The sequence below is a fragment of the Streptomyces sp. NPDC060028 genome, from assembly GCF_042736725.1.
GTDB lineage: Bacteria > Actinomycetota > Actinomycetes > Streptomycetales > Streptomycetaceae > Streptomyces.
The window spans coordinates 1-53,945 of record NZ_JBHWVJ010000027.1 but is presented as its reverse complement, the minus strand read 5'-3'; the positions used below and the strand labels follow the sequence as shown (position 1 = coordinate 53,945).

The 53,945-nt window shown below is 71.3% G+C and carries 56 protein-coding genes; 32 read left to right on the top strand and 24 right to left on the bottom strand.

Features of this window, described 5'->3' with window-relative positions:
* Positions 1-70: 70 nt before the first annotated feature.
* Positions 71-547, top strand: coding sequence for a macro domain-containing protein (locus ACFWBF_RS15935; RefSeq protein WP_385601220.1), 477 nt, complete (start codon positions 71-73; stop codon positions 545-547).
* A 25-nt stretch (positions 548-572) separates the two neighbouring features.
* Complete coding sequence (locus ACFWBF_RS15930) at positions 573-1,121, top strand: GNAT family N-acetyltransferase (protein WP_385601217.1); 549 nt, start codon at positions 573-575, stop codon at positions 1,119-1,121.
* Here the strand turns inward: ACFWBF_RS15930 and ACFWBF_RS15925 are convergent.
* Together ACFWBF_RS15925 and ACFWBF_RS15920 are read right to left on the bottom strand one after the other, a co-directional pair.
* Entirely contained in the window at positions 1,094-1,351 is a 258-nt protein-coding gene (locus ACFWBF_RS15925; RefSeq protein WP_385601215.1) for a DUF397 domain-containing protein, read from the bottom strand. The genes ACFWBF_RS15930 and ACFWBF_RS15925 overlap by 28 nt on opposite strands.
* Positions 1,348-2,142 carry a Scr1 family TA system antitoxin-like transcriptional regulator gene (locus ACFWBF_RS15920; RefSeq protein WP_385601212.1) on the bottom strand — a complete coding sequence of 265 codons (795 nt, stop codon included), beginning with the start codon at positions 2,140-2,142 and terminating at the stop codon, positions 1,348-1,350. Before ACFWBF_RS15920 ends, ACFWBF_RS15925 begins: the two co-directional genes overlap by 4 nt.
* Before the next feature lie 102 nt (positions 2,143-2,244).
* Between ACFWBF_RS15920 and ACFWBF_RS15915 the strand changes: the two genes are divergently transcribed.
* Positions 2,245-2,652: an ATP-binding protein gene (locus ACFWBF_RS15915; protein ID WP_385601209.1), complete on the top strand. Its 408-nt coding sequence runs from the start codon at positions 2,245-2,247 to the stop codon at positions 2,650-2,652.
* Here the strand turns inward: ACFWBF_RS15915 and ACFWBF_RS15910 are convergent.
* The 5 genes from ACFWBF_RS15910 to ACFWBF_RS15890 all read right to left on the bottom strand — a co-directional run bounded on the left by ACFWBF_RS15910 (position 2,639) and on the right by ACFWBF_RS15890 (position 7,397).
* On the bottom strand, positions 2,639-3,097 hold the full coding sequence (locus tag ACFWBF_RS15910; protein WP_385601206.1) for a nitroreductase/quinone reductase family protein: 459 nt from the start codon (positions 3,095-3,097) through the stop codon (positions 2,639-2,641). The two genes, ACFWBF_RS15915 and ACFWBF_RS15910, sit on opposite strands and share 14 nt — an antisense overlap.
* Positions 3,098-3,227: 130 nt before the next feature.
* Positions 3,228-3,413: a hypothetical protein gene (locus ACFWBF_RS15905; RefSeq protein WP_385225206.1), complete on the bottom strand. Its 186-nt coding sequence runs from the start codon at positions 3,411-3,413 to the stop codon at positions 3,228-3,230.
* Between the two features lie 82 nt (positions 3,414-3,495).
* Entirely contained in the window at positions 3,496-4,506 is a 1,011-nt protein-coding gene (locus ACFWBF_RS15900; protein WP_385601203.1) for a YdcF family protein, read from the bottom strand.
* Positions 4,507-4,523: 17 nt separating this feature from the next.
* Positions 4,524-6,101, bottom strand: a complete 1,578-nt coding sequence (locus ACFWBF_RS15895; protein ID WP_385601200.1) for an amidohydrolase family protein — start codon at positions 6,099-6,101, stop codon at positions 4,524-4,526.
* A gap of 12 nt (positions 6,102-6,113) precedes the next feature.
* The gene (locus ACFWBF_RS15890) at positions 6,114-7,397 is read right to left on the bottom strand and encodes an alanine racemase (RefSeq protein WP_385601197.1); all 1,284 of its coding nucleotides are present in this window, start codon (positions 7,395-7,397) and stop codon (positions 6,114-6,116) included.
* 238 nt (positions 7,398-7,635) lie between these two features.
* Here ACFWBF_RS15890 and ACFWBF_RS15885 point away from each other — a divergent pair, with 238 nt between their 5' ends.
* Positions 7,636-8,394, top strand: coding sequence for an IclR family transcriptional regulator (locus tag ACFWBF_RS15885; RefSeq protein ID WP_385601194.1), 759 nt, complete (start codon positions 7,636-7,638; stop codon positions 8,392-8,394).
* A complete protein-coding gene (locus tag ACFWBF_RS15880; RefSeq protein ID WP_385601191.1) occupies positions 8,391-8,801 on the top strand; it encodes a RidA family protein in 411 nt (136 codons plus the stop codon). Before ACFWBF_RS15885 ends, ACFWBF_RS15880 begins: the two co-directional genes overlap by 4 nt.
* A gap of 52 nt (positions 8,802-8,853) precedes the next feature.
* Here the strand turns inward: ACFWBF_RS15880 and ACFWBF_RS15875 are convergent, their stop codons facing one another.
* Both ACFWBF_RS15875 and ACFWBF_RS15870 read right to left on the bottom strand, forming a co-directional pair.
* Positions 8,854-10,185: a M14 family metallopeptidase gene (locus ACFWBF_RS15875; protein ID WP_385601187.1), complete on the bottom strand. Its 1,332-nt coding sequence runs from the start codon at positions 10,183-10,185 to the stop codon at positions 8,854-8,856.
* 109 nt (positions 10,186-10,294) lie between these two features.
* Positions 10,295-11,986: a chitinase gene (locus ACFWBF_RS15870; protein ID WP_385601184.1), complete on the bottom strand. Its 1,692-nt coding sequence runs from the start codon at positions 11,984-11,986 to the stop codon at positions 10,295-10,297.
* Between the two features lie 396 nt (positions 11,987-12,382).
* Here ACFWBF_RS15870 and ACFWBF_RS15865 point away from each other — a divergent pair, with 396 nt between their 5' ends.
* The 14 genes from ACFWBF_RS15865 (at position 12,383) to ACFWBF_RS15800 (ending at position 23,691) form a co-directional block, all read left to right on the top strand.
* The gene (locus ACFWBF_RS15865) at positions 12,383-13,303 is read left to right on the top strand and encodes a hypothetical protein (protein WP_385601181.1); all 921 of its coding nucleotides are present in this window, start codon (positions 12,383-12,385) and stop codon (positions 13,301-13,303) included.
* 40 nt (positions 13,304-13,343) lie between these two features.
* Positions 13,344-14,042, top strand: a complete 699-nt coding sequence (gene cpaB / locus ACFWBF_RS15860) for a Flp pilus assembly protein CpaB (protein WP_385601177.1) — start codon at positions 13,344-13,346, stop codon at positions 14,040-14,042.
* Between the two features lie 7 nt (positions 14,043-14,049).
* Positions 14,050-15,399, top strand: coding sequence for a CpaE family protein (locus tag ACFWBF_RS15855; protein ID WP_385601174.1), 1,350 nt, complete (start codon positions 14,050-14,052; stop codon positions 15,397-15,399).
* Between the two features lie 3 nt (positions 15,400-15,402).
* Entirely contained in the window at positions 15,403-15,771 is a 369-nt protein-coding gene (locus tag ACFWBF_RS15850; protein ID WP_385601172.1) for a TadE/TadG family type IV pilus assembly protein, read from the top strand.
* A complete protein-coding gene (locus tag ACFWBF_RS15845; protein WP_385601169.1) occupies positions 15,768-16,154 on the top strand; it encodes a TadE/TadG family type IV pilus assembly protein in 387 nt (128 codons plus the stop codon). The genes ACFWBF_RS15850 and ACFWBF_RS15845 overlap by 4 nt, the downstream gene beginning before the upstream one ends.
* Before the next feature lie 2 nt (positions 16,155-16,156).
* A complete protein-coding gene (locus ACFWBF_RS15840) occupies positions 16,157-17,557 on the top strand; it encodes a CpaF family protein (protein WP_385601162.1) in 1,401 nt (466 codons plus the stop codon).
* A complete protein-coding gene (locus tag ACFWBF_RS15835; protein WP_385601159.1) occupies positions 17,554-18,492 on the top strand; it encodes a type II secretion system F family protein in 939 nt (312 codons plus the stop codon). Before ACFWBF_RS15840 ends, ACFWBF_RS15835 begins: the two co-directional genes overlap by 4 nt.
* 18 nt (positions 18,493-18,510) lie before the next feature.
* Complete coding sequence (locus tag ACFWBF_RS15830; RefSeq protein ID WP_385601331.1) at positions 18,511-19,401, top strand: DUF5936 domain-containing protein; 891 nt, start codon at positions 18,511-18,513, stop codon at positions 19,399-19,401.
* Positions 19,402-19,404: 3 nt separating this feature from the next.
* A complete protein-coding gene (locus ACFWBF_RS15825; RefSeq protein ID WP_385601156.1) occupies positions 19,405-20,688 on the top strand; it encodes a sensor histidine kinase in 1,284 nt (427 codons plus the stop codon).
* On the top strand, positions 20,685-21,371 hold the full coding sequence (locus ACFWBF_RS15820; protein ID WP_385601153.1) for a response regulator: 687 nt from the start codon (positions 20,685-20,687) through the stop codon (positions 21,369-21,371). Before ACFWBF_RS15825 ends, ACFWBF_RS15820 begins: the two co-directional genes overlap by 4 nt.
* 110 nt (positions 21,372-21,481) lie before the next feature.
* On the top strand, positions 21,482-21,727 hold the full coding sequence (locus ACFWBF_RS15815; RefSeq protein ID WP_385601150.1) for a hypothetical protein: 246 nt from the start codon (positions 21,482-21,484) through the stop codon (positions 21,725-21,727).
* A complete protein-coding gene (locus ACFWBF_RS15810; protein WP_385601147.1) occupies positions 21,727-22,362 on the top strand; it encodes a pilus assembly protein TadG-related protein in 636 nt (211 codons plus the stop codon). The genes ACFWBF_RS15815 and ACFWBF_RS15810 overlap by 1 nt, the downstream gene beginning before the upstream one ends.
* Positions 22,363-22,505: 143 nt before the next feature.
* Positions 22,506-23,042, top strand: a complete 537-nt coding sequence (locus ACFWBF_RS15805; RefSeq protein ID WP_385601144.1) for a hypothetical protein — start codon at positions 22,506-22,508, stop codon at positions 23,040-23,042.
* Positions 23,043-23,046: 4 nt separating this feature from the next.
* Positions 23,047-23,691, top strand: coding sequence for an OmpA family protein (locus tag ACFWBF_RS15800; protein WP_385601142.1), 645 nt, complete (start codon positions 23,047-23,049; stop codon positions 23,689-23,691).
* Positions 23,692-23,695: 4 nt separating this feature from the next.
* On the opposite strand, the gene ACFWBF_RS15795 is transcribed toward ACFWBF_RS15800, so the two are convergent.
* Positions 23,696-24,238 carry a TetR/AcrR family transcriptional regulator gene (locus ACFWBF_RS15795; RefSeq protein ID WP_385601139.1) on the bottom strand — a complete coding sequence of 181 codons (543 nt, stop codon included), beginning with the start codon at positions 24,236-24,238 and terminating at the stop codon, positions 23,696-23,698.
* A 96-nt stretch (positions 24,239-24,334) separates the two neighbouring features.
* Between ACFWBF_RS15795 and ACFWBF_RS15790 the strand changes: the two genes are divergently transcribed.
* On the top strand, positions 24,335-24,757 hold the full coding sequence (locus tag ACFWBF_RS15790; RefSeq protein ID WP_385601136.1) for a nuclear transport factor 2 family protein: 423 nt from the start codon (positions 24,335-24,337) through the stop codon (positions 24,755-24,757).
* 89 nt (positions 24,758-24,846) lie between these two features.
* Here ACFWBF_RS15790 and ACFWBF_RS15785 read toward each other — a convergent pair whose 3' ends face one another.
* Positions 24,847-25,425, bottom strand: a complete 579-nt coding sequence (locus tag ACFWBF_RS15785; RefSeq protein ID WP_385601133.1) for a TetR/AcrR family transcriptional regulator — start codon at positions 25,423-25,425, stop codon at positions 24,847-24,849.
* A gap of 135 nt (positions 25,426-25,560) precedes the next feature.
* On the opposite strand from ACFWBF_RS15785, the gene ACFWBF_RS15780 reads away from it, so the two are divergent.
* The 3 genes from ACFWBF_RS15780 (at position 25,561) to ACFWBF_RS15770 (ending at position 28,677) form a co-directional block, all read left to right on the top strand.
* Entirely contained in the window at positions 25,561-27,135 is a 1,575-nt protein-coding gene (locus tag ACFWBF_RS15780; protein WP_385601327.1) for an MDR family MFS transporter, read from the top strand.
* Positions 27,136-27,415: 280 nt separating this feature from the next.
* Positions 27,416-28,246 carry a polysaccharide deacetylase family protein gene (locus tag ACFWBF_RS15775; protein WP_385601130.1) on the top strand — a complete coding sequence of 277 codons (831 nt, stop codon included), beginning with the start codon at positions 27,416-27,418 and terminating at the stop codon, positions 28,244-28,246.
* Between the two features lie 107 nt (positions 28,247-28,353).
* Positions 28,354-28,677 (top strand): nuclear transport factor 2 family protein, encoded by a 324-nt coding sequence (locus ACFWBF_RS15770; protein ID WP_385601127.1) that lies wholly within the window; start codon positions 28,354-28,356, stop codon positions 28,675-28,677.
* Between the two features lie 37 nt (positions 28,678-28,714).
* Here ACFWBF_RS15770 and ACFWBF_RS15765 read toward each other — a convergent pair whose 3' ends face one another.
* Entirely contained in the window at positions 28,715-29,860 is a 1,146-nt protein-coding gene (locus ACFWBF_RS15765) for a serine hydrolase domain-containing protein (protein ID WP_385601124.1), read from the bottom strand.
* Between the two features lie 155 nt (positions 29,861-30,015).
* Between ACFWBF_RS15765 and ACFWBF_RS15760 the strand changes: the two genes are divergently transcribed.
* Positions 30,016-30,645 carry a hypothetical protein gene (locus ACFWBF_RS15760; RefSeq protein ID WP_385601121.1) on the top strand — a complete coding sequence of 210 codons (630 nt, stop codon included), beginning with the start codon at positions 30,016-30,018 and terminating at the stop codon, positions 30,643-30,645.
* 190 nt (positions 30,646-30,835) lie between these two features.
* On the opposite strand, the gene ACFWBF_RS15755 is transcribed toward ACFWBF_RS15760, so the two are convergent.
* The 4 genes from ACFWBF_RS15755 to mgrA form a co-directional block, all read right to left on the bottom strand.
* Entirely contained in the window at positions 30,836-32,122 is a 1,287-nt protein-coding gene (locus ACFWBF_RS15755) for an extracellular solute-binding protein (protein WP_385601117.1), read from the bottom strand.
* 300 nt (positions 32,123-32,422) lie between these two features.
* Positions 32,423-33,040 carry an SMI1/KNR4 family protein gene (locus ACFWBF_RS15750; RefSeq protein ID WP_385601114.1) on the bottom strand — a complete coding sequence of 206 codons (618 nt, stop codon included), beginning with the start codon at positions 33,038-33,040 and terminating at the stop codon, positions 32,423-32,425.
* A gap of 60 nt (positions 33,041-33,100) precedes the next feature.
* A complete protein-coding gene (locus ACFWBF_RS15745; protein WP_385601111.1) occupies positions 33,101-33,466 on the bottom strand; it encodes a DUF192 domain-containing protein in 366 nt (121 codons plus the stop codon).
* 467 nt (positions 33,467-33,933) lie between these two features.
* Positions 33,934-34,971 carry an L-glyceraldehyde 3-phosphate reductase gene (gene mgrA, locus ACFWBF_RS15740; RefSeq protein ID WP_385601108.1) on the bottom strand — a complete coding sequence of 346 codons (1,038 nt, stop codon included), beginning with the start codon at positions 34,969-34,971 and terminating at the stop codon, positions 33,934-33,936.
* A 129-nt stretch (positions 34,972-35,100) separates the two neighbouring features.
* Between mgrA and ACFWBF_RS15735 the strand changes: the two genes are divergently transcribed.
* The 5 genes from ACFWBF_RS15735 to ACFWBF_RS15715 all read left to right on the top strand — a co-directional run bounded on the left by ACFWBF_RS15735 (position 35,101) and on the right by ACFWBF_RS15715 (position 40,812).
* Positions 35,101-35,862 (top strand): isoprenyl transferase, encoded by a 762-nt coding sequence (locus tag ACFWBF_RS15735; protein ID WP_385601106.1) that lies wholly within the window; start codon positions 35,101-35,103, stop codon positions 35,860-35,862.
* 346 nt (positions 35,863-36,208) lie between these two features.
* Entirely contained in the window at positions 36,209-37,525 is a 1,317-nt protein-coding gene (locus tag ACFWBF_RS15730; protein ID WP_385601103.1) for a PhoH family protein, read from the top strand.
* A 383-nt stretch (positions 37,526-37,908) separates the two neighbouring features.
* Entirely contained in the window at positions 37,909-38,625 is a 717-nt protein-coding gene (locus ACFWBF_RS15725) for a transglycosylase SLT domain-containing protein (protein ID WP_385601324.1), read from the top strand.
* 113 nt (positions 38,626-38,738) lie between these two features.
* Positions 38,739-40,112: an AI-2E family transporter gene (locus tag ACFWBF_RS15720; protein ID WP_385601100.1), complete on the top strand. Its 1,374-nt coding sequence runs from the start codon at positions 38,739-38,741 to the stop codon at positions 40,110-40,112.
* On the top strand, positions 40,096-40,812 hold the full coding sequence (locus ACFWBF_RS15715) for a hypothetical protein (RefSeq protein WP_385601097.1): 717 nt from the start codon (positions 40,096-40,098) through the stop codon (positions 40,810-40,812). The genes ACFWBF_RS15720 and ACFWBF_RS15715 overlap by 17 nt, the downstream gene beginning before the upstream one ends.
* Positions 40,813-40,869: 57 nt before the next feature.
* On the opposite strand, the gene ACFWBF_RS15710 is transcribed toward ACFWBF_RS15715, so the two are convergent.
* Together ACFWBF_RS15710 and ACFWBF_RS15705 are read right to left on the bottom strand one after the other, a co-directional pair.
* Positions 40,870-41,409, bottom strand: a complete 540-nt coding sequence (locus ACFWBF_RS15710) for an alkyl hydroperoxide reductase (RefSeq protein ID WP_385225131.1) — start codon at positions 41,407-41,409, stop codon at positions 40,870-40,872.
* 4 nt (positions 41,410-41,413) lie between these two features.
* Positions 41,414-41,968, bottom strand: coding sequence for a peroxiredoxin (locus tag ACFWBF_RS15705; protein WP_385601095.1), 555 nt, complete (start codon positions 41,966-41,968; stop codon positions 41,414-41,416).
* 134 nt (positions 41,969-42,102) lie between these two features.
* Between ACFWBF_RS15705 and ACFWBF_RS15700 the strand changes: the two genes are divergently transcribed.
* Positions 42,103-43,050, top strand: a complete 948-nt coding sequence (locus ACFWBF_RS15700) for a hydrogen peroxide-inducible genes activator (protein WP_385601093.1) — start codon at positions 42,103-42,105, stop codon at positions 43,048-43,050.
* Between the two features lie 48 nt (positions 43,051-43,098).
* Here the strand turns inward: ACFWBF_RS15700 and ACFWBF_RS15695 are convergent, their stop codons facing one another.
* Genes ACFWBF_RS15695 through ACFWBF_RS15685 form a run of 3 tightly spaced genes read right to left on the bottom strand, consistent with a single transcriptional unit; the run spans position 43,099 to position 46,669 of the window.
* The gene (locus ACFWBF_RS15695) at positions 43,099-45,462 is read right to left on the bottom strand and encodes an ABC transporter permease (RefSeq protein ID WP_385601090.1); all 2,364 of its coding nucleotides are present in this window, start codon (positions 45,460-45,462) and stop codon (positions 43,099-43,101) included.
* Positions 45,453-46,148: an ABC transporter ATP-binding protein gene (locus ACFWBF_RS15690; protein ID WP_385601088.1), complete on the bottom strand. Its 696-nt coding sequence runs from the start codon at positions 46,146-46,148 to the stop codon at positions 45,453-45,455. The genes ACFWBF_RS15695 and ACFWBF_RS15690 overlap by 10 nt, the downstream gene beginning before the upstream one ends.
* Positions 46,145-46,669, bottom strand: coding sequence for a PadR family transcriptional regulator (locus tag ACFWBF_RS15685; protein ID WP_385601086.1), 525 nt, complete (start codon positions 46,667-46,669; stop codon positions 46,145-46,147). The genes ACFWBF_RS15690 and ACFWBF_RS15685 overlap by 4 nt, the downstream gene beginning before the upstream one ends.
* 153 nt (positions 46,670-46,822) lie before the next feature.
* Between ACFWBF_RS15685 and ACFWBF_RS15680 the strand changes: the two genes are divergently transcribed.
* Positions 46,823-48,316, top strand: a complete 1,494-nt coding sequence (locus ACFWBF_RS15680; RefSeq protein WP_385601083.1) for a DUF2079 domain-containing protein — start codon at positions 46,823-46,825, stop codon at positions 48,314-48,316.
* 5 nt (positions 48,317-48,321) lie between these two features.
* Here the strand turns inward: ACFWBF_RS15680 and ACFWBF_RS15675 are convergent, their stop codons facing one another.
* A complete protein-coding gene (locus ACFWBF_RS15675) occupies positions 48,322-48,570 on the bottom strand; it encodes a hypothetical protein (protein WP_385225115.1) in 249 nt (82 codons plus the stop codon).
* Entirely contained in the window at positions 48,567-49,508 is a 942-nt protein-coding gene (locus tag ACFWBF_RS15670) for an SPFH domain-containing protein (protein ID WP_385601080.1), read from the bottom strand. The genes ACFWBF_RS15675 and ACFWBF_RS15670 overlap by 4 nt, the downstream gene beginning before the upstream one ends.
* Before the next feature lie 233 nt (positions 49,509-49,741).
* On the opposite strand from ACFWBF_RS15670, the gene ACFWBF_RS15665 reads away from it, so the two are divergent.
* On the top strand, positions 49,742-52,000 hold the full coding sequence (locus ACFWBF_RS15665) for a transglycosylase domain-containing protein (RefSeq protein ID WP_385601077.1): 2,259 nt from the start codon (positions 49,742-49,744) through the stop codon (positions 51,998-52,000).
* Positions 52,001-52,090: 90 nt separating this feature from the next.
* Here ACFWBF_RS15665 and ACFWBF_RS15660 read toward each other — a convergent pair.
* The coding region (locus ACFWBF_RS15660; RefSeq protein WP_385601073.1) for a SpoIIE family protein phosphatase at positions 52,091-53,945 on the bottom strand (1,855 nt) is incomplete at its 5' end.

The following is a 53,945-nucleotide window of genomic DNA, read 5'->3' as shown; positions in this document are numbered from 1 at the left end:
TGACCCGCGCCGTCAGTGGCCCGCTCTACGGTGTGGGGAGTGCCGTACGTCAGGGGGAAGGGTGAGGCACATGACACCGCTGAAGGTCATCGCGGGGGACGCGACCAGCCCGCAGGCCAAGGGGCCCAAGGTCATCGCGCACGTCTGCAACGACATCGGGGGCTGGGGGAAGGGCTTCGTGCTCGCGCTCTCCAAGCGCTGGCCCGAGCCGGAGGCCGAGTTCCGCGCCTGGCACCGGCGCCGGAGCGCGAACGACTTCGGGCTGGGCGCCGTGCAGCTGGTGCGGGTCCGGCCCGACACCTGGGTGGCCAACATGGTCGGGCAGCGGGGCATTCGCACCGGCAGCGGCGGCCCGCCGATCCGGTACGAGGCGGTCGAGCGCTGCCTCGGGCTGCTCGCCGGGCACGCGATCGAGCTCGGGGCCTCCGTACACATGCCCCGCATAGGCTGCGGACTCGCCGGCGGCAAGTGGTCGCGCATCGAACCGCTGATCACCGACGCGCTGTGCGCCCGCGACGTGTCGGTGACGGTCTACGACCACGCCTGAGGCCGCGCATGGCAGCATCGGCCCCATGGAGTACCGGTACGCAACCGAGGCCGACGCGCCCGCCATGGCCGCCCTCTTCGCCGCCAACCACCACGACGCGCTGAGCGCGCGGCAGCGGGCCGCCCAGGGCTTCGTGCAGGGCGCGTTCGACGAGGCCGCGCTGACCCGCATGGCCGGGGCCGGGGAACTGCTGGTCGCGGACGACGGAGGCCGGGTCGCCGGCCTGCTCGGCCTGTCGGCCGCCCAGGACCTGTCCGCCCCACCGCCACCGGTCCTGGGCCTGCTCGGTGCCCAGGACACGCTGCGGTGGCAGGGCCGCGCGCTGAGCGAGACCCGCTGGCTGCTCTACGGCCCGGTGGTGGTCGACGCCGCCTACCGCGGCCACGGCGTGGCCCGGGGCCTGTTCACCATGGCCGTCGCGGAGGCGGCCGGCCGCGCGGACGCGGTGGTCGCGTTCATCGAGGCCGGGAACCTCCCGTCCTGGCGCGTGCACGTGGACGGCTTCGGCATGACCCCACTGGGCGAGTACGCGGCCGCGGGCCGCACCTACAGCGCGGTGGCGGCTGCCGTCTGACCGTCGAGGAACACCGCCCAGGCCGTGGCCGCCACGGCGAACCGCGGGCTCGCCTCGCCGAGCTTGGAGTCCCGGACGTGCACGGTGTGGGGGCAGGCCGCTACTTCGACGCAGGCGCTGCCTTGGTCGTCGCTGTACGTCGACTTGCGCCAGTCCAGGGCGACTTCGATGCAGTTGGCGCCCTCATCGTCGCTGTAACTGGACTTGAACCACGTGAGACCGCTGCTCATAGCTCCTCCGCGAGCTTTTTGATGAACTCCGCCGACTCTGCCGCGCTGAGGGCGTTCATCCGGATCATGCCATGCGTCTGCGTGAGCGCACTGACCTTGTCGCGGTGGGAGTACATCGCCGTGGTCTTCTGGCCGTCGGCCCACGCCCACAGTTGGTGTTCGGGCGTCTCCATGAGGACGAGGGGGCCGCGCAGGGCCGCTCCACAGACCCTCCCGGAGGGCAGGATCTGGATGAAGACATTGCGCAGATCGCTCAGCTTCAGGAGCAGGTGCAGTTGTCGGCGCATGACCTCCTTGCCGCCGACCCCCGTGCGCAGGGCTGCCTCGCCGATGATGAAGCCATACACGGTCTTGATCCGGCGGCCCATCTTCTCCTGGCGTTCGAGTCGACCGCGGACGCGTTCCTCGATGGTCTCGGGGTCCAATGGGGGAGATCCGTCGCCCATCAGCGCCCGCATGTACTCCTCGGTCTGGAGCAACCCAGGGATCAGCAACGGCTCGTAGTTGTTGAAGGCGACGCACTCCGCCTCCGCCGCCATGAACTCCTCGGACCGTTTCGGAAACGGCTCCGGCTTCATGTACTCCGAGACCGCCGCCAGCTTGCCGCCCGCGCCGAACATCGAGTCCGCGACCTGGAGGAGCCGCAACGTGGGCCGGCGGCGGCCCAGTTCCATCGACTTCACCGTCTCCGCGTCGTAATTGGCCTCCGCGCCCAGTTCCTCGCGGGTCTTGCCGGCCTCCGTGCGCCACAGCTTGACCTGGTTGCCGCCGTACCGCCACGCCTCGGTCATCGGTCCGTCCTCCCCTCGCACCGGTACCGCGCGTGTACAACCGGCCCCGGTCTACGCACGGTTACTCGCCCGGGCCATACCCCCGGCGCCACTGTATGGACCATGGATCACCCCATCGAGTGGCGCTACCCCCGTGCGCCCCGCAGCGTCCCCCACGCCCGCGCCCGGCTCGCCGCCCAGGCCCGGGAGTGGAAGCTGCCCGACGACACGACCGACACGGCCGTGCTCCTGCTCAGCGAGCTGATGGCCAACGCCTGCCGGCACGCCCGGGTGCCCGCCGGGCGGGAGGTGTGGGTGCGGTGCCTGCTGAGCGGGGAGCGGCTGCGGGTCGAGGTGCTCGATGCCGGGCGCGAGCTGCCCGTACCCCGCGAGGCGCGGCCGCTGGACGAGTCCGGCCGGGGGCTCGCGATCGTGGCGGCGCTGGCCGGGGCCTGGGGCGCGTACCCGAGGGAGTGCGGGATCGGCAAAGCCGTCTGGTTCGAGCTCGGCTTCGAGTTCAGCGCTCGATGATCACCAGCGGGATCTCGCGGGGCGCGGCCGCCGCCTGGTAGTCGTCGTACGCGGGCCAGAGCGCGGTCATCGCCGCCCAGTACGTCTCGCGCTCCTCGGGGGTCGCCGTCCGGGCGCGGGCCTGGGCGGTGAGCGCGCCGACCTGGAGGCGGACCTCGGGGTGGCTGCACAGGTTCCGGTACCAGCCGGGGTGGTGGGCCGCGCCGTCGGCGGCGGCGAGGACGATGTGGCGGTCCTCGTCGCTGGTGTAGATCAGCGGGGTGCGCACCGTACGGCCCGCGACGCGGTCGAAGGTGGTGAGCAGCAGGGTCGGGACCCCGTGCCACAGGTGGCCGTCGGCGCCTGCGGTGGCGACGTACGCGCGCACGTGGTCGAGGCGGCTGCCGGGCGGCGGGTCGGCCGGGTGGTCCCAGTCGACGGCGGCGGGGGTGGTGGCGGTCTGCATCCTGCTGTCCTCCGGATCGGGCCCCCGCGCGGCTAACGAGCGTCCACCGATTCTGGATGCGGTCGGCCGGTCCCGCACGGCAGGCGCGCGGGGGAGCCCCCGGGGCCGGGCGCCGGGGGCGGGTCCGCGGCTACGGGAGGTAGCGCTCGATGACCTGCGGACCTTCCTTCTCGATCAGCTTGCGTGCCTTCTCGACCCGCTCCGGAGTCGGGTCGTGTCCGGTCGCCATCACCAGGTCTTCGGGGTCGTACGGTCGGTCCCCGCCCGTGTGGAGCCGGTCCGACCGCGTGGGCTGCTGGTCCGATTCACTGTCCATCGGGTACCTCCTCCTGTGTTCCCTGGCCCCATGGTCCGGCCCAGCTTCCATGAACGCACCTCGGGACCCGGGGACCCGGGGATCAGAGGGTGCCCGCCGTGGCCAGCGTGCCGAGGGCGACCAGTGCGGCGCAGATGCCCAGGTTCACGGCCCTGTGCTCCCAGAACACGGCGACGAACTCGCGGATCGTGGCGCTCGGCCAGTAGTACCGGGCGGTGGGCGAGCCCAGTACCTGCCCGTTGACCCGGGCCTTGCGGGCCATCATCGCCGCCCGGAAGGCGTGGAAGTCGTTGGTGACGACCACGCACCGGTAGTGCGGGTCGTGCGCCGTCATGAGTTCGCGGCTGAACCGCATGTTCTCCTCGGTCGTGGTGGACCGGTCCTCCAGCACGACGTGCTCCTGCGGCACACCCTGCTCGATCAGCCAGTCCGCCATGGCGCGGGCCTCGGGGACCTTCTCGTCGGAGCCCTTGCCGCCCGAGACGAGCAGCACCGGCGGCCGGCCGCCCCGGGCCAGCTGGGCCTCGTAGATCTGCTGGCCCTTGCGCAGGCGGGAGGCCAGCAGCGGCGGCACGCGGTCGCCGCCGATCAGGCCCGCGCCCAGCATGACCACGTGGTCGACGTCGCCGCGCACCCTGATCCGCCCGTACAGGAAGGCGTACCCGAGGAAGCAGAGGAAGGTGAAGGAGACGTACACGACGACCAGGGTCAGCGTCGCGACCATGCCGTGGAGGATCCGGGAGCCCTGCATGCCGACGCCGACCAGCAGCGCGATCATCGCGAAGATGCCCAGCCCCGCCAGGAGCGACAGCAGGTTGGCCGGGCTGCGGCCCTCCCGGCGGACCATGGTCACGCCGTTGCCGATCAGGAAGGCGCCGAGCGCGAGGGTGCCGAGGGCCGGGACGGCGAAGACGAGCATCAGGACGGCCACGGACGCCCACCGCGGCAGTACGGACACCTGGAGGAGCAGCGCGAACGACAGGGTGATGAAGGTCAGGCCGAGCAGCACCGCGTTGCGGAAACGGCGGCGGTCTTTGCGGACGCTGAGGCAGAAGAGCAGGAAAAGCAGGGCGGCTAGGGCGAAGGCGACCATGCGGTTCATCGTAAGTGTTACGGATGGGCGGGTCTGCGGCGTACGGAGCGCCCCGCGAGGACGTCCGTCCGGCGGCCGTCCCGCATCACGAAGCGCCCGTCGATCAGCACGTACGGGATCCCGGTGGGCAGCGCGCGCGGCCGCTCGTACGTGGACCCGGCCGCCACCGTGTCCGGGTCGAAGAGCACCAGGTCGGCGCGGTACCCCTCGCGCACGAGCCCCCGGTCGGGCAGCCGCAGGCGCGCGGCCGGGCGGCCGGCCAGGTGCGCCACGCACTCCTCCAGGGTGAGCACGCCCAGCTCGCGGACGTAGTGGCCGAGGTAGTGCGGGAAGGTGCCGTACGCCCTAGGGTGCGGCTTCGCGCCCTGCAGGATGCCGTCCGAGCCGCCCGTGTGCACGGGATGGCGCATGATCGCCCGGACGTTCTCCTCGTCCCCGACGTGTTGGAGGATGCCGGTCCGCAGCCGGTCCTCCAGCAGGAGCCGCCGGGCGGCCTCCCAGCCGGTCAGGCGCGTGCCGACGTACGGGGAGAGCGCCGGGTCGCCGACGCCCGCGATCTCGATCGTGGACCAGTCGACGGGGACGCCGTGGCAGCCATCGGAGCCCTCCACCTCCAGTTCGCAGCGGATCCGCTCGGCCTCGGCGTCGTCGCGCAGCCGGGCCAGGACCGCCTCCGGGCCGCCTTCGCCCGCACGGCTCGGGAGAAGGGCGGCGAGGGTGGTGCAGCCGGGGGTGTACGGGTAGCTGTCGAGGGTGATGTCGCAGCCGTCGGCCAGCGCCGCGTCGAGCAGGGCCAGCAGCTCGGGGGCCCGGCCGGCGTTCTCGCCGAAGTTCATGGTGGCGTGCGCGAGGTGCAGCGCGCAGCCGGCCTCGCGGGTCAGCTCGACCATCTCGGCGTAGGCGGCGAGCGCTCCGCGGCCGTACGAGCGGTGGTGCGGGCAGTAGTAGCCGCCGTACCGGGCCACGACCCGGCACAGCTCGGTCAGCTCGGCGCCGGACGCGTACATGCCGGGGGTGTAGGTGAGCCCGGAGGACATGCCGACGGCGCCCTCGGCGAGGCCGTCGGCGACGAGCGTACGCATCCGGTCCAGCTCGGCGGGGGTGGCCGGGCGGTCGTCCCAGCCGAGGGCGTACGCGCGGACCGTGCCCTGGGGGACGAGGTAGGCGGCGTTGACGGCGATGCCCCGGCCGCCGTGGGCGGTGTCCAGGGCGTCGAGGTAGCCGGCGACGGTGCGCCAGCGGAAGTCGACGTCGTCGCCGGGGCCGTTCCAGCCGGCGATGGCGGCCCGCACCTCGCCGAGGGTGCGGTCGTCGACGGGGGCGTAGGAGATGCCGTCCTGGCCGAGGACCTCCAGGGTCACGCCCTGGGCGGCCTTGGCGCCGTGGTCCGGGTCGCGGAGCAGGGCGAGGTCGCTGTGGGCGTGCATGTCGACGAAGCCCGGGGCGAGGACGAGCCCGTGCGCGTCGAGGCTGCGCCCGCCCCGGGGGACCCGGCCGATCGCGGCGATCCGGCCCTCGTGGACGGCGACGTCGGCGGTGTACGAGGGCCCGCCCGTGCCGTCGACGACGCGGGCCCCGCGGATGACCAGGTCCATCGGGGTGCGGGCCTAGAAGAAGGTGCGGACGTAGTCGGTGACGGTGCCGTCGGCCTCCACGACCGGGATCAGCGGCCACTTCTCGAAGATCGTGCAGGGGTGGGACATGCCGAGGGCGACCCAGTCGCCGACGTTCACGTCCTCGGCCGAGTCGGTCTCCAGCCAGGCGTGTTGGTCGGACAGCTTGGTGACGCGGATGCCGGTGGCGGGGCGCTCGGCGCCGGTGAGGGCGTCGCGCACCAGCTCGGCCTCCGGCAGGCCGAGGTCGTAGGCGATGTCGCGCTTGCCGGCGTTGACGAAGGCCTGGGTGGGGGAGGGGCGCGAGACGACCTGGGTCCAGAGGCGGAAGGCCGGGCGCAGGCCGCCCTCCTCGGGGACGCGGTTGAAGGGGGTCAGGCGGGTGTACCAGCCGTGGTCGTGCGAGACGTACGCGCCGGAGCGCAGCAGGCGAAGGGTGGGCCGGGACAGCTCCGGGAGTTCGCCGAAGACGTCGGCGACGGCGTCGAACCAGGCCGAGCCGCCGGCGCTGACGACGATCTCCTCCAGGGCGGGGGAGAAACGGCCCGCCTTGTCGAACTCGACCACCAGGCCGGTCATGCGGCGCAGGTACGCGTGGACGTTGTCCGGGTCGGCGCCGGGCACCTCTGCCTCGTAGCCGGCGATGCCGACGAGGCGCAGGGTGGCGGCGGCCCGGGCGACCGCGTCGGCCACGGCGCGGCAGTCGTCGTCGCTGCGGGCCCCCGTGCGGGCGCCCTCGCCCGCGCCGAGCTCGACGACGACGTCCACGCGGACGCCGAGGCCCTCCAGGGCGCGGTCCATGAGCTGTACGCCGCGTACGGAGTCGACGTAGCAGACGAAGCGGAAGTCGGGGTCGGCGGTGAGCTCGGCCGCGACCCAGCGCAGGGCGGCGGGGTCGACGAGCTCGTTGGCGAGGAAGATCCGCTGGATGCCGAACGCGCGGTAGACGCGGGCCTGGTGGGGGACGGCGGCGGTGATGCCCCAAGCGCCGTGGTCGAGTTGGCGGCGGAAGAGCTGCGGAGCCATGCAGGTCTTGCCGTGCGGGGCGAAGGCGAGGCCGTGGCGGGTGGCGTACTCGCCGAGGGCGGCGAGGTTGTGTTCGAGCGCGGGGGCGTCGAGGGTCAGGACGGGGGTGGTGAACCCGCCGGTGTAGAGGTCCCGCCGCTCGGCGGCGAGGCGGCCGACGGTGAGGCCGGCGGTCTGTGCGTCCGGGGGCAGGCCCTTGAACCGGTGGTCCACCGGTTCGTCGGCGAGTGCCTTGACGGGGTCGCTGGCCATGCGGGTGCCTCCCGGGGTGTGCGGTTGCGCTGTCCGCAACGGTCGTTGCGTATGCCGCTGCATGCTGTCTAACATCCCGGGTGACGGCCGGTCAACGCCGGTGGTGCGGGCGCGGCCCCGCTGCCGGGGCTCCGCCCCGGACCCCGCGCCTCAAACGCCGGCGGGGCTGGATTTGGCTGATCCCGCCTGCCCGGCGCGGGGGTCCGGGGCGCAGCCCCAGCAGAGGAGAGGACACGCCGTGAGCCAGTCGGTGGAGCGGGCGCTGCGGATTCTGCCCGCGCTGGCCAAGGGGCCGGCCGGGCTGGGGGACGTGGCCGCGGAGCTCGACGTGCACAAGAGCACCGCGCTACGGCTGCTCCGGACCCTGCACGCACACGGCTTCGTGTACCGCCAGGCCGACGGCCGCTACCGCCTCGGCGCCGGGCTCTTCGCGCTCGCCGCCGAGGCCGTCGAGAACCTCGACGTCCGCGACATCGCCCACCCCCACCTCGTCGAGCTGAACCGGACCACCGGCCACACCGTGCACCTCGCCCTGCACCAGGACGACGAGGTCGTCTACGTGGACAAGGTCGACAGCCGCTACCCCGTACGGATGTACTCCCGCATCGGGAAGCCCGTACCCCTCACCGTCGCCGCCGTCGCGAAGGTGCTCCTCGCCGACCTCCCGGAGAACGAGCGCGCGGCCCTGGCCGGCCGGGTCGACTACCCCCGCTACACGGCCCGTTCGACCCCCGACGCGGCCGCCTTCCTCCGCGAGCTGGAGCTCGTACGGGAGCAGGGCTGGGCCACCGACCTCGGCGGCCACGAGGAGGCGATCAACTGCGTCGGCGCGCCCGTCCGAGGCCCCGGCGGGCGGGTCGTCGCCGCGCTGTCGGTCTCCGCCCCGACCGCCGCGGCCTCCGCCGAGGCGGTGCTCGAACTGCTGCCGCTCGTACTGCACACCGCCGACACCATCAGCCGGGAGTACTCCGGCTCCGCACAGGAAGACCCCTCATGACCGAGAAGACCGCCATCACCCCCGGCACCCACACCATCCCGCCCGCGAAGTTCTCGCACGGCGTGCGCAAGGGGAACATCCTCCAGGTCGCCGGCCAGGTCGGCTTCCTGCCGCACGTGGACGGCCGGGCGCCGACCCCGGCCGGGCCGACGCTGCGCGAGCAGACCCTCCAGACGCTGAAGAACGTCCGCTCCGTCCTGGAGGCCGGCGGCGCGGGCTGGGACGACGTGATGATGATCCGCGTCTACCTCACCGACACGGGCCACTTCGCCGAGATGAACGAGATCTACAACGCGTACTTCGAGGAGCAGGGCCTGAAGGAGGCCCCGGCCGCCCGTACGACCGTCTACGTCGGCCTGCCCGCCGGGCTGCTCGTCGAGATCGACGCGCTCGCCGTCCTCGGATGAGCGGCAGGGGAACGGGAGAGGGCGCCCCCCTGGCGGTGGGGCGCCCCGGTTCCTAGACGCAGTACTGCGACTGCTTGCCGATCGACCGGTACATGCAGTCCGCGTTCTCCAGGAGCTGGAGCACCGCTTCCTTGTTGCGCGCGGTCTCGCGGTCGATCACCTCGTCGGGCGGGTAGAAGCCGCCCCCGCCGTTCTCCGGGTACATCTCGAAGGTGTACGTGAAGATCTTCTGGTTGCCCCACATCCAGTCGTCGATCGTCCCGTCCGTGATGTACAGGTCGCTCGACTGCTCCGGCGTGTAGCCGTTGCTGTTCGCCATGCTCGTGCCGATGGTCTTGTACACCGCCAGGTCATCGGCGGTCATGCCGGGCGCCGTGTCGTTGTACGTCCACCCGAACGGCCACAGCACCAGCTCGCTGTACGTGTGGAAGTCGATGGAGGCCGTGATCTGCTGCTTGCCGCCGACCACGCGGCTGCGCACGAAGTCCGCGACCACCTTCACCTCGGGCGCCGACTCGCCGGCCGCGCCGCGGTAGGTCTCGGAGCTCTTGCTGCTGCTGGAGCCGCCGCAGCAGCCCCACTTGTAGTTCCAGTTGCGGTTCTCGTCGGTGCCCACGTACGAGGAGCCCGAGTTCGGCTGGCGGTTCTTGCGCCACGAGCGGTACGAGCCCGTCGCGATGTCGTATTCGCCGCCGTCCGGGTTCAGGTCCGGCACGATCCAGATCTCGCGGCCGTTGACCATGTTGGTGATCCGGGACTCGGTGCCGTACTTCGAGCCGAATTCCTTGAGCAGGTAGAGCGCCATCTCGACGGTCAGGTGCTCGCGGGCGTGCTGGTGGTGGGTGAAGAGGACCTCGGGCTCGTTCTCGTCGGTCGCGACGTTGTCGCTGATCTTGATCGCGATGATGTCCCGGCCCTGGTACGACTTCCCGATCACCTTCTTGCTCATGATCGAGGGGTACTGCGCGATGCGCTGGTCGATCTCGGCGTTGGCCTCGGCGTAGTTGTGGTACTTCGAGTCCGCCGAGGGGAAGTCCATCGTCCCGGTCGCGACGCCGGGCTCGGTACGGGTCGGCGGGCCGGGCAGGGGCGTCAGCCTGTAGCCGAGCCCGCGCAGGGCCCTGGCCTGCATGGTGTCGGCGCTGACGACGACCGAACGGGCGTCGACCTCGTCGATGGAGGCGCCGGTGCGGAGCAGGTCCGTGCGTTCCTGAGCGGTGGCCGGGCCCTTGATCTCGTACTGGGCGATCGCCTCGTCCTGGGTGGCCGTGGACGGGGTGGGCGGTGGGGCTGCCGTCGCGCTCAGGCCGTAGGCGGGTGCGCCGAGCGCGAGCGCCAGCAGGGCCGCCGTGAGGGCGGCCCTTCGGCGGTTGTGGAGCCGCATGCGTTCTCCTGGGTGGGAGTGTGGGGGTAGCCGTGCGGACGCGCACAGCGTGCTCTCGTGGCATGTCCGGGTCAAGAACTCGAATCGGCCACCCCCACACCACTACCTGCTAAGGCAGGCCGTGGACCTTGGGACCCACCGCATTGGACCAAGCACTACCCGCCTTGGCGTCCCAGTTGGTCGACCAGGTCATCGCGCCGCGCAGCCCCGGATAGGTCTTCGACGGCTTGAAGGACCCGCAGCTCGTGCCGCGCGCCAGGCAGTCCAGTGCGTTGTTCACGACGCTCGGGGAGACGTAGCCGCTGCCCGCGCCGCTCGGCGAGGCCGGGACGCCGATGCCGACCTGCGAGGGGTCGAGGCCGCCCTCCAACTGGATGCAGGCGAGCGCGGTGAGGAAGTCCACCGAGCCCTGGGAGTAGACCTTGCCGTCGCAGCCGTTCATGGAGCCGCTGTTGTAGTACTGCATGTTGACGACGGTCAGGATGTCCTTGATGCCCAGTGCCGTCTTGAAGTAGCCGCCCTGCGTGGACTGCATGTCGATGGTCTGCGGGGCCATCGTGATGACGAGCGAGGAGCCCGCCTTCGAGGACAGCGAGCGCAGTGCCTGCGTCATGTACGTCGGGTTGAGGCCGTTCTCCAGGTCGATGTCGATGCCGCTGAAGCCGTACTCCTGCATCAGCGCGTACGCGGAATTGGCGAGGTTGTTCGCGGAGGTCGAATCATTGACCGAGATCGTGCCCTTCTCGCCGCCGACCGACAGGATGACGGACTTGCCGGCCGCCTTCTTGGCGGCGATGTCCGCCTTGAACTGGGCGACGGTGTAGCCGCCGAGTCCCGCCGAGTCGAGGTTGAAGGAGATGGCGCCGGGCGTGGTCGTGGCGTCGGCGAAGGAGACGGCGATGATGTCGTACTGCGCGGAGACGTCGGAGATCTTCTGGACGGTCGCGCCGTTGTTGAAGTTCTGCCAGTAGCCCGTCAGGGCGTGCTTGGGGACGGACGGGTTCGGGTTGCCGCCGCCGCCCGTCGTGGTGCCGGTCACCGCCGCGGACTTCGGGCCCTCGCCCGCCGCGTTGTACGCGCTCACCTGGAAGGAGTACGAGGTCGAGGCGGCGAGCCCGGTGACCTGGGTGGAGGCCGCGGACACGGTCTGGACGCGGACGCCGTTCTGATGGACGTGATAGCCGGTGGCCCCGCTGACGGCGTTCCACGAAAGGGTGAGCGCATTGGCGCTCTGGCCGGAAACGGCGGTCCCGGTCGGCGCGCCGGGCACGGACGGGCCGGGGTCGGTGCCGCCGCCCCCGTCGGGGCCGAAGACGCTGAACTCGTCGATCACGTACGCGGGTTGGCCGTACCAGCCGTGCGTCCAGACGGTCACCTGAGTGGTGTTCGGGCCGGTGCTGAAGGTGGTGGACAGCTTCTGCCAGCCGCCGCCCGAGCCGGGGGTCCAGGTGGAGACGTCCTGGGTGCCGGTGCCGGTCGCGCCGAGGTAGACGTAGCTGCCCTGGACCTGCGTGCTCAGCGTGTACGTCGAGTTCGGCTTGACCGTGACGGTCTGGCTGCACTGCGCGTTGTCCTGGCCCGCCGGGGTGCCCTTGAGGGCGCCGGCTCCGGCGTACACCGGCGAGGAGACGGCGGCGCCGCTGCCGCCGGTACAGGACCAGTTGGCGAGGCCGGACTCGAAGCCTCCGTTGCGGACGACGTTGACGTCCGCGGCCTGCGCGGCCGTGGCGGTGAGGGCGGCCAGGCCCCCGGCGGTGAGGGTGGCGGCGCCCAGCAGGGCGAGGGAGCGTATGCGGTTCACGAGGGCTCCGGTGGGGGGAGGAAAGGGGATGAGGAGGAGCGGGGGGTTGGCGGGGGCGAGTGGGGTCGCCCGGAAAACGTTTCAGCGCAGCCAAGTTGGTCCAGACCAATCCCCCTGTCAAGAGTGTTTGCAATGTGGCTTGAAATGACCGGACTGCCGATCCCGGTTGTCCGGGTTTCCCGCCACCTGTGACACGTGCTCGGGGCGCGGGAATCCTCAAGCCCCTGCCCCGCCAGGGACGTCGCGGATATGGTGCTGGAGCAAGGGGCTCCGGCGGGGGAAGAGCGTTGATCGTTTGCGGTCGCGCAGGGTCTGTGCGGGCGCGGGACCAGGGGCAACGCCGGTGCGAGCCGGGGGAGAACGTCCGCGGTGTACGGGGTGAACAGGGGGATTCGCATGCCGACCGCCATTGCTGTCACCAGCGCCGATCTGGTGCTGCCGGCCCCGGACCGGCACACCCCGGCGGCCGCCGTGCTGCCCCCGCCCGGCCAGATCGACCTGGAGGGCTCCCTGGCCCACACGGCCGGCCTGCTCGAACGCCACGGGCACCTCGTGGTCGTCGTGCCGCCCTGGCTCCCGGCCGCCGCCGTCCGCCGGCTGCACACCGTACGGGCCATCCTGGAGAGCGACCGGATCGCGTTCCTCGACATTGATCTGCCCCCGCTGGGAACCGCCCTGCTGGTACGTCAGCTGCGCCAGCTCAGCGTCTGCGACTTCAGCCCCGGCGTGCTCGCCTCCGCGGCCCGGCTGCTCTCCCACTACGTCCACGCGGGCGCGCTGCTCGGTTCCGTGGCCAAGCTCGACCGGGTCCCCGTCGGGCTGAAGGCACACGCCAAGTCCTGGGCTCCGAGCGCGCAGTTCGCCGTACTGGCCAACCCGGCACCGCACCTGGTCAAGCTCGGCGCCCCCGGGCACGGGGCTCACGGTGCGCACGGGGGCGGCGGGTTCCCGCCCGGCCCCGAGTTCGCCACCCACCTCACCTTCGCCCGCGGCCAGCTCGCCTCCGACTGGGTCGCGGCCGAACTGGCCCCCGCCTGGCGGGTCCAGGGCGTCATGGAGAACCCGCTGCCGGCCGACTCGCCCGCCTGGTGGGGCACGCCGAAGCTGGTCGAGTTCGCCGCCGCCATCCCGGACCCCGCCGTCCTCTACCAGCTCGTCGCCTCGGTCCGCCGCGAAGAGTGCCGATGGTGCGGCTACGAGCTCATCGGCGACCGCTGCGGCTTCTGCGCCGCGCCGCTGACGGCCCCGCCGCCGGGCCGCCCCGGGGCGGCCACGACCGACCCGTACGCCGGGCAGTACTCCAGATCCAGATCCTGACCGTCCCGAAGACACGAAGAACGGCGAGGTAGTCCGGCCAATGAACTCACGCCAGCGCCGCGGCGTCATCCTGCTGCTCCTGTCCGTCCTGTGCGCCCTCGCGGCGTTCGGCGGGGTGCTCGTGGTGATCGGCGACGTCAACTCCAAGGTCGGGGCCGAGGTGGTCGCGTACCGCGTGAAGGGCGACATAGCGCCGTACAGCCCGCTGACGGCGGGCCAGTTCGAGGAGGTCACCGTCCCCAAGCGCTGGCTGTCCGAGACCGCCGTCACCGACCTCGGCGGACTCAAGGACAAGATCGCGCTCACCACCCTGAAGAAGGGCTCGCTGCTCCAGTCGGACATGTTCGTCGACAAGCCGCAGCTCCAGCCCGGGGAGCAGGAGATCGCCATCATGATCGACGCGGCGACCGGCGTGGCCGGCAAGATCACCTCCGGCGCCAAGGTCAACATCATCGCCACCTTCAAGGGCGCCAAGGACACCGAACCGTCCCGCTCGGTGATCATCGTCGCCAACGCCCGCGTCCTGGGCGTCGGCAAGCTCACCGCCCTCGACAAGGACAGCGGCAAGGGCCCGGCCGAAGCCGTCCCGATCACCTTCGCCCTGAACACCAAGGACACCCAGCGCGTCGCGTACGCCGAGTCCTTCGCGGAACACGTACGCCTGGCCCTGGTGGCCCCCGGCACCGACTCCGCGCCCGGCCCGAGCGACCGCACGTACACCCTCGACGGGGACAAGTGAGGCCCGGATGACCACCCGAATCCTCCCCGCGGTCGGCGACCCGGACGCCGCCCGCGCCATCGTGACCCTCATCGGCCAGCTCCCGGCCGCCGAACCGGCCGTCCCCGTCCCCGACTCCACGGCGCTGCTCGACACCCTCGCCCGGCTGGCCGCCGAATCCCTCGACGACCTGCCCGAGGTGGTCCTGGTCCACGAGCGGATCGGCCCGGTCCCCGCGCTGGAGGTCATCCGCGAGGTCGCCCTGCGCTTCCCGGCGGTGGGCGTCGTCCTGGTCTCCTCCGACGCCGGACCCGGCCTCTTCTCCGCCGCGATGGACTCGGGCGCGCGCGGCCTGGTCAGCCTCCCCCTCGTGTACGAGGAACTCGCCTCCCGCGTCCAGGCCGCCGCCCAGTGGTCCGTGGGCGTACGCCGTCACCTGGGCCGGGGGCCGGACCCGCGCACCGGACCGGGCGGCCGGGTGGTGACGGTGACCGGGGCCAAGGGAGGCGTGGGCACCACCTTCACGGCGGTGCAGTTCGCGCTCGCCGCGGCCGCCGCCGGACGGCGTACGGCCCTGGTGGACATGGACCTCCAGGCGGGCGACGTGGGCTCGTACCTCGACGTGCAGTTCCGGCGCTCCATCGCCGACCTCGCCGGCATCCAGGACATCTCGCCGCGCGTGCTCCAGGACGCGGTGTACGACGACCGAACGGGCCTCGCGCTGCTGCTGGCCCCGGCGGACGGCGAGCGGGGCGAGGAGGTCGACGACCGGGCCACCCGGCACATCGTCGGCGCCCTGCGCGGCCGCTACGAGCTGGTCGTCATCGACTGCGGGACCCAGGTGACCGGCGCGAACGCCGCAGCCGTGGAGATGGCCGACGTCGCGGTGCTGGTCACCACGCCGGACGTGGTCGCGGTGCGGGCCGCGAAGCGGATGGTCCGGATGTGGGAGCGGCTCCAGGTGCGCAAGGCCGAGGACACCTCGATGGTCGTCAACCGCTGGACCAAGCACACCGAGATCCAGCCCGCCCTGATCGAGAAGATCACCAAGACCCGGGCCACCCGCACCCCGGTCCCGGCCGCCTTCAAGGAACTCCAGGCGGTCGTGGACGCGGGCCGGGTGCAGGACCTGGACAACCGCTCGACCGTGAAGCAGGCCCTGTGGACCCTCGCGGGCGAACTGGGCCTGCTGGCCCCGCCGCAGGACCCGGCGGCCGCCGCCGCACCCGAACCGCCCGGCGGCGGCTCCGCCCTGGCGGTCCGCCCCTCCGGGCCGGTGGCCCGCCTGCGCGGCGGCGACCGCGGCGGCAACCGGGGAGGCGACCGCGGCGCGCTGGGCCCGCTCGGCGCCTGGTCGCGCCGCGGCCGGGAGGGCTGACGGATGCCGGGGCCGAGACGGCTGCGCTCCGACCGGGGGCAGGTGGCGGTGGAGTTCGTCGGGACCGTGCCGCTGATCCTGCTGCTCGTGGCGGCGGTGTGGGAGTGCGTACTGATCGGCTACGCCTTCTCCCTGGCGGGCAACGCGGCCGACGAGGCCGCGCGGGCGGGGGCCGTGAAGGGACCCGGTGCGTGCGCGGCGGCTGCCGGGGAGCACATCTCGGCCGCGTGGGGCCTCACGGTGCGGTGCGAGGAGTCCGGCGACGTCTACCGGGCCACGGTCAGCCTCAACATCCCGGTCCTGTTCCCCGGGCTGGGCTTCGGCGCGATCGACGGCACGGCCGGCGCGGCGACGGAGAGGGAGCGGCCTTGAACCGGAACCGGAACCGTGAACGGAACCGCACGTGGCGCTCCGACCGCGGCCAGGTCGCCCTCGAATACATCGGCTTCGTGCCGATCCTGCTCTTCGTCGCGCTGTGCGGGATCCAGCTCGGCTGGGTGGCGTACGTCCACGAGCAGGCGGACACGGCCGCCCGTACCGCCGCGCGCGTGGAGGCCCGTAACGGCGACGGAGGGGAGGCGGCGGGCGCCGCCTCGGTGAAGGACGGCCTGGACATCCGGGTCGTCGTGACCAAGAGCGCCGACGCGGTGACCGCCACCGCGACGATCCACGTCAACTCCATCGTGCCCGGCCTCGACATCTCGGACGCCGTGGCCACCGCGGTCATGCCCAACGACGACCCGAAGGGACCCTGACGATGAGCCTGCGTTCCCGGGTCAACACCCCCGACGACCGCCACGGCCCCCGCGAGGACGGCCGCCTGGTCTCCTCGTACCGCGCCAAGCTGCTGGAGGAGATCGACCTCGCCGAGATGTCCGCGCTCGCGCCCGCCGAGCGCCGGGCGCGCCTGGAGCGCGTACTCGGCCACATCATCAGCCGCGAGGGGCCCGTCCTCTCCACCGCCGAGCGTGCGCAGCTGATCCGCCGGGTCGTCGACGAGGCCCTCGGGCTCGGCGTGCTCGAACCGCTCCTCGAAGACCCGTCCATCTCCGAGATCATGGTCAACGGCCCCGACCAGATCTTCGTCGAGCGCGGTGGCCGGGTCGAACAGCTGCCCCTGCGCTTCGCCTCGCACGACCAGCTGATGCAGACCATCGAGCGCATCGTCTCCACCGTCAACCGCCGTGTGGACGAGGCGAATCCGATGGTCGACGCGCGACTGCCGAGCGGCGAGCGCGTCAACGTCATCATCCCGCCGCTCTCCCTGACCGGCGCCACGCTCACCATCCGCCGCTTCCCGCGCGCCTTCACCCTGCACGAGATGATCGGCCTCGGCTCGCTCGACGAGCAGATGCTGCTCCTGCTGTCGGGCCTGGTCCAGGCGAAGATGAACGTGATCGTCTCCGGCGCCACCGGCACCGGCAAGACCACCCTGCTCAACGCCCTCTCCGGCCTGATCCCCGAGGGCGAGCGGATCATCACCATCGAGGACTCGGCCGAACTCCAGCTCCAGCAGGCCCACGTCATCCGCCTCGAATCCCGGCCGGCGAACGTCGAGGGCAAGGGGCGGATCACCATCCGCGACCTCGTGCGCAACTCCCTGCGCATGCGCCCCGACCGCATCATCGTCGGCGAGGTCCGGGGCGGCGAGACCCTCGACATGCTCCAGGCGATGTCCACCGGCCACGACGGCTCCCTGGCCACCGTCCACGCCAACAGCTCGCAGGACGCCCTCATGCGCCTGCAGACGCTCGCCTCCATGTCGGAGGTGGAGATCCCCTTCGAGGCGCTCCAGGACCAGATCAACAGCGCCGTGAACATCGTCGTCCAGCTCACCCGCTTCGGCGACGGCTCGCGCCGCATCACCGAGATCTCCGTCCTCGACTCACACGGCCGCGAGCCCTTCCGCATCATCCCGATCTGCCGGTTCGTGGTCCAGCCGATCGGACCCGACAACCGCGTGCGCGGCTACTTCCAGTACTACCCGCTGCCGCGGCGCGTCGCCGACCGCCTGTACATGAACAACCAGCCGATCCCGCAGGCCTTCGGCGTCGCCGCCCCCCAGTCGGACGACCCTCTCGATCCCCACAGCCCTCTCGATCCCCATGACCCCCTCGGCCCCCTGCCCAGCCCCCGCACCACCCGGACCGCCCTGTGAATCCACTGATCCTCCTCACCCTCGGCGCCACGCTGCTGACCTGCGTACTCGTGGTGCTGGGCGTGCACGCGTACGCCGCCGGCCACGCCCAGCGCGCCGCCCTCATCGAACGCCTCTCCGCGAGCGGCGCCCCCGAGCCGATCGGCCGCGGGCGCCGCTTCCGCGGGCTGGACCGGCGGCTGCGCCGCACCCGGCTCGGTCGCCGGATCGAGCTCAAGCTCGCCACGACCGGGCTGGACCTCACGCCGGGCGAGTTCTTCGTCTACATGCTGGGCTCGGTGGCGGGCATCTGGCTGATCGCGGCGTCCCTGCTGGCCCCGTTCTTCGGCCCGGTCGCGGGCCTGATCGGCCTCTGGGCGGCGAACGCGTTCCTCAACTGGCAGCGCGCCCGCCGCACGGAACGGTTCATCAACCAGCTCCCCGAACTCGCCCGCATCCTGGCCAACGCCACCCAGGCCGGGCTGGCCCTGCGTACCGCCATCGGCATAGCGGCCGAGGAACTGGAGGCCCCCGCGGGCGAGGAGCTGTCCCGGGTCGCGGACCGCCTCGCGGTGGGCCACTCCATCGAAGAGTCCCTGGGGGAGCTGACGCAGCGCCTCCCCTCGCGCGAACTGGTCGTCCTGGTCTCCACCCTCGTCCTGTCGGCCCGCGCGGGCGGCGCGATCGTGGGCAGCCTGCGCAACCTCACGGTGACCCTGGAGCAGCGCAAGGAGACCCGGCGCGAGATCCGTACGCAGCTGTCCCAGGTGACGGTGACGGCGTACCTGGTCCCGGCGATCGGACTCGGGTCGCTGCTGCTGGTGAACCAGATGATGCCGGGCGCGCTGGACCGCATGACCGGGGCCTTCCTCGGCCAGACGGCGGTGCTGGTCTCGCTGGGCCTGTTCACGCTGGGGTTCGTGCTGATCCGCCGACTGTCCAAGATCGACGTGTGAGGGGGCAGGGACACCGTGATCGCTCTACTCCTCGCCCTGGCCGTGGCGGTGTCCGTCTTCGGCGCCTTCCACGGTCTGCGCCTCTACCGCGCGGACGTCAAACTCCCCACCGACCTCGCGCTCGCCCTCGAAGTCGGTGCCACGCGTACGACGGCGGTCGGCTCGGCCGTGGACCGGCTCGGCATCCGGTACGCCCCGCTGGTGCTGCGCCTGATGGGCCGCAGCCGGGTGGCCCGCAAGCGCCGCCAGATCGACATGGCCGGCAACCCGGCCGGTCTCACCATCGACCGGTACGCGGCGCGGCGCGCGGTGTACGGGTTCCTCGGCGCGTTCGGCGCGGTCTCGATGCTGCTCAACGACCAGCTGGTGCCGGCCCTGCTGATGGTCGCCTTCGGGTTCTTCTGGATCGAGGTCGGCCTGTGGTCGGCGATCCGCGTGCGCCGCGACCACATCGAGCGGACGCTGCCGGACTTCCTGGACGTGCTGGCCGTCGTGGTGAGCGCCGGGCTCGGCTTCCGGCAGGCGCTGGACCGGGTGGCGGGCAAGTACGAGGGCCCGTGGGCCGACGAGATCCGCATCACCCTGCAGCAGATGGACATGGGAGTCAGCCGCCGCCAGGCCTTCGACGACCTGCGGCGGCGCAACGACTCCGAGCAGGTCGCGCAGTTCGTCACCGCCCTGCAGCAGGGCGAGGAGCTGGGCTCCCCGATCGTGGACACCCTCATCGCCATCGCCGAGGACATGCGGCGCACGGACGCGCAGAACGCCCGGCGGCGCGCCGCCCGGGCCGTGCCCAAGGCCACCTTCGCCGTCACCACGTTCATGCTGCCGGGGACCCTGATCCTGCTCGTCTGCGGTTTCGTCTACGGGGCGAACGTGGACTTCGGCGCGATGCTCGGGGGCGGGTGAGCCATGGCGACCATCGACCTCTCGTCGGCGCGCCGGGCCGGCGGGCGCGCGGCTGCGGCGGCTCCGCCTTCGCCCTCGTCCGCCTCGTCCGCCTCGTCCCCGTCGTCCGTCTCGTCCCCGTCCTCGTCCCCCTCCCTCGCGCTCCAGGTGAACGCGCTCCAGGCCCTGTGCCGCCGGGTCTTCGCGTTCCGGCTGGTGATGATCGGCCTGGGGACACCGCTGGCCCTGGGGCGCACCGCGCGCGGGGGGCCGACGTACCTCGTGGCCGGCGCGATCCTGCTCACCTTCATGCTCTCGTACGTCCTCTTCCGCGACTGGGAGCGCTTCGGGCCGCTGCTGCTGCGCCACCACTGGCTGCTGGCGGCGGACATGGCCTTCAGCGCCCTGCTCCTGGTCACCGCCACCCCCTCGTCGCCGCTCGTCCTCGTGTCGGTCTGCACCCCGCTGCTGGCCGGGCTGGTCTACGGCTGGCGCGGCTCGGCGCTGTACGCGGCCGTCCAGGCGGTCGTGGTGGCCGCGGTGGGGGGCGGGCCGGTGCCGGCCGCCCTCTGCGTACTGGCCGGCGCGGCGGGGGTGTGCCTGCGGGACCTGCTCTTGCGCTTCGGGGCGGCGGGGCAGGCCCTGACCGAGACCCGGGCCCGCCTGGCGGTGGCCGAGGCGGTCCGGGCCGAACGGGACCGCCTCGCACGCGAGATGCACGACTCGGTGTCGAAGACCCTGCACGGCCTGGCGCTGGCCGCGGACGCCCTCGCCCGCACCACGGACCCGGCGGCCGTCCGCCGCCAGGCCGAATCGGTGGCGCACGCGGCCCGCCGCGCGGCGGCGGAGTCCCGCGAGCTCCTGACGGACCTGCGGCAGGACCTGGACGCGCCGGGGGTCTCGCTGCTGGGCGAACTGCGCGGACTCGCGCAGGGAGCGGAGCTGCGGTCCGTGGGCGTCCTGCCGGTGGTGCCGGGCGCGGTGGCACGCCACTTGCTGTCGATGGCCGCGGAGGCCCTGGAGAACGCCCGCCGGCACGCGGGGGCCTCGCGCATCGACATCGAGGCGGCCGTCTGCGCCACGCACCTGACCCTGACGATCGAGGACGACGGCCGCGGCCTGCCGGGCGGCGGGGTCGACCTGCCCTCGTTGCCGGGCCAGGGGCACTTCGGTCTGCTGGGCATGGCGGAACGCGCGGCGGCGATCGGCGCCGGCCTCCACATCGGCGCCCGCCCGTCCGGGCCGGGCACCCGGGTCCGCGTGGCCCTCCCGCTGGCCGCCCTGACCCGGGAAGGGGGCCGGTGGTGACCCCGCTCAGCGTCCTGATCGCCGATGACAACCCGGTCGTACGGGCGGGCCTGGCGGCCCTGCTGGCCACGGTCGGCGACCTGGAGGTCGTCGCCCAGGCGGCGGACGGCCGCGAGGCCCTGCGCCTCACCCGGCTGCACGCCCCGGACGTGATCCTGCTCGACGTCCGCATGCCGGGCGTCGACGGCATCTCGGCGCTCCCGCACCTGGTCCGCCTCGCCCCGGTGCTGATGCTGACGTACAGCCGGGAATCGGAGATCGTCCGCGAGGCGCTCCTGTTGGGCGCGGGCGGCTACCTGGTCCACGGCGAGTTCACGCCGGACCACCTGGTCACGGCGGTCCGCGACGTCTGCGCGGGCCGCGCCCACTTCAGCCCGACGGCGGCGAGCGCGGTGCTCGCGGAACTCAGGGCCTCTTCGCATCCGCAACGGACTGTGGCACAGTCTTCTGAGCGCCTGCACAACTCGCTTGCCTTCGGGCTGAGTTCCAGGGAGGTGGAGATCATGGACCTGATCGCGTCCGGGATGAGCAACCAGCAGATCGCCGCCACCTGCTTCATCAGCGAGAAGACGGTCAAGAACCACATCAACCGCATCTTCGCCAAACTCCACAGCACGACCCGCAGCGAGGCAATAGCCCGCTGGCTCGGAACAGCCCATCCGGGGGTGGCTGGACATGGGTAGACACCATGCGCAGTGGGTCCGTATTTGGGCCCCGGGACCCTTGGTAACGACCCGTGACTCGCCGTACCGTCCGCAAATCGACGGCGGTACCGGACCGGGAGGGAACCCCCATGTCACAGCATGCGCTGCTGAAAGCAACGGTCGACGCAAAGATCCGTCTGACCGATTGGACGGACACGGCGGTCGCAAGGATCCGCAAGCGCTACGCGCACCAGGACCGGGGGCAGACCGCGTTCGAGTACCTGGGGATCATCCTGGTGGTCGTCGTGATCATCGGAGCGATCGTCGGTTCGGGTGTCGGCTCGGAGATCACCAAGCGCATCAAGGAAGCGGTGAAGAACATCAAGGCCGGCTAGTGGCCGCGTGGGTGAAGCGCGGGTGTGACCGGGGGCAGGCCTTTCCCGTCTACGTGGTGGTGGTGGCGGGTCTGCTCTTCGCCGCGCTCGCCTTCTTCGTCGTCGGCCAGGCGGCGGTCACGCGCAGCGACGCGCAGGGGGCCGCCGACGCCGCGGCCCTGGCGGCGGCGCGCAGCGCCAGGGACCACCTGGTTCCCGGGGTGACTCTTGCCGATCTCCAGCCCAAGGACTGGGAGGACGTCGTCAACGGGAAGCTCTTCGACGTGACCGGGGCCTGCGGGCAGGCGAAGGCGTTCGCGGGGAAGAACGAGGCCAAGGCGACCTGCAGTCGCGCGGCCCTGAGCTTCACGGTCACGGTGGAGACGAACGGCACGGTGGGGGACTCGGTGATTCCGGGAACGGACGCCATGCACGGAACAGCCGACGCCACCGCGGTGATCGAGCCCCGCTGCCATCTTGCTCCGCCCTCCGGCGACACGGGCGGCCAGTCCCCGTCTACCGATGGCGGGGAGCCGAAGCCCGGGCGCGTCAAGATCGTGTGCAAGGGCGGCGAAGGAATCACATTCGATCCTTCGAAGCCTGATCCTTGGCGCACGTTGGGGCGGAAACTCTTCGAGGTGCGCCTGACCGCCTGACCGCCTGACCGCCTGACCGCCTGACCGCCTGACCGCCTTACCGACCGACCGACAGCCGAACGAACGACAAGGAAGCAGTGCAGATGAGCATGCGGCAAACGGTGAAAGCCCGCGGGGGAGCGGCCGTTGCGGTTGCGGCGGTCTTGGCCCTCACGTTGGCCGGATGCGGTGACGACGGCGGTGGTGACGACAAGTCGAAGGACCCGCAGAAGTCCTCGGCGCCGCAGTCCCAAGGGGCGGGATCGCAGGCGCCTGTTCCGAGCAAGGGCCAGAGCCCGCAACCGACCGAGATCATCGCCACCCTCACAGGTGAGGCCGGTGTGACCCTGGCGGTCAACTCGGTACGGCGGGAAGCGGGTGGCTTCGTCACCATCAGCGGACAGATCAAGAACACGGGCAGCCAGTCGTACCAGAACACCGCCGCCTGGCGCGGGGTTGAGCTGAACGGCACCGGGGAATCGGTGGCGGGGGCAACCCTGGTCGACAAGGTGGGCAAGAAGCGCTACTACGTACTTCGGGACACCGAGTCCCGCTGCCTCTGCACGACGGGGATCTCCAGCGTCGACCCGGGCCAGGTGGTCCCCTTCTTCGCCCAGTTCCCGGCGCCGCCGACCGCCACCAGCGAGGTCGAGTTCAGCCTTCCCACCTTCACCACGGCCACCGTCAAGATTTCAGGGTGACGCCATGACCGATCTGACCGGACGCCATCGAGTAGCCGCCGCCACGGCCGTCGTCGGGCTTGTCATCGCCGGGGGGCACCTCATCGGTGCGACCGGTGCGTACGCCGACGGAGTTCAGCCTTCGGTACCGCCCGGGACGGAGCCTTCGGCGGCCGCGCCCGTGGCCATCGACTCCAATTCGCCCGGGCTGAAGATCCCCCAGGGCGGGACCCTCGCGCCGGTCAAGGTGCTCGACATCGCCGAGGTCGTCGAGGACCTCGGCGGGGAGCAGCGGCGGCAGGAGACCAATCAGACCGTCATGATGGCGCTGCAGTCCGAGGTGCTCTTCCCCGAGAACAGTTCCGTCTTCAACGCGCAGGCGGCCGCCCGGATACAGGCCATCGGCAACGAGATCAACCAGCAGAAGGCGACCCGCGTCCGGGTCTTCGGGTTCACCGACGACCAGGGGAGTTACGAGCACGGCCAGGAGCTCTCCAAGCAGCGCGCCGACGCCGTGCAGGCCGAGCTGGCCAAGACCGTCACCAATCCGGGTGTGGTCTTCGACGTGCGCGGCTACAGCGAGGACTACCCGATCGCCGACAACGGCACCGAGGAAGGCCGCAAGAAGAACCGCCGGGTCGAGATCACCTTCCCCCGCAGCGTCCCCTAGTGCGTCAGTGCGTCCGGCCGCGGATCAGGGCGGCGGCGGCCTCGCCCGCGCGTCGGGCCGGGGTGGGGCCGGGGTCGAGGGCGGCGACCACCGTGGCGCCCTCGACCAGGATCAGCAGCTGGTCGGCCAGTTCGTCCCGCCCGGGGCCGGCCAGTTCGGCCAGCAGGGCCCGCAGCTGCGCCTTGTGGCGGCGTACGAGGTCCAGGATCCCGGCGGGGCCCGCGCCCAGTTCCCCGTACGCGTTCAGGAAGGCGCAGCCCCGGAAGTCCGGCTCCGAGAACCACTGGGCCAGCCAGTCGAAGACGGCCGCGACGGGGTCGGGGGCCCCGGTCACGCAGTCGCGCAGGCTGGTCATCCAGAGGTGGTCGCGGCGCTCCAGGTATGCGATGACCAGGGATTCCTTCGCGGGGAAGACCCGGTAGAGCCGCTTGAGCGGTACTCCCGACTCGGCGCGGATGCGGTCCATGCCGACGGCCTGGATGCCGTCGGCGTAGAACAGCGCCTCCGCCGCGTCCAGCAGGCGGATCCGGGCCTCTTCGTCGTCCATGAGAGCAGCGTAGTCCAGTTTCGCTTGCGGTGAGAACGTGCGTTCTCTACGGTGAGAACGCACGTTCTCGCCGCCGTGTCACGAGAGGTGACCACCATGACCGCTGCCGCCGTACGCCCGCCCCTGCCGCCCTTCACCGAAGAGAGCGCCCGCGCCAAGGTGCAGGCCGCCGAGGACGCCTGGAACAGCCGCGATCCCGAACGCGTCGCCCTCGCCTATACCGAGGACTCGGTCTGGCGCAATCGCGACCGCTTCCTCACCGGCCGCGCCGAGATCCGGGCCTTCCTCGCCGACAAGTGGGAGCGCGAGCTCGACTACCGGCTGCGCAAGGAGCTGTGGGCGTACACCGGCAACCGCATCTCCGTCCGCTTCGAGTACGAGTGGCACGACACCGCCGGTCAGTGGTGGCGCAGCCACGGCAACGAGCAGTGGGAGTTCGACGGGGCCGGCCTGATGCGCCGCCGCGAGGCCAGCATCAACGACATCCCGATCACCGGGCAGGACCGCCGCATCGGGTGATCCGGCTGGTCGAGGTCGCGGCGCCGGCGGTACGGATGAACCCCTTCGGTGCCGTGACCTGCGCCGGCTTGGCGGCCGCCCCCCGAGGGCTACGCCTCCTGGTGCGCCTGCGTGATGAGGTCCGTCGCGACCTCCAGGGCCGCCTGCCGGGTCTCCTCCGGGTCGCCCTCCACGTGCTGGAGGAACATCATCCCCGCGTGCAGGGTGAACAGCGCGCTCACGCACCGCACTTGGTTCGTCAGCGGCCCGTCCTCCGTGCGGAGCAGCTCCACCAGGGCGAAGAGCCGCTTCTTGACCGTCTCCCCGATGCTCAGCTCCCGCATCGTCGCCTGGTTCTCCTGCATGAAGCGGTACAGCGACGCCCCGCCCGCCATCGCCTCGCTGTAGCGCCGCAGGACCTCGCGCTTCATCTCCAGCGTGCGCGGCTGCTGCTCCGCCCACTTGATCAGCTCGTCGATCGGCCGCGTGACGTCGTCGAAGATGCTGATGATGATGTCTTCCTTGGTCTTGAAGTGGTAGTACAGCGCCGCCTTCGTGACCTCCAGCCGCGCCGCGATCTCGCGCAGCGACGTCTTCTCGTAACCCTGCTCGGCGAAGAGCTCCAGCGCGACGTCCTGGATGCGCTGACGCGTGTTGCCACGGCGCTGCTGCGGACTGCTGCTGGACATGGTTCTCCCAAGGAAATACTTACTTGACGCCCGGCTAGTTACGGGTCTACCTTCCCCAGTGTAGTGAACTAGCCGGGCGGCAAGTAAGTGCCGGGTGCGGGTGTGTGCGGTGCAGGGGAGTGGAACATGGTCGAGATGACGAAGACGGCGGAGACCTCGGAGGAGGTGAAGCCGCGCAGCGTGCGGGTCGTCTTGATGGCGCTCATGATCGCGATGTTGCTGGCGATGCTCGACAATATGATCATCGGTACCGCGATGCCCACGATCGTCGGCGAGCTCGGCGGCCTGGAGCACCTGTCCTGGGTGGTCACCGCCTACACGCTGGCCACCGCGGCCTCGACCCCCATCTGGGGCAAGATCGGCGACATGTACGGGCGGAAGGGCTCCTTCCTCACCTCGATCGTGATCTTCCTGATCGGCTCCGCGCTCAGCGGCATGGCCCAGGACATGGGCCAGCTCATCGGCTTCCGCGCCATCCAGGGCCTCGGCGCCGGTGGCCTGATGGTCGGCGTGATGGCGATCATCGGTGACCTGATCCCGCCCCGCGAGCGCGGCAAGTACCAGGGAATGATGGCCGGCGTGATGGCCCTCGCCATGATCGGCGGACCGCTGGTCGGCGGCACGATCACCGACCACATGGGCTGGCGCTGGTCCTTCTACATCAACCTCCCGCTCGGTGCCGTGGCCCTCGCCATGGTGACCGCGGTGCTGCACCTGCCCAAGAAGAAGGCCCAGGGGCAGATCGACTACCTCGGAGCGGCGCTCCTGACCGTCGCGATCACCTCCACCGTGCTGGTCACCACTTGGGGCGGGACCGAGTACGCCTGGGGTTCGGTCGAGATCATCGGCCTGATCGTCGTCGGCATCGTGTCCATCGCCGCGTTCATCTACGCCGAGACCAAGGCCGCCGAGCCGGTCATGCCGCTGCACATCTTCCGCAGCCGCAACTTCACCCTCATGTCCGTGATCGGCTTCCTGGTCGGTTTCGCGATGTTCGGCGGCGTGCTCTACCTGCCGCTCTTCCAGCAGTCGGTGCAGGGCGCCTCCGCCACCAACTCCGGCCTGCTGCTCCTGCCGATGCTGCTCTCGATGATGGTCGTCTCGCTGATCGCGGGCCGCATCACCACCAACAGCGGCAAGTACAAGATCTTCCCGATAATCGGTGGCGCGCTCATGGTCGTCGGGCTCTTCCTGCTCGCGACGATGGACACCGGCACCAGTCGCCTGATGTCCGGCGTGTACATGGCCGTCCTCGGCGCCGGCCTCGGCTTCCTGATGCAGATCACCATGCTGGTCGCACAGAACAGCGTCGAGATGAAGGACATGGGTGTCGCGTCTTCCTCGGCCACCCTGTTCCGTACGCTCGGCGGCTCCTTCGGTGTCGCGCTGATGGGCTCCCTCTTCACCAGCCAGGTCACGGACACCATGTCCGACCGCCTCGGGCCGCAGGCCGCGCAGGCCGCCGGCTCAGCCCAGTTGGACGCGGCGAGCCTGGCGAAGCTGCCGGAGGCGGTGCGCGACGCCTACCAGCACGCGGTCGCCGCGGGTACGCACTCGGCGTTCCTGCTCGGCGCGGGCATCGCCGTACTGGGCTTCCTGGCGGCCTGGTTCGTCAAGGAGGTCCCGCTGCGGGGCGCCGGCCCGGCCCAGGGCGACAGCGCCCCGGGCGAGGCGCAGGCGGCCCAGGCTCCGCAGGCGATCGCCCACTGAGCCCTCGCCGCACCGCCCGGCACGCGCACGCGACAGACCGGCCCGGCCCCGACGGATGGACACATCCGCGGGGACCGGGCCGGTCTGTCGTGCGTGGAGGGGGATGCGCAGGCGTCCGACTCGGCGTCGGCAGCAGCCGTTCCACGGACTGGAATTCGGGACAATAAAGGACCAAGGTCCTATTACATGGAATTTATGGGGTAATTGGCTGGAACTCCTCCGCGCCGCGAAGCGTCCTGACCAGGGAGACGCTCACAAGGCGGATGGGAGTGGACATCTGATGACCCGTACGGACAGGCTCGGCGCGGTGCGCAGCTACACGCAGGGCGCCAAGGCCCGAATAGCCATCGCGGCAGCGGCCGTGGCCGTGGCCGCCACCGTGTGGGGAGTGGCGACCGTCGTCGAGCCGGCCCACCACCCAGGCCACGAGAACGCCTCCCGGCCGTCGGACGACCCGGCGAATCCCGGCTCTCCCGGGTCATCGCAACAGGTGCCCGACGGGCTGACCCACGACTCGGAGAGCGGCAAGGACGCCGTCAACATCACCATCGACGACGGGCCCGACCCCAAGTGGACCCCGAAGGTCCTCGAGGTGCTGAAGAAGTACGACGTGAAGGCGACCTTCTGCATGATCGGCCCGCAGGCCAGGGACCACCCGGACCTGGTCAAGGAGGTCGTCGCGGCCGGTCACCGGCTGTGCGACCACACCATGGACCACGACGTGAGGATGGACAAGAAGCCCCTGGAGTACCAGGAGAAGCAGATCCTCGACGCGAAGAAGCTGATCGAGCAGGCCGCGGGCGACGGGGCCAAGGTGGAGTACTACCGAGCCCCCGGCGGCGCGTTCACCCCTGACAGCCGCCGCATCGCCGCGGCGAACGGCATGCGCCCGCTGGGCTGGAACGTCGACAGCAAGGACTTCAGCAAGCCGGGCGCCGCGGCCATCGTCAACACCGTCAAGAACGAGATCAGGAACGGTCAGACCGTCCTCTTCCACGACGGCGGAGGCAACCGCTCCCAGACCGTAGACGCCCTCGACCAGGTGCTGTCCTGGCTCAAGGCGGAGGGCCGGCCGACCGGTTTCCCGGTCCGCACCGGCCCCTCGTCCTGACACGCCGTCCGGTGCCGAACGGGTGAGGGTCGGCGCCCCGGCCCGGCCGGGGGTGTTCCCTGGTCGCGCACGCAGCACCGTACGAGCACGCCTGCCCAGGAGGCCCCGTGATCGAGCCGAGCCAGCTGTCCGACCCCGCGGTCCGCGCCTTCGTCGCCGCCGTCAACGCGGGCGACCAGGGCGCCTTCCGGGCGCTCCTCACCCCGGACGCCACGATGTCCGACGACGGCTCCGACCGGGACCTCGCCCAGTGGGCCGAGAAGGAGATCTTCTCCTGCGGCGGCCACATGGCGGTGGCCTCCGAGTCCGACGGCGGCCGCGCCCTGGTCGTGGACTACCGCAACGACACCTGGGGCGAGATGCGCACCGCCTGGCGGTTCGACGTCGCCGCGGACGGCCGCATCAGCCGCTTCGAGACCGGCCAGGCCTGATCCGGGGCCGGAGCCCGGGCCGGGCCAGGGGCAGGGCCTACAGGCCCCGCGCCACCTCCAGCACCGCCGCCGTCAGGCCCGCGTTCTCCGGAGCCAGCCCGCCGGGGAAGCCGAAGCGGCGGCGCGTGTACCCGTACGCGACCCCCGTCGCCGGGTCGGCGAAGCCCTGCCCGCCCGCCGCCCCGGAGTGCCCGAAGGCCCGCGGGCCCACGGCCGGTTGCCGCTCGAAGCCCAGCCCGAAGTGGTCCGGCTCGCCCGTCACCCGGTCCTCGCCCGCCGACTGGAGCCGCGCGAACTCGGCCGCCGTCTGCGGCTCCAGCAGCGGCGCCCGGTCGCCCAGCCCGCTGATCGCCGCCGCGTACAGCGCGGCCACGCCCCGCGCCGAGCCGATGCCGCCCGCCGAGGCCGGGCCGAGGGCCCGTACCCGCGGGTGGTTGGCGTACGCCACCAGGTCCATCGGCGGCTCCCGGTGCAGGTTGAAGGCCACCGGCAGCAGCTCCGGCGGGGCGGCCGCGTCCGCCTGCGCGGCGAGCTGCGCGGGAGTCGGCAGCATCTCCAGCACCGGTTCCCAGCGGCCTTGGACGGCGTAGTCCTGCGGCATGCCGAGGTACAGGTCCAGCCCGTACGGGGCACGGATCCGCTCCTCGTACACCTCCTGGAGCGAACGCCCGGTCACCCGCCGGACCACCTCGCCGGTCAGCGCGCCGATCACGAAGGCGTGGTAGCCGCACGCGGTCCCGGGCTCCCAGTACGGCTTCTGCCGCGCGAGCCGCGCCGCGACCACCGCGTCGTCCGCGATCTCGTCGTAGTCGAAGCCCTCGTCGGCGTTGATGAGCCCGGACTGGTGGGCGACCAGCTGCCGTACGGTCAGCCGCTCCTTGCCGTCGCCGGTGAACTCGGGCCAGGACGCCGACACCGGCCGGTCCAGATCCAGTACGCCGTCCTGCGTGAGCAGCGCCACCACGAGGTGGGCGGCGCCCTTGGTGAGGGAGAAGACCCCGCTGAGGGTGTCGGCCCCGGTGCTCTCGCCCGCGTACAGGTCCACCACGCGCTTGCCGTGGTGGTGCACCGCCAGTTGGGCCTCGGGCGAGACCTCTTCGGCCGCCACGAAGACCTCGAACTCCGCGCGTACGGGCTCCCAGCCCGGCTCCACGGTGCCGTTCACGCTCACGCCGTCCCCCATGCCGTCCCCCTGGCGATCTTGTTGTCGTCCCGGTGCGCACCAACGAGCGGGCCCGGGCCCGTATTCCGGATTCCGGGTGGTCCACGTGTTTCCCGTACGGGTGAAAGCGCGCCCGGCGTCGTTCCGGCCCGCCGCAGCGTCCCGTTGGACCCCGCATGAAGCGCACCCGCATCGCCGCTCTCGCCCTCGCCACCGCAGCGGCGGCCCTCGCCCCAGCCGTCGTCCAGAGCGCCGCCACCGCCGCGGAGGGCACGGCGTACCTCCAGGACCCGGGCGGTGACGAGAAGAAGATGAAGTCGATGTGGACCAAGGACGAGATGCACAAGGTGGAGGCGCAGTTCCGCCTCCAGCCGTCCATCCAGTACGAGACGGTCACCGGTCCGGGGCCCAAGGGCGCCGAGGACTACAAGCGCGAGATCCCCGACCCCAAGACCCTGGCCTGGCAGCCGGTGTTCGAGTTCGCCTGGTCGGTGTCGGACTCGACGGTGGTGAAGAAGGCGCTGACGACCAAGGACGGCAGGCACCCGATCGTGGTGCACGCCGTGCTGCGCGGCCACGGCCGGGCGAAGGCGGCGGAGGTGCGCCGGGAACTGGCCGACCGGCCGGCGACGGGGCGAGTGAAGGTTCCGGGCGGCAAGCGCATCGCATGTGACACCGGTGTGTACACGGTGGAATGGGAGGTCACCCGCACGGGCTACGGGACCCTCACCGGCTCCCTGCCCTGGAACTCCAGCTGCGAGGAGTACCGCACGGCGTTCTCCCAGGACACCGGCAAGCAGTCCTAGGGGCCGCGGTCACCGGGGCGGGTACGGGGGCGGGACGGGCTGCGAGGGTGGGTGCGCCGGCCGCCCCGCGCACCTTGTGGGTGCTCGGCGGGCGACTGGGCCGCGGCCTTGGATCAAGAGCCGTAGCAGCCATGATGCCGCAAGGGGTGGCGTGCGGCAGGGGTCGAAAGTCCCGGGTTCGCAGGGCCGTTCAGTGCTTCTTGCCCGCGTCGTTCGCCTTGGAGGCGATGTCCTCCAGGACGGCCTTGGGGTCACCGGACGGCTCCACGGCCCGGCCGATGTTGCGCTTGATGGTGTCGCTGACGGTCACCCAGTCCGGGTCGTTCACCGGGTAGAGCTGCGCGCCGCGCAGGGCGGTCAGGAACTGCTGGTCGTTGTTGTCGATCCCGCCGCCGGACGGGGTGCGGGAGGCGGAGACGGTCGACGGCAGCAGGTGGTAGCGGTCCGCGAACTCCGACAGGTTCTTGTCCTGGTAGACGAAGTCCAGGAACGTGCCGATCTCCGTGCGGTGGCCGTGCTGCTTGAACGCCATCATCCAGTCGGCCACGCCCACGGTCGGCGTGACCTCGCCGGAGCCGAGGCTGTCCGAGACCGGCATGGCGACCGTGCCGACGCTGATGCCCTTGGCGCGCGCCTCGTGGGCCAGCGAGGGGTAGCCGTTGAGCATGCCGACCTCGCCGCGCGTGAAGGCGGCGAAGGCGTCGGCGCGGTTGAGCTGGGCCGGCGGGGTGGGGCCGACCAGGCCGGGGGTGACCAGGTTGTCCTTGATCCAGCGGAAGGTCTGGATGTTCTGGTCGGAGGCCAGGCTGTAGTTGCCGCTGCTGTCGGCGTAGCCGCCGCCGTTGCTGAGCTCCCAGATCATCGCCTCGGCGTGCGCCTCCTCCGGGCCCAGGGGCATGGCGTAGGGGAACTTCACGCCCTTGTCCTTGAGGGCCTTGGCGGCGCTCTTGAGCTCCGACCAGGTCCTGGGGGCGCTGACGCCGGCCTTGGAGAACAGGCCCTCGTTGTAGAAGAGGAGGCGGCTGCTCGCCACGAAGGGCAGGCCGTAGAGGGTGTTGCCGACGGATCCGGCTTCGGCGAGCGGCTGGAGGAAGTTCGCCTCCGCGGTGACCGAGAGGAGTTCGTCCGCGGAATACAGCTTGCCCTGCGCCGCGAAGTCCGAGTAGGCGCCCATGAGCGCCATGTCCGGCGCTTTGCCGGACTTGACCATGCGGGAGACCTCGCGGTCGATGTCGGTCCAGGGGAGGAGCTGCACTTCTACCTTGATACCGGGGTGGGCGGCGGTGAAATCGGTGGTCACCTTGTCCCAGTAGGACTTGGAACTGGTGGCCGCGCTGTCGCCGTATTCGGCGGCGACGAGGCGGAGCGTCCCGCCGTCACCTGCGCCGCCGTCCGTGGAACTGCCGCATCCGGCCAGAGGTGTCAGCAGGCCCAGCGTGACCGCGGTGGCGGCCGAGCCGAAGATTCTTCGTCGCACGGGTGTATTCCCCTGATTTTCTTTTGAGTCCCGTTATTACTTATGAGTCACTCCGGGCTGCGGTGTCCTTCCTTGGCCCGTTGGCCGGAATTCTCTCCTGAAGGTGGGCGGTTGATTCCATTGGGTCGGCACTTGTGGTCAATGCTCCAAGTGCGGCTTTTCCGGCTGGTGTTTTCCGATATGTGATCCAGAATTCTGACGCGCGTAGACATGCCGAAAAGCCCGTTTCCGGTCATGGAAACGGGCTGCGAGGCAATCGGAGTGGGATCGGGTGGGTCCGGGCCGGCGGCGGCGCGGTCCTCAGTCGGCGAAGTCGCCCGCGTACGGGTCCGGCTCGCCGGTCTCCGGGTTGCGGCCCTCCTGCCAGCGCCGCTGGGCCTTGCGCCAGTGCACGAAGCTGAGGTGCCCGCCGTCCCAGAAGGTGATGCTGACGGGGCTCATGTCGAACTCGTCCGAGCACAGGCGGTAGAGGAATTCCGCCATGCCGTACGGGTACACCGCGAAGGAGTCGGCGGTGTGCCGCCCGACGACCAGCACCGGCCAGCGGTCCGGGTCCGGGTCGGTGGTGAGCCAGCACAGGATGTCGGAGCCGCCGGTCACCCCCCAGGCGATGATCGACTCCGGGTCCACGTCGAAGGCGGCCCGGCCGCCGTCCACGCCCCAGGCCTGGCGGGCGTTGCCCGTCTCCTCCGCCATCGCGGCGGGGTCCCACTGGAGCCCGGGCTTGGGCAGCGGAAGCAGGATGCTGGCCTCGCCGTTGATGGAACCCGCGCCGAAGCGGCCCATGAACGCGACGAAGTCGGCGGGGAAACGGGTGCCCCAGGCGGCCTCCGCCGCGCGCCAGTCGATGTCCTCGTCGGCGCCGTGCGTCGCCGGCATGATCTGCTCCAGCGCCTTGATCCGCGCGTTCTCCGTCATGCCGCTCCCCTGCCACCCCAGCTCAACCGCCCCAACCTACCGCCCGCGGCCCTCCGTGACCTAGAGGGTGTCTCGCCGCTCGGGCCGGATCTCCAGGCGGCTCCCCACGCGCAGGCCCCAGGCGGCCATCGCGCCGGCCTCGGACTCCAGGACGTGCCGGGAGCGCGGGCGCGGGAGGCCGAGGCGGCCGGGGGGCATGGTGACCACGGCGCGGACGCGCAGGTTCCGGTCCAGGTAGGCCACGTCGATGGGGAAGCGCATCCGGAAGGTGTGCACGCTGCCCGCCGGGGTCAGCAGCAGCGCCCCCTCGATCCCGTCCCGCCCGAGCAGCCCGCGGGTCCGGGCCCGGTACGAGGCGGCGATCTCGAGCCGGACCTCCACCGCCCCGACCCGGAGCGTGCCGTCGCCGTCCTGCCAGTTCGCCATGCGGGCCAGCGTAGATCGTGTCGTCAAAGTCCCGTCCGGCCGGCGGGGCCCTTCGGGCGGCCGGCGCTGCTTTGACGACACTCCCCGGGCGGCCGCACGTTGCCCGGCAGGGACGTCAAGCCGGCGCTCCCGTCCGGGGTCGCTCTTGGGTGGTACGGGCGGGGGGTATGGATCGCCCGGGGTGCCCGCGGGCTGCCGCCGTGGCCCCCGCACCGGCTTTCCCCAGTGCTGCGGGGCCCGGGGAGGCCGGAAGCGGGCCGCGGCCGGGCCCTTTGCGGCCGCCGAAACACTCACCTCAGTGCGGCGGGGTGACTTCGGAGCGTAATCATCGCGCGCCAATGCACGCATCACGCTTTACGAAGGGTTATGGTGGAACCCCCCCCTCGGGCCGGTCCGTATCCCCCCCACGGACCGGCCCGTTTTTTGTCTCCTGGCCTCTTGGCCGACCGACTCGCGAAAAGCGCAGGTCAGCCGCGCTGGGCCCAGATGTTGGCGCCGGGGGTGGACACGGCGAAGGAGTCGATCTCCTTCAGTTCCTGCTCCGACAGCGGAGCACCCGCCAGTGCGGCCACGTTTTCCTCGAGCTGCTTCACGCTCGACGCGCCGATCAGTGCCGAGGTCATCCGCTCGTCGCGGAGCACCCAGTTCAGCGCCAGCTGCGCCAGGCTCTGCCCGCGCCGCGCCGCGATGTCGTTCAGCCCGTTCAGGCGGCGGACCACCTCGTCCGAGAGCAGGTCCGGGTTCAGGGACTTGCCCTGGGTGGCCCGGGAGCCCTCCGGGATCCCCTTGAGGTACTTGCCCGTCAGCAGCCCCTGCGCGAGCGGCACGAAGGAGATGCAGCCCATGCCGGCCTCCTCCAGGGTGTCCAGCAGGCCGTCCTCCTCCGTCCAGCGGTTGATCATGGAGTACGAGGGCTGGTGGATCAGCGGCCGCACCCCCATCTCGCGCAGGATCCCGGCCGCCTCGGCCGTCTGCTCGGCGGTGTAGGAGGAGACGCCCACGTACAGCGCCTTGCCCTGTCGGACCGCGGACGCGAGCGCGCCCATGGTCTCCTCCAGCGGGGTGTCCGGGTCGAAGCGGTGCGAGTAGAAGATGTCGACGTAGTCCACGCCCATCCGCTTCAGCGAGGCGTCGAGCGAGCCGAGCAGGTACTTGCGGCTGCCCCACTCGCCGTACGGCCCGGGGTGCATCAGGTAGCCGGCCTTGGTGGACAGCACCAGCTCCTCGCGGTGGGACGCGAAGTCCTGCGCGAAGATCTTGCCGAAGTTGAGCTCGGCCGAGCCGGCGGGCGGTCCGTAGTTGTTGGCGAGGTCGAAGTGGGTGACGCCGAGGTCGAAGGCCCGGCGCAGGATCTCCCGCTGGGACTCCAGGGACTTGTCGTCACCGAAGTTGTGCCAGAGGCCGAGGGAGATGGCGGGGAGCTTGAGGCCGCTGCGGCCGGTGCGGCGGTACTCCATGGAGTCGTAGCGCGAGGGCTCTGCCCGATAGGGATTGGTATCAGTCACGATGTCCTCCCTATCACGGACTTGTGACAGACCGAGTTGGGTACCGGATCCCGCCGCGCAGTAATGTGGCGGACTCGGGGGAGGGACCGCAATTCGCACGGGGGCATTGCTCGGAGGGGCTGGAAGATCGTGAAGCTGCGCGACCTGGTGTACAAGCTCTACGCACGCCGGGTGGAAGGCCGCCTCGACCATGACGCGGCGCCCAAGCACATCGGCGTCATCCTGGACGGGAACAGGCGCTGGGCCAAAGCGTCCGGAGGTACGACGGAGCAGGGCCACCAGGCCGGGGCCGACAAGATCTCCGAGATGCTGGGCTGGTGCACCGAGACGGACGTCGAGGTCGTCACCCTGTGGATGCTCTCCACGGACAACCTCGACCGGCCCGAGGTCGAGCTCCGTCCCCTGCTCAACATCATCGAGAACACCGTGCGGGGCCTCGCCGCGGACGGTCGCTGGCGCGTGCACCACGTCGGCAACCTCGACATCCTCCCTGCCGGGACCCAGAACGTCCTGAAGGAGGCCGAGGAGGCCACCCACGGCGTCAACGGGATACTCGTCAACGTCGCCGTCGGCTACGGCGGCCGCCAGGAGATCGCCGACGCGGTCCGCTCGCTGCTCCTGGAGCACGCGGAGAAGGGCACCTCCTTCGAGGAGCTCGCCGAGATCCTCGACATCGACCACATCGCGGAGCACCTCTACACGCGCGGCCAGCCCGACCCGGACCTCGTGATCCGCACCAGCGGCGAGCAGCGCCTGTCCGGATTCATGCTGTGGCAGAGCGCGCACTCCGAGTACTACTTCTGCGAGGTCTTCTGGCCGGCCTTCCGCAAGGTCGACTTCCTGCGCGCCCTGCGCGACTACGCGGCCCGCCACCGGCGCTACGGGAGCTGACGTCCCGGTCTGACGCCCTTTCGGCGCTTATCACACCCTCTCGCTCCTCTCGTACCCCGGCGCGCCCTCCTCGCGAGGCCTTCACCAGGGATTCACCGAGCGTCCGTCATATGCCATGGCATGGCTGGACCCAATCGGGGAATATCCCTTGCAGGTCGACGCCCGATCCACGGGTGTCGAGTCTCAGCGGACGGCATGGGGTCGTCCGCCCGGGAGGCCCTTTGCACCAGGACGCACGTGCGGTTCGCACGGACGGAGTGGAGGGCCGGAAATCGGCCCTGGCATGGGTGCCGATGACCGGTCCGGTCTTCATGGCCCGACCTCTTCCGAGGGGGTACGTCCTTCCGTGGTGACCAGCACAAAGCGCCGCCTGCCCGACAGGCGGACCTACGTCCTCGACACCAGCGTCCTGCTGGCAGACCCCAATGCGATCTCCCGCTTCGACGAGCACGAGGTCGTGCTCCCGATCGTGGTGATCACCGAGCTGGAGGCAAAGAGGCACCACCCCGAACTCGGCTACTTCGCACGGCAGGCCCTGCGCCTGCTCGACGACTTCCGGGTCCGGTACGGACGCCTCGACGCCCCCATCCCGTTGGGCGATCTGGGCGGCACCCTGCGTGTCGAGCTCAACCACTCCGACCCGGGCGTTCTGCCCGCCGGCTTCCGATTGGGGGACAACGACTCGCGGATCCTCGCGGTCGCCCGCAATCTCCAGGCCGAGGGCTTCGACGTCACGGTCGTCTCGAAGGATCTCCCACTGCGCATCAAGGCCTCCTCCGTGGGGCTGATCGCCGAGGAGTACCGCGCCGAGCTGGCGATCACCGATGCCGGCTGGACCGGCATGAGCGAGCTCGCCCTCTCCGGGGAGCAGGTGGACCTGCTCTTCTCGGAGGAGCGCCTGTACGTTCCGGAGGTCGCGGACCTGCCCGTGCACACGGGGCTGGTCCTGCAGTCCGAGCGCGGCAAGGCGCTGGGCCGGGTCACCGCCGACGGCAACGTGAAGCTCGTACGGGGCGACCGCGAGGCCTTCGGGCTGCACGGGCGCAGCGCCGAGCAGCGCATCGCGCTCGACCTGCTGCTCGACCCCGAGATCGGGATCCTCTCGATGGGCGGCCGGGCCGGTACCGGCAAGTCGGCGCTGGCCCTCTGCGCGGGCCTGGAGGCGGTGCTGGAGCGGAGGCAGCATCAGAAGGTGATGGTCTTCCGGCCGCTGTACGCGGTGGGCGGACAGGAGCTCGGCTACCTGCCCGGGGACCAGTCGGAGAAGATGAGCCCCTGGGCGCAGGCGGTCTTCGACACCCTCTCGGCGGTCGCCGGGCGCGAGGTCATCGAGGAGGTGCTGAACCGCGGGATGCTGGAGGTCCTGCCGCTCACGCACATCCGGGGCCGTTCGCTGCACGACGCCTTCGTGATCGTGGACGAGGCGCAGTCGTTGGAGCGCAATGTGCTGTTGACCGTTCTGTCCCGGATCGGGGCCAACTCGCGGGTCGTCCTGACCCACGATGTGGCCCAGCGGGACAACCTGCGGGTCGGCCGGTACGACGGAGTCGTGGCCGTGGTCGAGAAGCTGAAGGGGCATCCGCTCTTCGCGCACGTCACGCTGACGCGTTCCGAGCGCTCCCCGATCGCCGCGCTGGTCACCGAGATGCTGGAGACCCTGTAGGGCCCAAAACACCCATAACGGGAAGGCGAGTTGACGCCGCCCGGCAAAGGCCCAGGAGCCTAGCCGGGCGGCGTCGCGCTGCACAGGGTTTTGGTGAAAACAACGGCGCCGCGGCAGGTGTGACCTTTCACACGCAACAGAGAATTGCCCCGCGGCGTCGCGGTCCGGCAGAGTCTGTTTTCCGTCAGGCCCCGCATACGGCACACCTGTACCTACGTAGGTACCGCAGCACCACAACTCCACAGTCGTTCGCCGTATGCCGCCCGGAGCATCACGCGGCACTCCCGCAAGGGAGTTGCCCACGGGCCCGAGCCTCCAGTGACCGCAGAACCATGGAGGCCAGTGTCAAGGGGCACTCTTGCGCCGCGCGGTCACTGCGGACGCTGCTGGAAGGACACCGTGTGAGCCGGATCTCGGTCCGGGGATTCGCAGTGGCTTCGGCCACGGCGGTCACCACCGTTGGCGCAGTCGTGGGCGTTGCCACTGGCGACCCCGCCTCGAACGATCTCGAGACGACCGCGTCCGGGACGACTCTCCTCACTGACATCCCGGTCGGCGACCAGGCCCAGGTCCAGAACGCGTCCCTGACGCAGCAGGCCGACGCCATCGCCCACGCCGCCGACGTCGACGCCAAGCGCTCGGCCGAGGAGGCGGCCCGTATCCAGGCCGCCCAGGACGCCAAGTCGAAGAAGGCCGAGGCCCAGAAGGCGGCCGACGACAAGGCGAAGAAGGAGCGTGACGAGAAGGAGCAGGCCGCGAGCCGCTCCGCCTCCCGCGACGGCTCCGACTTCGAGGTCCAGGGCTCGTACACGGTCGCCCAGGTCAAGGCCATCGCCCAGCAGATGGTCCCGGCGGGGCAGTTCCAGTGCTTCTCCAACATCATCAACCAGGAATCCACCTGGAACTACAAGGCCGTGAACTCGTCCTCGGGCGCCTACGGTCTCGTCCAGGCGCTGCCCGGTTCGAAGATGGCCTCGGCCGGCGCCGACTGGCGCACCAACCCCGCCACCCAGATCGAGTGGGGTCTGAACTACATGAACGGGCGCTACGGCAGCCCGTGCGGAGCCTGGAGCTTCCACCAGGCCAACGGCTGGTACTGACCGGTCGCCGCCACCGCTCAACCTCCAGGAGCCCCGCACCGTCCTACGGTGCGGGGCTCCTCGCGTGTACGGTCTTTGGAGGTGTGTCCACGGGCGGGGGGAAAGGGATCGTGATGGCGAAGAGGTCAGGCTGGCTCGGCCGGCTCGGGAGCAGGCTGAGCCGTATGGAGGCCCGCCTCGACGAACGGCGTGCGGAGGTCGAGGCCGGGGCCTCCGGGGACCTGGACCCGCCGCGTCCGCCCGGGGCCGTACCGCCCGGGCCCGTACCGGCCGCCCCCGCGGCGGCCCCGGCCGCACAGGCGGCGCCGCCCGCCGAGCACGCCTTCGTCCCCGGGCGGCCCGATCCGGTGAGCGTGGTCCCGTGGGGCCTGCGGGTCGCGGCCGAGGCCAGCTGGCGGCTGCTGCTGCTCGCCGGGATGCTCTGGGTGCTGATGAAGATGATCAGCGAAGTCCGCCTGGTCGTCCTCGCCTTCGCGGCCGCCATGCTCGTCACCGCCCTGCTCCAGCCCTTCGTGGTCCGGCTGCGCAGGCTCGGCCTGCCGCGCGGGCTCGCCACCGCGGTCACCGCGATCCTCGGGTTCGTGGTCATCGGGCTGGTCGGCTGGTTCGTGGTCTGGCAGGTCATGGAGAACCTCGACGACCTCTCCGACCGCGTCCGCGACGGCATCAACGAGCTCAAACTCTGGGCACTGGACAGTCCGTTCCACGTGACCGAGAAGCAGATCAACGACATCGCGAAGAACCTCAGCGAGACCATCGGCACCAACACCGAGCAGATCACCTCCGCCGGCCTGCAAGGCGTGACGGTCCTCGTCGAAGTGCTGACGGGCATCCTGCTCGCGATGTTCTCCACGCTCTTCCTGCTCTACGACGGCAAGCGCATCTGGACCTGGGTGCTCGGCCTGGTCCCGGCGGCGGCCCGGCCCGGAGTCGCCGGCGCCGGACCGCGCGCCTGGCGCACCCTGACGGCGTACGTGCGCGGCACGGTCCTCGTCGCGCTCATCGACGCGATCTTCATCGGACTCGGCCTGTACTTCCTGGACGTGACGATGGCGGTGCCGCTCGCCGTCTTCATCTTCCTGTTCGCCTTCATCCCGCTCGTCGGCGCCGTGGTCTCCGGCGCCCTCGCGGTGGTCGTGGCCCTGGTGACCCAGGGGCCGTTCACCGCGCTGATGGTGCTGCTCGTGGTCCTGGCCGTGCAGCAGATCGAGGGGCACGTGCTCCAGCCCTTCATCCTGGGCCGGGCCGTACGGGTCCACCCGCTCGCGGTGGTGCTCTCGGTCGCGGCCGGCGGCATGATCGCGGGCATCGGCGGAGCGGTGGTGGCCGTCCCGCTGGTCGCCGTCACCAACACGGTGGTGGTCTACCTGAGGGCGTACTCGCGCGAGCGGGCGCACCACGGGGCCGCAGAGGTGGGACCCGCGCCGCACGGCGCGACCGCCGTCGGCTCCGCCGTGAGGGAGGCCGGCCATGATCGGCGAGCCTGAGCTGGCGGAGGACTGGCCCGAGGGCGGCCCGGCCGGGGCGGCCCGGCCCGGCCCGGCGGGTGGGGCCGGTGAGGCCGGTGAGGCGGCCGTACGGGGGCCTGTCCGGCCCTGGTTAGGGGCCCTGGGCGGGGCGGTGCTGGCGTCCGCGGTGTGGGCGGGCGCGTGGGTTGTGCAGGATCGTTTCGCCGATGCCGGGCCGCCGATCGCGTACCGGCACTCCCAGGACCTGTGCGGGTCGACACTGCTGAAGGCGCTCGGCACAGTGGTCGGGACCCTCGACGAGAGGACGTCCCGGCACGCCGAGAGCCGCGCCCTGGACTGGGCGACCTGCGACGCGAGTACCAAGTGGGACGGGAACGGGCTCGCCTACTTCGGCCGGATGGAGGTCGAGCTGCACAAGAAGACCGATCCCGGGGCGGAGTTCGGGACCGGACTCGAGGTCGATCCGTGGATCGGCCCGGAGGTGAACGAGGTGCAGCAGGTCTCCGGGCTCGGCGAGCGTGCGCTGCTCCACGGATACATGTCGGCGTCCAAGCTCCAGGTGCTCGACGGCGGCACGGTCCTCACGCTCACCGTCCAATGGCACGGGGGCGGCGGGGAGAGCGGGGACCGCGGGAAGAGCGAGGCCGACCAGGACGGGGTGTCGGCGGCAATGATCGAGGACGCGCGGGCGCTGATGGACGCGCTCAAGAAGAAGTGAACGCAAAGGGCCCCGCAGCCGGGAACGGCCGCGGGGCCCTTTACGTCGTACGGGTGACTACTCGGCGGCCAGGGCCGCTTCCGCGTCGAGGGTGACGGCGACGGCCTGGATCACCGAGGCGATCTTGAAGGCCTCCTGGACCGTCTCGCGGTCCACGCCGGCCTTGCGCAGGACCTGCTCGTGCGAGTCCAGGCACTGGCCGCAGCCGTTGATCGCGGAGACGGCGAGCGACCACAGCTCGAAGTCGACCTTCTCCACGCCCGGGTTGCCGATGACGTTCATCCGCAGACCCGCCCGCAGGGTGCCGTACTCCGGGTCGGACAGGAGGTGGCGGGTGCGGTAGAAGACGTTGTTCATCGCCATGATCGCGGCAGCGGACTTGGCGGCGGTGTACGCCTCGGGGGAGAGGTTCGCCTTCGCCTCCGGCTCCAGCTCACGCAGGACGCGCGGGGAGCGGGCGGCGATCGCGCAGGACAGGACCGTGCCCCACAGCTGCTGCTGCGAGAGGGTGTCCTGGTTGCCGATGACCGAACCGAGGTTCAGCTTCAGGTCCTTGGCGAAGTCCGGTATGGCCGACTTCAGGGTGTCGAGGGACATCCGGTCACTCACCGGCCAGCAGCGCGCCGGCGTCGAGGGTGCCCTCGCCCTTGGTCCAGTTGCAGGGGCACAGCTCGTCGGTCTGCAGGGCGTCGAGGACCCGCAGGACCTCCTTGGGGTTACGGCCCACGGATCCGGCGGTCACCATCGTGAACTGGATCTCGTTGTTCTGGTCGACGATGAAGACGGCGCGCTGGGCGAAGCCGTCCTCGCCCTGCACGCCACAGGCCTGCATGAGCTCGTGCTTGGAGTCGGCCAGCATCGGGAAGGGCAGGTCACGCAGGTCGGCGTGGTCCTTGCGCCAGGCGTGGTGGACGAACTCGGAGTCGCCGGAGACGCCGAGGATCTGCGTGTCGCGGTCCTGGAACTCCTCGTCCAGCTTGCCGAAGGCGGCGATCTCGGTCGGGCAGACGAAGGTGAAGTCCTTCGGCCAGAAGAACACCACGCGCCACTTGCCCTCATAGGACTTGTGGTCGATCTGGGCGAACTCGCTGCCGGCTTCGAGCGAGACGCAGGCGGTCAGATCATAGGTGGGGAACTTGTCGCCGACAGTGAGCACGTGCTCTCCTTGCGGAATGGAAACTGACCTTTTTGAGGGGTTTCCGAGGGGTTGGACTGATCTCACATGCTGACACAGCTGCATTGATTACAGAAATAGATACTCTTGTGTCAGGTGATCGGAGGTACCTATCAGTGGCTGTCGGTAACAGGGGAACGAAGCAGGCGACGCTCGCGCAACTGCGCGCCTTCGCCGCCGTCGCCGAGCACCTGCACTTCCGGGACGCGGCCGCCGCGATCGGGATGAGCCAGCCGGCGCTGTCCGGCGCCGTCTCCGCGCTGGAGGAGGCCCTCGGCGTGCAGCTGCTGGAGCGCACCACCCGCAAGGTGCTGCTCTCCCCGGCGGGCGAGCGGATCGCGGCCCGCGCCCGGGTGGTGCTCGACGCGATGGGCGGGCTGCTGGAGGAGGCCGAGGCGGTACGGGCCCCCTTCACCGGGGTCCTGCGGCTCGGGGTGATCCCGACCGTGGCCCCGTACCTGCTGCCGACCGTGCTCGGGCTCTTCCACCGGCGCTACCCGCGCATGGACCTCCAGGTGCACGAGGAGCAGACGTCCTCGCTGCTGGAGGGGCTGGCCGCGGGGCGGCTCGACCTGCTGCTGCTCGCGGTGCCGCTCGGGGTCCCCGGGGTCACCGAACTGCCGCTCTTCGACGAGGACTTCGTACTCCTCGCACCCCGGGACCACCCCCTCGCCGGGTGCAAGGACATTCCGCGCGAGGAACTGCGCGGCCTGCAGCTGCTGTTGCTCGACGAGGGCCACTGCCTGCGCGACCAGGCCCTCGACATCTGCCGCGACGCCGGGCGTACGACCGGCGCGGACGTCACCACGACCGCCGCAGGGCTGTCCACCCTCGTACAACTGGTCGCCGGGGGGCTGGGGGTGACGCTGTTGCCGCGGACCGCGCTGCGGCTGGAGACCGCCCGCAACGAATACCTGTCCACCGGGTACTTCGCCGAGCCCGCGCCCTCGCGGCGGATCGCGCTGGCCATGCGTACGGGGACGGCCCGGCAGGAGGAGTTCCGGGCCGTGGCGGGCGCCCTGCGCGAGGCGGTGCGCCCCCTGCCGGTGTGGCCCACCGACTGACGGGCGGGGGCGGGGGCGGGGGGCACACCGGGCCACACCGGGCGCGGGTCACTCCGTACGCAGCCCGTCCGGGCGCATCAGCCGCACCAGCGGCGGCAGGCTGAGCAGGGTCACCAGGACGACCACGCCCGCGCCGGCGCCCGCCAGGGCCAGTACCGAACCCCAGTCGACGGTGACGGGCACCCCGGTCATGCGCAGCAGCACCGACCCGAGGGTCAGGCCCACCGCGCCCGCCAGCACCATGGCCACCGCGATCGGCAGGGCCGTCTGCCACAGGACCGACAGGGCCAGGGTGGTGCGCGGGGTGCCGAAGGCGACCAGGGCCGACAGCAGCCGGCGGCGCTCGCGCAGCTGCTCCAGCTGGCCGACCAGCAGGCTCACGCCGATCAGGACGAGCACCAGGGTCGCGCCGAAGAACAGGCCGCTGCGGATCGCACCGTACTGGGCGTCCTGCCGGGTCACGGAGAGCGTGGCCACGAGGGACGACGGATCCGCCCGGTAGGCCGCGCCCCGCGCGTACTCGATGGCGTCCGGCACGTCCGGGCTCAGTTGCACGAACACGTTCTGGTACGCGTCCTTGGTGATCACCTGCGCCGCGGCGGAGGGAGTGGCCAGCAGGCCGGTGCGCAGGTGGCCGACCGGGTCCACGCGGCTGGGCACGGTGCGGGCCTGCGCCGGAACGGTCCATTCCACAGGGGCCGACTGGAAGTCGAAGCCGTGGACCCCGCCGACGAGGAGCCTCTCGCCGGGCCGGGCCGTGGGTTCGGGCATCCCCTTGCCGGCGCTCGGGGAGCCGGCCAGCACGAAGGCGTCGCCGTCCGCGCAGGACTCCAGGTGCGCGACCTCCCGCAGGGCCTCGCAGGTGCCGACGGTGAGGTGGATGGTGTCCTCGGGCGAGGCGGGCACCTTGGCGGCCGCGTCGAAGTCGGTCAGGGCGACGGCCCTGGTGACCCCGCGGGCCTGCGCCAGCTGCCTGCCCAGCTCCTCGAACTCGCCGGTGCCGCTCGACGCGTGGTGGTACACCGCCAGCGAGGCCCGCTGAGGGTATGGGGTGACCTCCTCCGTGAGGGAGGTCTCGGTGGCCGCGAAGAGCATCTGCAGGGCGATGGCGCCCGCCACCGCGACCGTGATCCCGTTGACCAGCCGGGCGGCGGTGCCACTGCCGACCTGCAGCCGGCGTACCGCGAGCCGCCAGGACACCGGACCACCCGACATCAGACCGGCCGTACGCTCCAGCAGCCAGGGCAGCAGGGCCGTGACGCCGACGAGCAGCAGGACGACGCCCGCGCTGACCTGGACCTGGTTGAACTCGGCGCGATCGTCGACCCGGCCGATCGGCGCGAGCAGGGCGAGTCCGGCCACCGGCGGCAGCAGCCGCCACCAGAACCGGCGCCCCACCGGCTTGGCCGTGCGGACCACGCCCAGCGGTTCGATGAGCACACCGCGCAGGGTGAGCAGGGTGACGGCCACGGCGGCGACCAGTACGGCGACCGCGACGAGGGCGGCCAGCCACCAGGTCGGGTTGAGGTCGGCGGGAAAGACGCTGCGCCTGGACAGGGCGACGCTGCCGACCAGTTGACGGGAGGCCAGGAAGAAGACCGTACCCAGGCCCAGCCCGATCAGGGCCCCGGCCAGCGCCTCGCCCGCCGCGATCCGGCGGACCGTCCGGCCGTCGGCGCCGACCAGGCGCAGGGCGGCGAGCCGGCGGTCGCGGCGGTCGCCGCCGAAGCGGACGGCGGCCGCGATGAACACGCAGACCGGCATGAGTAGGGCGACGAAGGTGAGGACGACCAACAGCGACAGCACGGGGTCGAGCTCGTCGGGCTCGGCATCGGTCCCGAAGGCGTTGGACCGGCGGACGCCGTTTTCGTCGTCGCCGGGCGGCTTTTGGAGTTGGGGGTTGCCCGCGTAGAAGTAGAGCTCGCCCGGCCCGGTCAGGCCCGCGTCGCCGATCAGTTCGGTGACCTCGCCCCGGAAGCGCTCGCGCAGCAGCGCGCCCTCGTCGGACTTCAGCAGCTTCTCCAGAGCGGGGGAGAGCGCCAGTTGGCCCGCGCCGGGGATCTTCGTCAGTCCGGGCGGCACGGGTGCGTCGGCGCCCTCGGCCTTGATGAGGTAGCCGTCGAGGAGCTTGCCGCGGTACTCCTGGTACGCCCTGGACATCAGCAGGGTGTCGGGGCCCGGGCGGTCGAGGGGGCCGCGCAGGCCTGGCGCGCTGCGCGCGTCGTCGCGGTCGGTGCGGGCGGTCAGCGCGCTCGGCAGGGCGGTGGTGACGAGCAGCAGGGCGACGCCCAGGCCGACGCCGACACCGGTGAACAGGGTGCGGATCCAGCTCTCGCGGCCGCCCGCGAAGGCGAAGCGGAAGCCCATGGCGAGGTCGCGGCACCAGGTCCGGACGATCTGCGTCAGTTCCATGTCGCGTGTTCCACGTCGCGGGCCTTGCCGTCGCGTACGAGGATCTCGCGGTCGGAGTACGCCGCCACGCGCGTCTCGTGCGTGACGAGCACGACGGCGGCGCTCGCGGCGCGGGCCGTCTCGGTCAGCAGCCGCATCACCAGCTCGCCGTTGAGGGAGTCCAGGGCGCCGGTGGGCTCGTCCGCGAAGACGATCCGGGGCCGGGTCACGAGCGCGCGGGCGATGGCCACGCGCTGGCCCTGGCCGCCGGAGACCTCGCCGGGGCGCCGGCCGCCGACGTGCTCCACCTCCAGTTGGGTCATCCACTCCAGGGCGGCCGCCTCGGCCTGCTTGCGCTTCATGCCGTTCAGCCGGAGCGGGAGGGAGACGTTCTCCAGGCAGGTCAGTTCCGGTACGAGCTGGCCGAACTGGAAGACGAAGCCGAACTCGCTGCGGCGCAGGGCGCTGCGCCGGGCATCGCTCATGCCCACCAGCTCGCGGCCCGCGTACGTGACGGATCCGGAGTCGGGCGGCACGATCCCGGCGAGGCAGTGCAGCAGGGTCGACTTGCCGGAGCCGGAGGGGCCCATGACGGCGACGATCTCGCCGGGGTGGATGGAGAAGTCGACGCGGTCGAGCGCCTGGGTCATCCCGTACGCCTTGGACAGGTCCTGTGCGGCGAGCAGGGTGCCGGGTGGGATCCTCATCGGCTTATCTCCCGGGCGAGCTGTTCGAGACGGGCGGCGGTGAGTTCCAGCCAGCGCAGGTCGGCCTCCAGATGGAACAGGGCGTGGTCGCAGATGAGCTGGTCCGCGAGGTCGCCCTTGCGCTTGCGCGAGGTCAGGGTGCGCATGAGGCGCAGGTGCTCGGAGCGCTGGGCGTCCAGCAGCTCCTGGGCGCTGCGGCCGGTGAGCAGCGCGAGGACGACCTTGGTGTAGAGCGTCGAGTGGAGGTACGGCTCGGGCTTTTCGGGGGAGGCGAGCCAGGCCGCGACGTCGGTGACGCCGGCGTCGGTGATGGCGTAACGCTTGCGCTCGGGACCGGCGCCGCTCTCCGTCCCGTCGACCTCGACGAGGCCGTTCTTCAGGAGGCGGGACATGGTCGAGTAGACCTGTCCGTAGGCGAGTGGGCGATCGTGGCCGAATTTCTCGTCGAAGGTGCGCTTGAGGTCGTAACCGTGCCGCGGGCCGGCCTCAAGGAGCGCGAGGAGCGTGTGACCGATGGACATGGCAGCGACTATACATACAGTGTATACACCCGGTGTAGAGGGGGAGTTGGGGCCATTCGTAGGGACTCGGGCCCTGTGGGCGGCAGCTCGGCGCGGGGGCCCGGGGCGGCTGGCAGGTTGAGGGAGTCGGCCCAGCTTTCCGAAAGGCGCGCCATGCAAGCACCCCCCTCCGACGTCGCCGCCACCCTCCCCCCGCAGCAGTCCGGCCCGGCCGGGCGGAAGGACCCGGAGTCCGGCGGGCGCGGGCATCCAGCGAAGGCCTGGTGGATCTGGGCCCTGGCGGGGGCGCTGTTCCTCGCCTACGCGCTCTTGTCCGTCGGGATCCACGACCGCCTGCTCTCCCACAGCTTCGACCTGGGGATCTTCGTGCAGGTCGTGAGCTCGTACGCCGACGGGCACCTGCCCGTCTCCGAGATCAAGGGGCCCGGCTTCCCGGTCCTGGGGGACCACTTCTCACCGGTCCTGGCGCTGGTGGCGCCCCTGTACTGGCTGTGGCCCTCGGTGAAGGTGCTGCTCGTCGTGCAGGCCGCGCTCGTCGCCGCGAGCGTGCCGCCGCTCGCCTTCTGGGCCCGCCGGACGCTGGGCTCCCCGGCCGCTGTCGTGATCAGCGCCTGCTACGGCCTTTCGTGGGGCATCGCGAGCGCGGTCGGCTTCGACTTCCACGAATGGGCCTTCGCCGTCCCCCTCCTCACCTGCTCCCTGGCGGCCCTCGGCAGTGGCCGGATGCGCGCGGCCGCGTGCTGGGCGCTCCCCCTCGTGCTGGTCAAGGAGGACCTCGGCCTCACGGTGGCCGTGGTCGGCCTGGTCATCGCGTGGCGCGGCGGACGCGAAGCGCGCCGGCTGGGGTTCGCCACCGCCGCGGCCGGCCTGGCCGCCGCCGCGCTGTCCGTACTGGTGTTGGTGCCCGCCTTCCATCCGGGCGGGCTCCACGGCTATTTCGCCTCCCACAACCCCGGAGGCGTGGGGCAGGGCGGGCCGGGGGGCGGCGCCCTGGAGCTCCTCCACCAGGTGACACTCGGGCTCATCACCCCACAGGAGAAGGTCACGACGCTGCTGCTCGTGCTGGCCCCGACGCTGTTCCTGGCGCTGCGCTCGCCGCTCGCGCTCATCGCGCTGCCGACGCTGCTGTGGCGCTTCGGATCCAGCTACGCGCCGCACTGGGGCACGGGCTACCACTACTCGATGCTGGTCATGCCGGTGGTCTTCATGGCGTTCGTCGACGCTCTGCACCGGCGGGGTGCGAGCGGGCGCAGCCTGTACCGCTACCTGGCGGGCTGCGCGGCGGTCACCCTTCTGCTGCTCCCGCACTACCCCTTGTGGCAGCTGGTCCAGCCGGCGAACTGGCGGACGGATCCCAGGCTCGCGGTGGCCGAGGGCATGATGGCCGAGATCCCCGACGGCGCCACCGTGCAGGCGTCGGACGGCCTGGTGCCGCACCTCGCGGACCGCACCAGCGTCAGCCTGTACGGGTGGGCGGACAGCCGTCCCGATCCTGCGTGGATCATGGTCGACACCTGGGTGGCACCGCAGTACCGGTGGCCGCTGTCGTCCATCGCCGAGCAGATCGCGCTGGCCGAGGCCCGTGCCAAGGGATACCGCACGGCGGCCCAGCGGGACGGCTTCGTCCTGCTGAACCGCGGGTCCTGAGGCAGTCAGGAATCCGGCGAGGCGCGGGGGCGGCCGCGGGGCGGGATCGGGCCGGCCCCGCCGGGGAGCCGGCCGGCCTCGGCCAGGGCCCTCCGGAGCAGGAACTCGATCTGCGCGTTGGCGCTGCGCAGCTCCTCGCCCGCCCAGCGCGCGAGCGCGTCGTGCACCTGCGGGTCGAGCCGCAGGAGCACCTGCTTGCGTGCCTGCCGCTTCGCCCCGGGGGCCGAGGCGGCATCGTCCTGGGCCGGACTCACTGGTAGAGGGTGCCCGTGTTCACGACCGGCTGGGCCGCGCGATCGCCGCACAGCACCACCATCAGGTTGGAGACCATTGCTGCCTTCCGCTCCGGGTCCAGGTCCACGATTTCCTGCTCGGCCAGACGGGTCAGGGCCAGTTCGACCATGCCCACCGCGCCCTCGACGATCTGCTTGCGGGCCGCCACGACCGCACCGGCCTGCTGGCGCTGGAGCATCGCGGAAGCGATCTCCGGAGCGTACGCGAGATGCGTGAAGCGGGACTCGATGATCTGCACACCGGCCGCCTCGACGCGGGCGTGCAGCTCGACGGCCAGCTTCTCGGTGATCTCCTCGGCGTTCCCGCGCAGCGACAGGCCGCCCTCGTCGTGGGCGTCGTAGGGGTACTCGATCGCGATGTGGCGGACCGCCGCCTCGGTCTGGGTCTCGACGAACTCGGTGAAGTCGTCCACCTCGAAGACCGCTCGCGCGGTGTCCTTGACCCGCCACACCACGACCGCGGCCAGCTCGATCGGGTTGCCGTAGGCGTCGTTGACCTTCATGACGGGGGTCTCGTGGTTGCGGACCCGGGTGGAGATCTTCTCCCGCGAGGTCAGGGGGTTGACCCAGCGCAGCCCGTCGGTGCGCAGCGTCCCCCGGTAGCGGCCGAAGAGCTGGACCACGCGGGCCTCGCCGGGGGCCACCGTGTTCAGTCCGCTCATCGCCGTGATGGCGGCGAGGATCAGCAGGACGCCCCCGAATATCAGGGAGGTCTTGACGGCGGCGGCCGTGGCCGCGGCGCCGAAGGCGATCAGGCCGGCACCGGCCGTCAGGCCCGCCAGTCCGAGGAGCAGCGCCAGTCCGCCGCCCACGCTGCGCGCCGCGAACTCCCGTACGCCCGCGCCGGTCTGTGCGTCGGCCCCCGCCTCGGACACCGTCACCGTTGCCGTGCTTGTCATCGTCTGCCCCGTTTCGCTTCGTGACGGCCGGTCGGACCGTCTAGCAAAGTGATATCACTTTTTTGGGCCGCCGCAACCCTTTCGGCTTTGCGTGCGTCGGTTCCATTGATGTGGGTGCTGATTCTCACGTCCGAATTGCCCGTTATTGGGCAGGGTTAGTCAACCTTTGTCACAGCCTGCGGTGTTAGCTTTCTGAGCTGACGTCGGGGGGGTAATCGAGCGGAGCGGGAGCGATGGGCCGAGCAGAAGCGCGAAGGGCGCAGCAGCAGCGCGGTGCGCGGCGGGCGCCGCGCGAGCGCGCCAAGGGCAAGGGCAGCGCGGGCAAGCCGACCGGCATACGCCGCTTCTTCACCTGGAAGAAGATCCTCGGCACGTTCCTCGGGATGATCCTGCTCGGCATGGGCGCACTGGTGGCCCTCTACTTCTACGTGGACGAACCCGACCCCAACGCCGACGCGCTCAAGCAGAGCAACGTCTACAAGTACGCCGACGGCACGATCATGACCCGCGACACCGGTCAGGGCACGCTCAACCGGCAGATCGTACCGATCGACAAGATCCCGATGGACGTGCAGACGGCCTTCATCGCGATCGAGAACAAGTCCTTCCGCAAGGACAGCGGAATCGACCTCAAGGGCATCGCCCGGGGCCTGTGGAACACCGCCAGCGGCCGGGGCAAGGCGGGTGGTTCGACGATCACCCAGCAGTACGTCAAGAACTTCTACCTGACCCAGGACCAGACGCCCACGCGCAAGCTCAAGGAACTGGTGATCTCCCTCAAGGTCGACCAGCGCATGCGGAAGCCCGAGATCCTCGCGGGCTACCTGAACACCAACTTCTACGGGCGCGGTGCCTACGGCATCCAGGCCGCGGCCCAGGCGTACTACGGCGTGGACGCCGAGAAGCTCACCCTGGAACAGGGCGCCTACCTCGCGGCCGTCCTGCAGGCCCCCAGCCAGTACGACTGGGCGACCGCCGGCCCGAACGGCAAGAAGCTGGTCATGGTCCGCTTCAACGCCGTGCTCGACAACATGGTCGAGATGGGCGAGCTGGACGCGGCCAAGCGCAAGGAGATGCACTTCCAGGAGCCGATCAAGCCCAAGGCGGCTCCCGGCATGGAGGGCCAGAAGGGCTACCTGGTCCAGGCCGCCGACGAGGAGCTCAAGCGGCAGACCGGCATGAACGACGCCCAGCTCAAGGCCGGTGGCTGGGAGATCACCCTCAACATCGACCCGAAGAAGCAGGCCGCGCTGGAGAAGGCGGTCCAGGACGAGCTGGAGTCCAAGCTCGACCGCAAGGGCCGCGCCGTCGACGGCGGCGTCCAGGCGGGCGCCACCTCCGTGGACCCGAAGACCGGCGCGGTCGTGGCGATGTACGGCGGCACCGGCCTGTCCGACCAGTGGTCCAGCAACGCCCTGCGCACCGACTACCAGCCGGGCTCGACCTTCAAGCCGATCGTGCTCGCCTCCGCCCTGGAGAACAAGGCCACCACCCAGGACGGCAAGCCGATCACCCCGAACACGCTGTACGACGGCACCAGCAAGCGCAAAGTGGTCGGCAGCAAGGTGCCCTTCGCACCCCAGAACCAGGACGACCAGAACTACGGCGACCCGATGATGACGGTCCAGTCCGCCACCAACTCCTCGGTGAACTCGGTCTACGCCCAGATGATCGTGGACACCAAGCCGCAGAACGTGAAGACGACCGGTCTCGCCCTGGGCATGAAGGACCGGCCCGGCTGGCCCGAGGACCAGCCGGCCATGGCGCTGGGCACCATGAGCGCCAACACCCTGGAGATGGCGGGGGTCTACGCCACCCTCGACAGCCACGGCAAGAAGGTCACCCCGACCGTCATCAAGTCCGCCGTGCACAAGGACCGGGAGTACAAGCCGGTCCACTCCGTCGGCGACCAGGCCATCAGCCGCGAGACCGCCGACACCGTCACCAAGGTCCTCACCGGGGTCGTCGACAACGGTTCGGGCAAGGCGGTGAAGAGCTCCGCGTACGAGGCGGCCGGCAAGACCGGTACCACCGAGAAGAACGTCGCCGCCTGGTTCACCGGGTACACGCCGGAACTGGTCACCGTCGTCGCCATGTTCGGCACCGACCCGGCCACGCACGAGCAGGTCAGTCTGACCGGTACCGCGGGCGGCGGCCGCGCGGGCGGCTCCAGCTTCCCCGCCGCCATCTGGAAGGAGTACACCCTCGCCGCGCTCAAGGGCGAGGACACCGGTTCCTTCGACCTGGACGCGGCGGACATGGGGCCGACCCAGACGCCTTCGCGTGTCAACTCCCCGTCGAACACGGTGAGTCAGACCCCCATCCTGCCGACGAACACCCCGCAGCAGCACAGCCCGGACCCCGTCAGGAGCTCGACGAAGAGCCCGGACACGACAACGAAGAGCCCGGACCCGACGAAGACCCCGACGAAGGGTCCGACCAAGACGCCGGAACCGCCGGTCACCCCGCCGATCCTGGTGCCCGAGCCGTAGGCACCCAGGTACGCAGTGGACCCGTACGCCGCCGCCCCGCAGCCTTCACGCTGCGGGGCGGCGGCGTACGTTCACGCTCGGCGGCCTACGTCAGTGCCGCTCGGTCGCCCCCGGCAGCTGGAGCTCGAACCAGACCACCTTGCCGCTGCTCAGCCGGGTGGCACCCCAGCGGCGGGCCATCCGGTTGACCAGGAACAGGCCGCGGCCGCCCTCGTCGGTGTCGCGGGCCCGGCGCTGGCGGGGCAGCTGCGGGGAGTCGTCGCCGACCTCGCAGCGCAGTACGTCCGTACGCAGCAGGCGCAGGGTCACCGGCCGCTCGGCGTACCGCACGGCATTGGTGACCACCTCGCTGACCAGCAGCTCCAGGGAGTCCTGGAGCTCCTCCAGGCCCCACCGGGTCAGGGCGCGCCGGGCGAAGCGGCGGGCCCGGCCCGGCGCGGTCTCCTCCGGGTCCAGGAACCAGTACGCGACGTCACTGGGCGCGATCCCGTCGAAGCGGGCGGCGAGCAGCGCGATGTCGTCGTCCCGGTCGCCCGGGCCGAGCATGTCCAGCACGTCGTCGCACAGGGCCTCCAGCGGCGGCGGGTGGTCCAGGCCGGTCAGCTGGGCGGTGGTGGCCAGGCGCTCGCGGAGCTGCTCGATGCCGGTCCACACGTCCCGCAGCCGGGACTCCACCAGTCCGTCGGTGTACAGCAGCAGGGTTGCCCCGGCGGGCGCGTCCAGTTCCACGGCCTCGAAGTCCACGCCGCCGACGCCGATGGGCGCGCCGGGCGGTACGCGCAGCACCTCGGCGCGGCCGCCCAGGTGCAGCAGCACCGGCGGCGGGTGGCCGGCGTTGGCGATGGTGATCCGGTGCGAGACCGGGTCGTAGACCGCGTAGAGGCAGGTCGCCATCCGGTCGGAGCCCAGGCGCTGAGCCTGCTCGTCCAAGTGGTGCAGGACCTCGGCGGGCGGCAGGTCGAGCTGGGCCAGGGTCTGCGCGGTGGTGCGCAGCTGGCCCATGATCGCGGCGGAGGTCATGGAGTGGCCCATGACGTCGCCCACGACGAGCGCGACCCGGCTGCCGGGCAGCGGTATCGCGTCGTACCAGTCTCCGCCGACCCGGGCCGTCTCGGCGGCCGGCAGGTAGCGCGAGGCCAGCCGCACGCCGGTGGGCTGCGGGAGGCTGTCGGGGAGCATGGTCCGCTGGAGCTCGTCGGCGATGTACGCCTCGCGGCCGTACAGCACCGCCTTGTCGATGCCCAGCGCGGTGTGGGTGGCCAGTTGGGCGGCGACCAACAGGTCGTTCTGCTCGAAGGCGGGCCGGTCCGGGGTGCGCAGGAACACCGCCGCGCCGATCACGCGCCGGCGGCCGCGCAGCGGCGCCAGGATGGCCCGCTGGCCACGAGGTACGGGGTGCTCCGCCCCCAGCAGCTCCGGCAGCGCGGCCCGGGCGGCGGCGGAGGACCCGAAGACGGGCCGTACGCCGCGCAGCACCTCGGCGAGCGCCCCGCCGGGGCGGATCTCGCACAGCTCGGCGGCCGGCAGGTCACCCTGCGGACCGACCAGCGGCAACTGGCTGAAGTCGAGCTCGCCGCCCGAGGCGACGGCCACACCGGTGGCGGCGGCCGAGTCGGCGCCGGCCATGGTGCCGGTCACGCTGCCCGTGAGGTCGTCGATCGGACGGAGCCGGTCGGTGCGCCGCAGCCTTAAAACGACCGGGCCGACGGGACGCTCGTCCCCGACCGGGAGCGGGTCGCGCAGGTAGACCAGGATGGCGTCCGAGAAGGTGGGCACGGTGGCCCGGCACAGGCCGAGCACGATCTCGTCGAGGTCGATGCCGCGCGCGATCCGGCGGGTGGCGGCGCCGACGAAGCGCAGCCGGTCGCCCTCGCGGCGCGCGGCCGTGGCCTCCCCGGTCGCGCCGCCCGGTATCGCGCTGCCGCCGAGACGGCCCGCGCCGCCC

What these genes read in the sequence shown, in the direction of transcription:
- ACFWBF_RS15690 (WP_385601088.1), bottom strand. Translation starts at nt 46,148, where the DNA reads ATGAGGATCCCACCCGGCACCCTGCTCGCCGCACAGGACCTGTCCAAG.
- ACFWBF_RS15695 (WP_385601090.1), bottom strand. Translation starts at nt 45,462, where the DNA reads ATGGAACTGACGCAGATCGTCCGGACCTGGTGCCGCGACCTCGCCATG.
- ACFWBF_RS15670 (WP_385601080.1), bottom strand. Translation starts at nt 49,508, where the DNA reads ATGACAAGCACGGCAACGGTGACGGTGTCCGAGGCGGGGGCCGACGCA.
- ACFWBF_RS15715 (WP_385601097.1), top strand. Translation starts at nt 40,096, where the DNA reads ATGATCGGCGAGCCTGAGCTGGCGGAGGACTGGCCCGAGGGCGGCCCG.
- ACFWBF_RS15680 (WP_385601083.1), top strand. Translation starts at nt 46,823, where the DNA reads ATGCAAGCACCCCCCTCCGACGTCGCCGCCACCCTCCCCCCGCAGCAG.
- ACFWBF_RS15880 (WP_385601191.1), top strand. Translation starts at nt 8,391, where the DNA reads ATGACCGAGAAGACCGCCATCACCCCCGGCACCCACACCATCCCGCCC.
- ACFWBF_RS15685 (WP_385601086.1), bottom strand. Translation starts at nt 46,669, where the DNA reads ATGTCCATCGGTCACACGCTCCTCGCGCTCCTTGAGGCCGGCCCGCGG.
- ACFWBF_RS15890 (WP_385601197.1), bottom strand. Translation starts at nt 7,397, where the DNA reads ATGGCCAGCGACCCCGTCAAGGCACTCGCCGACGAACCGGTGGACCAC.
- ACFWBF_RS15850 (WP_385601172.1), top strand. Translation starts at nt 15,403, where the DNA reads ATGCCGGGGCCGAGACGGCTGCGCTCCGACCGGGGGCAGGTGGCGGTG.
- ACFWBF_RS15775 (WP_385601130.1), top strand. Translation starts at nt 27,416, where the DNA reads ATGACCCGTACGGACAGGCTCGGCGCGGTGCGCAGCTACACGCAGGGC.
- ACFWBF_RS15915 (WP_385601209.1), top strand. Translation starts at nt 2,245, where the DNA reads ATGGATCACCCCATCGAGTGGCGCTACCCCCGTGCGCCCCGCAGCGTC.
- ACFWBF_RS15925 (WP_385601215.1), bottom strand. Translation starts at nt 1,351, where the DNA reads ATGAGCAGCGGTCTCACGTGGTTCAAGTCCAGTTACAGCGACGATGAG.
- ACFWBF_RS15865 (WP_385601181.1), top strand. Translation starts at nt 12,383, where the DNA reads ATGCCGACCGCCATTGCTGTCACCAGCGCCGATCTGGTGCTGCCGGCC.
- ACFWBF_RS15665 (WP_385601077.1), top strand. Translation starts at nt 49,742, where the DNA reads ATGGGCCGAGCAGAAGCGCGAAGGGCGCAGCAGCAGCGCGGTGCGCGG.
- ACFWBF_RS15935 (WP_385601220.1), top strand. Translation starts at nt 71, where the DNA reads ATGACACCGCTGAAGGTCATCGCGGGGGACGCGACCAGCCCGCAGGCC.
- ACFWBF_RS15710 (WP_385225131.1), bottom strand. Translation starts at nt 41,409, where the DNA reads ATGTCCCTCGACACCCTGAAGTCGGCCATACCGGACTTCGCCAAGGAC.
- ACFWBF_RS15790 (WP_385601136.1), top strand. Translation starts at nt 24,335, where the DNA reads ATGACCGCTGCCGCCGTACGCCCGCCCCTGCCGCCCTTCACCGAAGAG.
- ACFWBF_RS15800 (WP_385601142.1), top strand. Translation starts at nt 23,047, where the DNA reads ATGACCGATCTGACCGGACGCCATCGAGTAGCCGCCGCCACGGCCGTC.
- ACFWBF_RS15750 (WP_385601114.1), bottom strand. Translation starts at nt 33,040, where the DNA reads ATGACGGAGAACGCGCGGATCAAGGCGCTGGAGCAGATCATGCCGGCG.
- ACFWBF_RS15895 (WP_385601200.1), bottom strand. Translation starts at nt 6,101, where the DNA reads ATGGACCTGGTCATCCGCGGGGCCCGCGTCGTCGACGGCACGGGCGGG.
- ACFWBF_RS15905 (WP_385225206.1), bottom strand. Translation starts at nt 3,413, where the DNA reads ATGGACAGTGAATCGGACCAGCAGCCCACGCGGTCGGACCGGCTCCAC.
- ACFWBF_RS15795 (WP_385601139.1), bottom strand. Translation starts at nt 24,238, where the DNA reads ATGGACGACGAAGAGGCCCGGATCCGCCTGCTGGACGCGGCGGAGGCG.
- ACFWBF_RS15785 (WP_385601133.1), bottom strand. Translation starts at nt 25,425, where the DNA reads ATGTCCAGCAGCAGTCCGCAGCAGCGCCGTGGCAACACGCGTCAGCGC.
- ACFWBF_RS15720 (WP_385601100.1), top strand. Translation starts at nt 38,739, where the DNA reads ATGGCGAAGAGGTCAGGCTGGCTCGGCCGGCTCGGGAGCAGGCTGAGC.
- ACFWBF_RS15840 (WP_385601162.1), top strand. Translation starts at nt 16,157, where the DNA reads ATGAGCCTGCGTTCCCGGGTCAACACCCCCGACGACCGCCACGGCCCC.
- ACFWBF_RS15745 (WP_385601111.1), bottom strand. Translation starts at nt 33,466, where the DNA reads ATGGCGAACTGGCAGGACGGCGACGGCACGCTCCGGGTCGGGGCGGTG.
- ACFWBF_RS15930 (WP_385601217.1), top strand. Translation starts at nt 573, where the DNA reads ATGGAGTACCGGTACGCAACCGAGGCCGACGCGCCCGCCATGGCCGCC.
- ACFWBF_RS15855 (WP_385601174.1), top strand. Translation starts at nt 14,050, where the DNA reads ATGACCACCCGAATCCTCCCCGCGGTCGGCGACCCGGACGCCGCCCGC.
- ACFWBF_RS15815 (WP_385601150.1), top strand. Translation starts at nt 21,482, where the DNA reads ATGTCACAGCATGCGCTGCTGAAAGCAACGGTCGACGCAAAGATCCGT.
- ACFWBF_RS15765 (WP_385601124.1), bottom strand. Translation starts at nt 29,860, where the DNA reads ATGGGGGACGGCGTGAGCGTGAACGGCACCGTGGAGCCGGGCTGGGAG.
- ACFWBF_RS15900 (WP_385601203.1), bottom strand. Translation starts at nt 4,506, where the DNA reads ATGGTCGCCTTCGCCCTAGCCGCCCTGCTTTTCCTGCTCTTCTGCCTC.
- ACFWBF_RS15910 (WP_385601206.1), bottom strand. Translation starts at nt 3,097, where the DNA reads ATGCAGACCGCCACCACCCCCGCCGCCGTCGACTGGGACCACCCGGCC.
- ACFWBF_RS15760 (WP_385601121.1), top strand. Translation starts at nt 30,016, where the DNA reads ATGAAGCGCACCCGCATCGCCGCTCTCGCCCTCGCCACCGCAGCGGCG.
- ACFWBF_RS15875 (WP_385601187.1), bottom strand. Translation starts at nt 10,185, where the DNA reads ATGCGGCTCCACAACCGCCGAAGGGCCGCCCTCACGGCGGCCCTGCTG.
- ACFWBF_RS15825 (WP_385601156.1), top strand. Translation starts at nt 19,405, where the DNA reads ATGGCGACCATCGACCTCTCGTCGGCGCGCCGGGCCGGCGGGCGCGCG.
- ACFWBF_RS15920 (WP_385601212.1), bottom strand. Translation starts at nt 2,142, where the DNA reads ATGACCGAGGCGTGGCGGTACGGCGGCAACCAGGTCAAGCTGTGGCGC.
- ACFWBF_RS15780 (WP_385601327.1), top strand. Translation starts at nt 25,561, where the DNA reads ATGACGAAGACGGCGGAGACCTCGGAGGAGGTGAAGCCGCGCAGCGTG.
- cpaB (WP_385601177.1), top strand. Translation starts at nt 13,344, where the DNA reads ATGAACTCACGCCAGCGCCGCGGCGTCATCCTGCTGCTCCTGTCCGTC.